Origin of the sequence: Halomonas campaniensis (genome assembly GCF_002211105.1) — a bacterium.
GTDB classification, from domain to species: Bacteria; Pseudomonadota; Gammaproteobacteria; order Pseudomonadales; family Halomonadaceae; genus Vreelandella; species Vreelandella campaniensis_A.
The window spans coordinates 294696-352366 of record NZ_JPUA01000034.1; the positions used below are offsets into that span (position 1 = coordinate 294696).

A 57671-nucleotide genomic window follows, 5' to 3' on the forward strand; every position below is an offset into this window, starting at 1 on the left:
TGCTGTCCGCACGTCGGAAAGTGTGCAGGCGCGTTTGGCTGAGTTAAACCAGGCGCTACCCGCGGGCATGAGCTCATCGATCCCCTTTAATACGGCCCCGTTCGTTAAGGTTTCTATCGAGAAGGTCATCCATACCCTCATCGAGGCGATGGTACTGGTCTTCCTGGTGATGCTGCTGTTTCTACAGAACATCCGTTACACGCTGATTCCCGCACTGGTCGCGCCGATTGCGTTGTTGGGAACCTTCACGGTGATGCTGCTGGCAGGCTTCTCAATCAACGTGTTGACGATGTTTGGCATGGTGTTGGCGATTGGCATCATCGTCGATGACGCTATCGTGGTGGTCGAGAACGTTGAGCGCATCATGGCCAAAGAGGGATTGTCGCCAAAGGACGCCACCATCAAGGCGATGAAGGAAATTACTGGCGCGGTGGTGGGCATCACCCTGGTGTTGACGGTGGTGTTTATCCCGATGGCCTTCTCGAGTGGCTCGGTGGGCGTGATTTACAAGCAATTCGCGCTGGCGATGGTGGTATCGATTCTGTTCTCGGCGTTTCTGGCGTTAACGCTAACACCTGCGCTATGCGCGACCCTTCTCAAACCCATTAAGCCGGGGCACCACGACAAAGGCGGTTTCTTCGGCTGGTTCAACCGGGCGCTTAACCGTATGACCGCCCGTTACGAATCGCGTGTGGGGCGGCTCGTCGCCCGCAGCGGTCGGTTCATGCTGGTGTTTGTGGTCATTGCAGGCGTGCTGGTGTTCGCTTTTCGCCAGTTGCCTTCGGCTTTTCTGCCGGAAGAAGATCAAGGTTATTTTATGACCAGTATCCAGTTGCCCGCCAATGCGACCACCGAGCGTACCTTGGATGTCGTCAAGGCGTATGAGGAGTACGTCATGGCGCGCCCTGCCGTAGACGGCAATATGTCTATTTTGGGCTTCGGGTTCTCTGGGTCTGGCGCGAATACAGCGCTGACGTTCACCACGCTAAAGGATTGGGGGAAGCGCGACGGCGCCACGGCGTCGAGTGAAGCGGAAGTAGCTCAGGCAGCCATGAGTCAATTGAACGAAGGGACGGTGATGAGTATGTTGCCGCCTGCCATTGATGAATTGGGCACCAAGTCCGGCTTTACGATGTTCTTGCAGGATCGACGCAACCAGGGGCCGGCCGCCCTCAAGGATGCCGAGACAACGCTGCTTGAACTGACGGCGCAGAGCCAGGTAGTCAGCGACGTCTATTCCGACGGTCTACCGGAAGGTGCAAGCATTCGTCTTGATATTGATCGCCAGAAAGCCGAAGCGCTCGGCGTGTCGTTTGCCAACATTAGCGAAATCCTATCTACCGCGATGGGGTCGTCCTACATCAACGATTTCCCGAATGAGGGGCGGATGCAGCAGGTGATTATGCAAGCGGATGCGTCGGCACGCATGCAGGTTGACGACGTGCTCAAGCTGCACGTGCGAAATAGCAGGGGCGGCATGGTGTCCCTGTCAGAGGTGGTGACTCCGGTGTGGGACGAAACTCCGCTACAAATGGTGCGCTACCTGGGCTATCCCGCCACCAGCATTTCCGGCAGTGCGGCGGCGGGGGCCTCCACGGGTGACGCCATGGCTGAAATGGAGCGTCTGGCGCAGCAACTTCCCCCCGGTTTCGCAGTGGCCTGGACGGGGCAGTCCCTTCAGGAGCGCCAGTCCGCTGCTCAGGCACCCATGCTGGTGGCGCTATCTATCCTGGCGGTGTTTCTGGTGTTGGCCGCTCTATATGAGAGCTGGACGATTCCGCTGTCGGTCATCCTGGTTGTGCCGCTGGGGTTGCTGGGGGCGGTGGCTGCTATGTTGCTGCGTGACCTGCCTAATGATGTTTTCTTCAAAGTCGGTATGGTCACCGTGATCGGACTGTCGGCGAAAAACGCGATCCTGATCGTTGAGTTCGCAAAACAGTTGCGTGAGCAAGGTAAAGGGCTGATGGAGGCCGCGGTGGAAGCCGCTAGCCTGCGCCTGCGCCCGATTCTTATGACCTCACTCGCTTTCGGCTTAGGGGTGGTGCCGTTGATGGTTGCGTTTGGCGCCAGTGCCAAAACCCAGCATGCGATAGGCACGGGCGTTTTCGGCGGCATGGTTAGCGGAACGCTTCTGGTAATTCTCTTTGTTCCGGTGTTCTTCGTTTTCGTGATGGGCCTTCAGGAGCGCGTTAATGGCCGGCGAGCCTCATAACGGGAAGTTATATCCATTATTCAGGAGTTAAGTGGCTAATGCTTGCTGCTATCCCACAACGGTGGCTGGTTCTGTTTGCCGTCATGCTGGCGTTCCTGCCTGTTGTCATCGATATGACGATTCTGCACGTCGCGGTACCGGTGCTGACGCCAGCGCTAGGTGCCACTGGCACCGAAGTGCTGTGGATCATCGATATTTATCCGCTGCTGATGGCGGGCCTGCTGGTGCCGATGGGCACGCTGGCTGACCGAGTTGGTACGCGCCGTGTGCTGCTGACCGGGCTCTTGGTGTTCGGAGTGGCGTCACTACTGGCGGCATTCTCGACGACACCCGCCATGTTGATCGGTGCTCGAGTGCTGCTCGCCATGGGCGGATCGATGATCATGCCCTGCGTTCTGGGTGTTATCCGCAAAACCTTCGAAGACGAGCGCGAGCGTGCGATGGCGCTTGGCTTATGGGGAACGGTGGGGGCCGCAGGTGCGGCTGTGGGCCCATTGATTGGTGGTGCCTTGCTTGAGCATTACTGGTGGGGCTCGGTATTCCTGATCAATGTGCCGATCATGCTAGTGGTGGTGGCGGTCGTCTATGGTCTGTTGCCGCGCCGCGAGGCAACGACACCAGGCAAGTGGTCTTTCGGCCAGGCGTTGATTTTGCTTGTTGGCATTATCTCGGTGGTCTACGGCATCAAGTCCGGGATGGGAGCAGGGCAGCCACTATGGCGTGCAGGGTTGGTGCTCTTCTTGGGGTTAGCGATGCTGGCCTGGTTTACACGTATCCAGTTGCGTTCGGCGGTACCGATGCTGGACTTATCACTCTTTCGCCATCCGGCCATTGTCGTAGGTATGGTGATGGCGCTAGTGGCCTCCGGCGCACTGGCAGGGGTCGAGCTGACGCTGGCGCAAGAGCTGCAATATGTGTTGGGCAAGACACCGCTGCAGGCCGGTCTGTTCATGGTGCCGATCATGGCGGCGGCTGCCATCGGTGGGCCCGTTGCAGGTTACCTGTCCAACCGATTTGGCTTACGGCTGGTGGCCAGTATGTCGATGGCGTTAGCGGCAGCCGCGTTGGGCTACTTGGCGCAGGCTGACTTCCACGCGCCTGACTGGACAGTGCCAACAGCCCTGGCCGTACTGGGGCTAACCTTGAGCATTGGCCTGACCGCTTCCTCGATTGCCATCATGGGGGCAGTGGATGCCAGTAAAGGAGGAGCAGCAGGCTCTTTGGAAGCCACCGGCTACGAATTGGGCAGCGGGCTCGGCATCACCCTGTTTGGGGTTTTCATGGCGAGCGTCTATACCAGCACTATTGTACTGCCCCCACACTTGGAGCCAGCCCTCGGTGCACAGGCAGCGCGCTCAATGAGCGACAGCATCGTTGTGGCACAAGGGCTGGCTGCAGATCAGGCGGATGCACTCATCATGGCCGCAAAGGAGGCGTTCTCCACCACGCACTCGATCCTGCTAACAGCTGCTGCGACTCTCATCGCCTTGCTGTCGGTGGTGGTTTTTCTGATGCTGGGTAGCCACCCAGAAAAGGTGGGTGCGCACGAGTGATGTTGGTTGGGCACTGGTGCATCCATGCGGTACTAGCCCTGGTGTTAGCTGTCAAGGTAGGCGTGGTGGGTTGCCTTGGCGGCCTCATATGGCGGCATTACTGGACGCGCAAAACTTCCCAAATTTAACGAGTGAAAGCGCTACCTGATTTAAGCTCAGCGTTTCCCGGCAGACTGTGATTGCATTGAGCTTGCGAGTACTTTCCACAGGTGTTCAGCGGCAGGAGTGAATCTTCTTCCTTGGCTACGGATGAGGTGGCAGGTAGCGGTATGCGATAAAGGGTGCTCGACAGGGATCGCAACAATATCACCACGATCCACCAATGGACGGGCAGATTGCCGCGTCATGAAGGCAATACCTAGACCTGATATTGCGAGGGCAATAGCCGTTGAAAAATGATTGCACTGGTAAGCGGGCAGGGGGGCTAGGTGATGGCTGCTGAACATCTCATTAATGTACTGTTGGATGCCGAATTGTTCAGCCATAAAGATCAATCGCTGGGAGGCCAGGATTTCAAGCGTAATAGCTTCAAGGCCTGCCAAAGTATGATGTGGCGGCACTATGGCGCATATGGGGCCGCGGTTAAAACTGCGAACCATGACCGGAGGATCGCCTAATGGACCAAAGCTGATCGCCATGTCCACTTTGCCCCGTAGCATCATGTTGATTGTTTCACTCATGTTGCCAGAGTGAATATCGACAAACACATCAGGGTAATCTGCACTGAACTGTTGGAGAGGCCCTTCCACAAATTCACTGATCATACCCTGCCCGACCCGTAGGCTGACACTGCCTCGACGCAAGTGGCGCATATCCTGCAGTGTCTCGGCTAACTGACGCCGCCGATAGAGCATTTCTCGGTGGTGCTCAATCAGTAGCTTTCCCGCCTGGGTCACCGCGACGTTCCTTCCCTGTTTTTCGAGCAAGGGAATTTGCAGGTGGCGCTCAAGCAGTGCTATTTGACGGCTGATGGCCGAAGGGTTGACGCCGACTGACTCGGCAGCCGCTCTAATCCCCCCTTGGAGGGCAACCTCGTAAAGGTAAGCCAGTCGATGTTCGGTAATACCCTGGTCTATGCGTTGTTGCACCATTCTCTCTATCCTTCACCTGCTTCTTAACCGTTGCTTTGAACGCAACGATTCGGCTGCGCGCTTCTTATTCTTTCCTTGTTACGCCCCTCACATACTGACCGTGCGCTTAATAGCACAACGTTGTTTTGGGTTGCTGCTGTTTAGAGGCTGTCATTCTTACTTGAGAGGCTATATGAATACCCTTCACGCTTATCTGCAAGAGCATCAGCGTTCTATTCTCGATGATATTGAAGCGTTGGTACGTGCTGAATCGCCATCCCATGATAAAGCCGCGGTAGACGCCTGTGGTCAATTGTTGCGCCAGTTATTTCAAGAACGGCTCCAATGTCAGGCGGAAACGTTCCCACAAACTGAAAAGGGCGATCATCTTGGCTTCACGCTAGGAGAGGGAGATCGTCAAATTCTTATTTTGGGGCATTTCGATACTGTTTGGGATATCGGTCGGCTCGCTATCCGCTGTGAGAAGGACAAGTTTTACGGTCCCGGCATTCTGGATATGAAAGCCGGTATTGTTCAAGCCATTTGGGCTGTCAAAGCACTCGTTGAGCTTGATGCGCTTCCCAATGCCCGTATTCGTTTTCTATGTACCAGTGACGAGGAGCTAGGTAGCCCTACTTCGCGGCAACGCATTGAGACGGAGTCGATGGCTAGCGATGTGGTGCTGGTGGTTGAACCTGCCACGGCGAATGGCAGCGCTTTGAAAACGGCACGTAAAGGCTCGGGACGCTTTTATATGCATATAACAGGTAAAGCGGCTCATGCGGGCAATAACCCTGAAGAGGGGGTGAGTGCAATTGAGGAGTTGTCCCACCAAGTTCAGTACTTACATAGCCTGGCCGACGCCCGGCTGGGAACCACAGTGAATGTTGGGATGGTACGTGGCGGTGGCCCGTTGAATGTTGTGCCTGAGAAAGCCGAGTTAGGCATTGATGTTCGGGTAACGACGCTGGAAGAAGCCGAGCGACTCTACAATGCCATTTATCAAAGTACCCCATTTCATCCCAGCGTAACGCTAACCGTGAGCGGTGACATGACGCGCCCGCCGATGGAACGCACACATGCTACGGCTCGTTTGTTTGAACTTGCCCAGCATGCTGCTGGTGAATTCGGCATTGAGCTTACGGAGGCCTCGGTAGGCGGAGGAAGCGACGGCAATTTCGCTGCAGCCAAAGGTATTCCCACCCTGGATGGGCTGGGGGCAACCGGCGCTGCCCCCCATGCGGAATATGAGCATATTGAAATAGCCTCCATTGTACCGCGTGCGGCAATCCTGGCGGCGCTGATACGGGAGGTCTGATAAGCCATTCTGCCGTTTATCAGTCTGTTTAATAAATAACTATATGAATAAATATTCAGGAAATTTCAACGTGAAAACTAGATCAACGCAAAGAATGGCCATGCCCGATGCCTTTGTGATTCTGTTTGGGTTATTACTAGTGGCTTGGCTATTAAGTTTCTTTATTCCCTCGGGCCAGTTTGAGCGAACCACAGAGGGGCGACCTACGGTTATTCCCGGCAGCTTTCATCTGGTGGAGTCTAGCGCCCTTAATTTTTTCGATATTTTTCTTTCTATTCAGAATGGTTTTATCAGCTCAGCAAACCTCATTGCTTTAGTGCTGGTAATGGGCGGCGCGATTGCTGTCGTTGAGTCCACTGGCGCGATCAATGCCGGTATCAAAAGCTTGGTTGATAAAGCCCGGGGACGTAAATATCTGCTTGCGATTGTGGTGTCTTTTGTATTTGGCGTGGTATCTGCCATTGGCGTTGGGTCGAATGCCGTCATTGCCTTTATTCCGCTGGGTATCGTGTTGGCTCGAGCGCTTAAGTTAGATGCGATTGCGGGAATAGCCATTGTCTATCTGGGCTATTTCTCCGGCTCAGCGGCTGCTGTTTTCGATCCTATTACGCTGGGGATTGCTCAATCCATAGCAGGGCTACCGCTATTTTCTGGCGCGCCGCTTAGGGTGGCGCTATTTTTCGTGCTGCTGGCAGTGACAATTGCTTATGTGTGTCGGTATATCAAACGCATTAGCGATGATCCCGCCCGTAGTTTGATGGGGAATCAGCCCTTTAGCACTGAAGCCATTGGATCCGATGATGAGAACTTAACGTTTGCGCGCCGGCATCTGGTCATTTTAAGCTTCTTTGTTGCCTGCCTGGCGGTTTTTATTTATGGCTCTTTAGGGTTGGGGTGGGGCGTTAATGAGCTTTCAGCCATCTTTATGATCAATGGGATAGGAAGCGCTGCGCTCGCTCGCTTCTCGCCTAATGAGTTTGTGCAAATATTCATGAAGGGTGCCAAAGGTATGCTATATGGTGCCTTTATTATTGGCATCGCCAAAGGCATTACGGTGCTAATGGCCGAGGGGATGATTCTTGATACGGTAGTGAATTCAATTTTTGTGCCCTTGAGTACGCTTCCCTCCATGTTGGGTGCGCTTGCTGTCTTTGTATTCAATCTCTTTTTCAACTTTCTGGTGCCTTCTGGGAGCGGTCAGGCAGCGGTGGTAATGCCGATTTTGACGCCGCTTGCGGATATGCTCGATATCACTCGGCAAACGGCGGTGATTGCCTTCAAGCTTGGCGACGGGATCACCAATATTATTACGCCGACATCGGGTGTGCTGATGTCTGTGCTCGCTGTGGGCGGCGTACCATGGAGTAACTGGGTGCGTTTCGCGTTTCCGTTGGTATGCCTCTGGACGCTAGTGGGCATCGCCTTTGTCGTTATCGCGGTGTTGATTAACTACGGGCCGTTCTAAACAGGTGTAGGAATACGTCTGTCAGCATTGCCATATATTGGCCATAAATAGCCAAGCTGTTCAAATTGAGCGGCTTGGCCAACAATCAATGATATTTATAAAATATCGAATGACATTTATATAGTATTTTACCCTCACATGAGGGCGCTGGTAGCTTCCTGAAGTGGTTAACTCAGGAGCTAGTAATATGATTTTAGAAATTTCTGTTTCAGAAATTAAATCCAGGCAAGAAAAGTTTTTAACCAACCTTAAAAATAATCACTGCGATGCAGCGTTGCTTTTTAGTGTTACTGATATTTTTTATCTTACAGGATTTAATTTCCGTCCCTCAGAAAGACCAATTGCTCTTATTGCAGATGCGCAGGGCGTTTTCAGCTTATTTGTGCCACGCATGGAGGTAGAGCATGCACAAGAATACGCCGTTATCAGCACCACTTACGATTATCCTGAGTACCCCGGCACTACCCATCCGATGGAGTATCTTAAAAAGGTACTTCAGGATAAAAGCTTTGATTCTTTAAGTGTTGGTCTTGATGCTGAGGGATATGGATCAGCAAAGGGCTATGCGGGACCGTCAATTACTTCTCTGATCACGTTTGCTAGCAAGGTGTCTATCAAGGGACTCGTTGAAGAGCAGCGCTATATTAAATCATCAGCGGAAATAGAGCTGATTAAAGAGTCGGCACGATGGGGAAATTTGGCGCATAGTTTGCTGGCTAAGTATACCCATACGGGCGGTCGCGAAATGGAAGCGGAAAGCCGTGCCACCCAGGAAGCGACCAAAGCGATGTTTGAAACCCTGGGGGCCGGATATCGGCCCTACGGATCTCCCGCGCATGCATTTTATCGTGGTCAGATTGGCCCGCATTCGGCTTTCCCACACTCGCAAAACCAGAACGCTATGTTCAAAAAAGGATTCAATGTTGTCTCGCAGGCGGCCTGTGATGTTTGGGGCTATAAGAGCGAACTTGAACGCACCATGTTTATTGAAGAAGCAACAAAAGAGCAAGAAACATTCTTCAATCATATGTACGAAGCGCAGGAAGTTGCTTTTAGAACTATCAAGCCGGGTGTTCCCGCTTCGAAAGTAGAAGAAGAGGTGCAGCGGTACTTTAAGGATCACGGCTTGACGCAATATGTTAAACATCATACCGGCCATAACATGGGACTTTTAAATCACGAGGCGCCGTTTTTCGACCTGGGGGATCACACTCTGCTTGAACCTGGGATGGTCTTTTCCGTTGAGCCGGGACTGTATGTCGATGGCCTGGGAGCTTTCCGGCACTCCGACACTGTTGTGGTAACAGAAACGGGTATGGATATGATCACTTACTTTCCAAGAGACTTCGAGTCACTGATCATCGGTTAATTATCAGTAGGGTGAGGCTTTTTGCTTGCTCTTATAAGTTTTAGGGAGGGAAAATGAAAAAAATAGACCCGTATACCTCAGCTGTTAAAAAGAAAAAAAATATACCTGACTCCTATGTCATCCTGTTCGCAATGCTAATTATTGCATCAATAGCGACGTGGTTCATTCCTGCAGGCAGCTTTGAGCGTACAACAGAAAGTGGCACTGCTATGGTGGTGCCAGGTAGCTATGAATCGTTGCCGGCAAGCCCCACAACGCCCTATGATTTTTTTCTTTCGATACAGTCTGGGCTGATCGATTCTGCCAGCATTATTTTTCTAGTTCTGACCATTGGCGGCTCGTTCGCCATCCTTGATCACACAGGTGCCATTCAGGGTGGCATTATGAAACTGATCAAGAAAACACAGGATAAAAAATATGCGTTAATAGTTGTGGTCTCTATCGCTTTTTCGGCCGCGGGGTTTATTGGCGCGTTGCAAACGGCTGTGATTGCATTTATTCCCATCGGGATCATTATCGCGAGAGCCTTTAAGTTAGATGCGGTAGCAGGCGTGGCGATTATTTACCTGGGAGCATACGCAGGCTACACGATTGGTGGTTTGGATCCCATTACCACCGGGTTTGGTCAGGAGATCGCGGGGCTCCCTATTTTCAGCGGCCTATGGTTCCGTTTTGCTGTCTATCTCTGCATTTTAGCGTCGACGATCGCCTATCTCTGTCATTACATTTCCAAAGTATCGAAAGATCAAAGTAAATCCGTGCTAGGTGCTATACCTTTTCCAACAGAGGTTGAGAATTCTCACTCCATCTCCGACGAGTTCACACGTAAACACAAGGTAATATTGGGATACTTTTCGACTTGTATGGTTGGCTACGTGGTGGGGGTGTTTAACCTTGGCTGGGGGCTGCATGAAATGGCTGCGCTGTTTCTGGTTATAAGTCTGGGTACCGCCGCCATTGAAAGAGTACCCGCAAATCAGTACGTGAACCTGTTCATCAAAGGCGCGCAAGGAATGCTCTACGCTGCATTGATCGTTGGCCTTGCCAGGGCAATTGTGGTCGTACTTGAAAATGCTTACGTCCTGGACACCATTGTTAATTCGATTGCGGTGGTGCTTGAGCCATTACCGAATGTGTTAGCTGCATTAGGCATGTACGGGTTCAATCTGGCGTTCAATATCATCATTAGCTCTGCCAGCGGTCAGGCGGCCATTGTTGTACCCGTAATGGCGCCACTAGCAGACACCATCGGTTTGACCCGGCAAGTTGCCGTGCTGGCTTATAACTTTGGCGATGGTTTTACTAACATTATTACCCCCACGTCTGGGATTTTAATGGCCAGTATTGCGATCGGTGGGGTTCCATGGCTCAAATGGCTTAAGTTCGTGATCCCTTTACTGTTAATCTGGATAGCCATTGGGGCTGTGGCGCTAAGTACTGCGGTAGCCATCAACCTAGGCCCTTTTTAAGAAAGCAGATTAGACTCAGGCACGGTCAGTTTTTCGATCGTGCCTTCATGTATCTTCGTTTCAATGTACTGAATAAAGAAACGTGCCGTATCAGTCAATAAATTGGAATTCCACGCCATTGAGCTGATCTTTTTCACATCTGAATTAATCGCCTTGTACACCACATGGTCATTTTTTATGTAGGTAGCCGAGTAGGGAAGTAGCGTGACACCCATTTCGGCGGCTACGAGAGCCACCAGTGTTTGCTGCTCTTGAGCTGTTTGAATGACATTGGGCTTGAAGCCCTGATTCTTACATAGGGCCATTATCGCATCATAGTATCCGTGACCAGCTTCGCGTGGTGTCATTACCCAGTTTTCATCACTGAGTTCACTGACGTCGACCACCTGGCTAGTCGTCGCTAGTGAATGGCTTTTAGGAAGACAGGCCACGAAGCGCTCTTCTAGTATCGTGATATTGTCTATTCGTTTGTCTGCGATAGGAGAGACAAGAAATCCAATATCAATTGTTCCATGTATTAAGCCGATAAGCTGATTGTGAGTGGTAAGTTGTTGTAAACTTATGTCGACACCTGGATGACTTCTTTTAAAGTCTTTAACGACAGATGGAATCAAGTGAAATGACATAGTGCCACTAAATCCGATTGAAATAGACCCCTCCTTGCCTTGTGCTATTCTTTGCGTAAAGGCTATTTCCTTATCCAGAGTGGCAATGCACTTTCTCGCTGCTTCGAGAAAATGCTGACCCGCTGGTGTGATGCGGACTTCCTTGTTGTTCCTAATAAGAAGCTGAACACCGATTTCTTCTTCAAGGTTTTTTATCTGATTACTTATGGGGGGTTGCGATATGTTAAGTAATTTAGCCGCTCGTCCGAAGTGAAGTTGCTCGGCGACGACAATATAATATCTTAAGTGCCTGAGTTCCATGAGCTCCCTTTAGCGCTGGTTTTGAATTATTTAAATAGTCTGTTGTGTTGAGAAAGAAACCGCGATTTTATGTGAAGGAAAATAGTATAAGCGCAAACCATAAAGCCATGTTAGTAATATATTCGGCTGTTTCCTAAAGGGTTGATTATACCGTTAAAGAACTTCAGGTTTAGCGCTATGTTATGCATCAATAGTTCCCAGCTAGCCAAAAAGCCAATCAATCGACGAGCTTGGCAGTAGCCTTCCACCTGCTAAGAGCCTTCCCGCCACAGTTCCGCTAGTGACCCACCTACCGGCGAATCCTCAGGTAAGGCCACGGCAGCCACTCGTTCTTGTGCCGCCGCAAGCTGTGCGGGGTCGCCGCGCTCTATTTTCGGCTCTTGGAGGGGTGGGTAGGCGCCTACCATGCAGAAGTCATCGTCCGCCTCCAGGCTGGCATGCCCAACTCCCGCTGGCAGCACCAGCACATCGCCTGGGTAAAGCATCAGCTCCTGGCCGTTAGGGCCACCTAGCCGTGCCCGTGCCTGTCCGCGGAAGATGCCCAGTGCTTCATGGGCGGTGGAGTGAAAGTGGTCAAAGTCATACAGGTGATAGCGCCACGCAGGGGGCCAGCCGTGGCGTTTGAACATGCTTTCAAAGGCATCGGCCCGCTCCTCTGCATTGCTGATATCGAGAACCTGGCGATAAATCAGCACCGGTAGAGGGGAGTTGGGGTAGCCGGTCGCTGCATCGCTGTCGAGATGAAGCCGCTCTGGCTGTTGGGTAGACATCCTTGCCTCCTCATTTCTCGTTGGGGTGTGCTTTCAGCATGGTTTTAAGCTTGGTTTTAAGAATAGTTTTTAATGCATGGTCGAGCAAACCGATAACAAACTGGCTAGGTGTTTAGTCGATTACCGCCCCGCAGCCTACCCCCTCATTTTCTATTCGATTGCCTTGATGGCATCAGTCGGTATCATATCGTGGGTGTTGTCCATCATTACGCCCTTTATCCGCGAGTTTCTATGACCCAATCTAAAACGCCCTTCATTGTGGTGCTGAGCCTGGCAATGACCATGATGCTGGGCCCGTTTTCCATGGACACGTACCTGCCGGCCTTTCCGGTCATTGGTGAATCGCTGGGGATTTCTCAGCAGGCGGTATCGTTGAGTGTTTCGGTGTATGTGTTTGCGTTGGCGTTGGGTCAGTTGATCGGCGGTGCGCTTTCGGATCGCTTCGGCCGTCAGCGGGTGCTGATGAGCGGGCTGGCGATTTTTGCGCTCTCAAGCATTGTCATTGGTATGGCGGATTCCTTGAACACCCTGCTCGGCGGGCGGGCAATTCAGGCTATTGGCGCCGGTTTGACTCTGGTTTCGGTACCGGCGTTAGTGCGCGACCGAGTGGCGGGCCGCGACGCCGCGAAGCTGTTCTCGATGATGGGCTTTATCATGGTGCTGGCGCCTGGAATCGCTCCGAGCGTAGGCAGCGCGATTCTGGCGCTGGGTTCCTGGCACTATATCTTTTTCGCCTTGGCGGTATACGCGGTGCTGCTGGTGCCGTTGCTGGTGCGGGTGATTTTTACCGGCACGGGCAAGGTGTCTCGCGCGAAGAGCCCTCAAATGAGCCTGCTGGCGCGCTATAAACTGGTGCTGTCGACCAAGTCGGCCCTGCCGTTCATCGTTTGGCAGGCCGCCTCTTTTTCTACCCTGATGATGTTCATCACCTATGCGTCATTTATCTATCAGGGGCATTTCGGCCAGTCTCCTTCAAGCTTTTCAATGCTGTTTGCGGCGAATATCGTCGCGATGCTTATCTTCAACATTCTCAATCGAGTGTTGCTTTCCAGGCTACCGTCACTGCGTATCCTGCAGTTGGCAACGGGCTGTCAGGCAGTGGGCATACTATTGCTGGTGATGGCGGCTTTCATGGAGTGGCCGCTGTACGCCTTCCTGGCCGCCATGATGCTGACCATCGGTTCGATAGGGGCGATCTCGCCGAATATTCAGGCCTGCTTTTTGGAGTTCTTTCCCACCAGCAGTGGGACGGCCGCAGCGCTGCTGGGTGCCGCCCAGTTCGGCATCGCTGGGATTCTGAGCGCATTGTCTGCCTTGCTGCCGCATACGCTTGAAGCGATTATCCTGGCCATGGCTGCCTGTGGCTCGGTGGCGTATCTGATGCTTGCCCGCTCTATCATCAAAGGGCGTGCCGCTGTCGAGGCACACTGAGCCAGGCCACACTCCTTTGTCAAAAGCCCCGTGTTTTGGATAACACGGGGCTTTTTTTGTTTGTTGATCAGATGCCGCTGGTACACAAGCGCTGCATATATAGGACGGGTAGTCGGCTAGTGCACGACCTCATACGTGTATTGCAATCATGAAATAAAGTTCAAAATAAATGATTATGATTTGTGTTATTACTATTGACTAGGTGCTGCCACCTTTGGATACTCTCACGGCCTTTCAAAAGAGAACCACAAGGCGAGCAGGGCAGGTTTATTCATTTCAAGGGATCTTCAACATGACTGATAGCAGTAGCACAGTCCGGCGCAACGCAAGTCGGGTACGGTGGCAGCAGACCACTACCGCCATTCTGTGCGGCACGACGCTGGTGACTATCCCCATACTCGGGAACGCTCAGGAAACCGGCGAAGGCAGTGACGATAACGAGGGATATCGCCTCGCCCCCATTATCGTCAATGCCCAGGCCTACGCTGATGATGATGCCAATTCGATAGTAGCTCAGGAGCTTTGGGTGGGTGGTAAGGTCGCCACCAGTATTCTTGATACACCTGCCTCCGTGTCGGTCATTACTGAGAAAGAGATTGAGCAGCGCAACGCCTCTACCACCGAGGAAGTGCTGCAATATACCCCCGGCGTCCTCACCGATTATTACGGCACTGATGACCGTAACGACTATTTCAAGATCCGCGGATTCGAGGCCACCACCTACCGTGATGGGCTGACGCTTGGCTCAATGCGCGGAGTACGTGAGGAGCCCTACGCTTTCGAGCGTGTCGAGGTATTGCGGGGGGCCAACTCGACTCTGTTTGGCCCGGCGGATCCAGGTGGCTCGGTCAACTTCGTGAGCAAGCGGCCACGGTTTGAGCGTTTTGGGGAAGGCTATCTCTCCTACGGTTCATTCGACGCCAAAGAGGCCGGTGTTGATGTGGGTGACACGCTGAACGCTGACGAGACAGTGGCCTACCGCTTTACCGGCACTATCCGAGACAGCGACCGCGAATACGATCACTCCAAAGACAACAATGGTTTCTTGATGGGGGGATTGGCCTGGGAGCCGACGGAGTACACTTCCGCAAGCGTTATCTTCGATTACTTGAAGCGTGACGACACCCCCAACAGCGGTGGTTATCCGCTCGACCGGGAGTATGACCGCAGCGACTTCTTCGGCGAGCCTGGCTTCAACTATCATGATGTCGAGCGTACCAGCCTCACCGGGCAGCTCACCCATGATTTCAACAACGGCCTGACGCTGCGCGGTAACCTGCGTTACAGCGACCTGACCGACGATTTCGGCTACGTCTATATCACTGACTCTGCGGCGCGAGTTGGCAGCGTGGTGGATCGCGACTATTTTGGTACCGACAACGAAGCTCAGGAGTTGATCGGCAACGCTATCCTGCAATACGACGCCCGCTTTGATCAGGTCGATAGCAGCACGCTTGTGGGTGTCGAGTACCGCGATGCTTCCACCGAAGACAGTTCGTTTTACGGCGATGCGACCTCCATTGATATCGCAAATCCTGTCTTTAGCGGTGCCCCCAGTAGCCTCAACGTCTATAGCAGCAACAAGCAGGACTTCACCACTGAGTCGGTCTTCCTGACCCAGAATTTGTCCTTCTATGACCGATTCATTGTGACAGCGGGTGTGCGCAACGACTCGATGGATGTCTCAAGCACCAACATGGCGGGTGTTACCGATTCCGATGACTTCTCTGAGACCTCACTTCGTGGTGCACTGACCTATCGGGTCACCGATGAAATTTCCACCTATGTCAGCATGGTGGAGTCGGTCGCACCGCCCACGATTGGCATCGATCCTGAACGGGGCGAGCAGTACGAAATTGGTGCGAAATATTCCCCCTTTGGTACCAATGCGCTGTTTTCGGCGGCCATCTATGACCTAACCAGGGACGACGTCACCATCTCGGTTGTCCAGGACAATGGCGTTATCGAGCGGGAAACCGTGGGTGAGTCCCGCGTACGGGGTCTTGATCTGGAAGCGAAGGCTGAGTTGACCGATAGCTTTAGCGTGGCCGGTGGTTACTCCTATATGGAGTCGGAAGTGGTACGCGACAGCAACGCAGACAGAGAGGGTAACGAGTTCACCGCAGCACCCAAACATACGGCGTCGCTGTGGGGCTACTATACCTTGCCAAGCCAGGATATGAGTATTGGCCTCGGCGCCCGTTACATTGGCTCCTACTACTTTGATGTCGCTAATACGTCCAAGAGCAGTGCGGCAACGCTGTTTGATGCAGCTTTCAGCTACCAGCTCACTCAGGACGCCGACCTAGCCGTCAATGTCAGCAACTTGCTCGACGAGCAGCACGTGGTCGGTTCAAGCACCGCCGATTACTATAATCCGGGTCGCGAAATCAGCGCGAAAGTGAGCTATCGCTGGTGATGTAATTCCGTCTATACCCCAAAGGTAAAGCAACGGCAAAACGCCCCGACTTGAACATTCAAAGCGGGGCGTTTTTGGTATTTAGGCTTCTGTGAGGCCATCAACGATAAAAACGCGGTAGTCGGCGCCCTGGAAGCGGTGCTTGCGGGCTTCCTGGTAGGCGGGGCTTTCATACCAGGCGCGTGCAGCGGCCATATCAGGGAAGCGTAGAATGACCGCTCCTTCCATTGCGCTACCTTCCAGTACTTCAAAATCGCCATAAAAAGCCAGTGGCTGTGGGTCGTGGCCTTCACGGGCGGCTTTTGCCTTCTCGCCGTAGCGCTCCATTTCCTGGGCGTCGTGGGTGTGTTCGCGAGTCAGTACGACATAAGCGGGCATTCATTTCTCCTGATGTCATCATTAAGCAATCCACTAGAGCATATCACCGCCCACCAGCGGAGCCACATTAGAAAGAGTGTTATTCAGCTTTACCGCGAATATCTTGAGTAGGCACTTCGTACTCCGGTTTAGCCGCTGGCTCAATCAAGATGGCTTTTTCAAACTTCTCATTTTCCAGAGCCGCCAAGGCGATTTCATAGCAATCGTCGATATGGCTGTTACCCATGTACTTCATGGCGGTAAAGCTAATGCTGCCTGCCACGGCGCTGCCGACGAAGGGCACGAACTTAGCAACACCTTTTGCTGCTACTTTGCCTGCCATCTTATTTAGCAGCATCACAATAAGCTTTCTGGTGATGTATTTACCGGCCATCTTACTGCCGGTATTGGAAATGACCGTCATCACAAATAGCTTGGATTCAGTATCCAGGCTGTCGATCTGCTCAGGCGTTAAGCCAAATTTTTCATTAATTTTGGGAATTAACCGCATCAAAATGGCGACGTCTGAGCCAATATCTAACCCAGGTACTGGGATGATGGCGGTACCCGCAGAAAGGCCCGAGCTTTTAGTGACCATCGAATGACACGACTTACGGATGGCGTCGAGTTCTTCTATTGATTCAATCATGATGAGATCCTTTCATTTATTGCCTGATTGATCTAGTGCTGGCTGTACCACTTCCAGGTTCACTTCCTTCCCTGGATACTAACATTCCCGACCACTCTTCGACGTCATTTGAGAATCGCCTGTAGTAAAGTCGTCGGCGAAGGTAAAAGTGTCAAACGGTATTTGGAAAGGTGAACTGAAGCGGGAGGCTTGAATGACGAACTTGAGAACCCTATACCCACCGATCGAACCCTATGAAACAGGCATGATCAATGTAGGGGATGGCCATACGGTCTATTTTGAGCGTGTGGGCAAACCGGGCGGTAAGCCTGCGGTATTTCTGCATGGTGGCCCCGGCGGTGGGATTTCGCCTGATCACCGACGTCTGTTTAACCCTGAGTGCTACGACGTTCTTCTCTTTGACCAGCGTGGCTGTGGACGTTCAGAGCCCCATGCCAGTATCGAAGCCAATACTACGTGGCATTTAGTCGAAGACATCGAGAGGCTACGTGAGCATGTTGGCGTAACCCAGTGGATGGTTTTTGGCGGCTCTTGGGGTTCTACCCTGGGCCTTGCCTACGCCCAGGCGCATCCTGAACGTGTCAGTGAGTTGATTTTGCGAGGCGTCTATACGGTCACTCAGGCAGAGATAGATTGGTACTATCAGTTTGGTGTGTCTGAAATGTTCCCCGATAAGTGGGCGGCGTTTCAGGCGCCTATTCCTCAAGCAGAGCGACACGATATGGTGGCCGCCTACCATCGTCGTTTGATGGGGGACGACCCTATCGTTCAGCTTGAAGCGGCGAAGGCCTGGACGATATGGGAGGGGGAAACCATCACTCTTTTACCAGACCCTGCCTTAACGGCTCCCTATAGAGAGGGGCATTTTGCCTTAGCCTTTGCGCGGTTAGAGAACCACTTCTTTACTCACAAAGCCTGGCTGGAAGAAGGGCAGTTGCTTGCTAACGCCGATCAACTAAAAGGTATTCCCGGCGTTATCGTTCATGGTCGTTATGATATGCCATGCCCCGCTCGTTATGCGCTGGCACTGCATAACGCTTGGCCAGAATCCCAATTCCATTTGATTGAAGGTGCAGGGCACGCCTGGAGCGAACCCGGCATTCTCGACCAGTTGATACGCGCGACAGATCGCTTTGCTTCTTAATCCAACCACTGCCAGGGCGGTGCGTCCAGCCACCCCTGGCCCAGGATGGTCGTCTCGCCAAACTCTTTATCCAGCGCGATAGAGTTACAGGCCTGATCTTGTTCCAGTGTCGCCACTAAGCGTGGCGCGTGGGAGACCACCCACACCTGGGTTTCCCGCGATGCACGGATAATCAGGCGGCCCAAGGCGGGAAGCAAATCCGGATGTAGACTGGTTTCTGGCTCATTCAACACTAGCAAGGAAGGCGGCCTGGGTGTAAGCAGCGCCGCCACCAGCAACAGGTAGCGAAGCGTGCCGTCTGAGAGTTCGGACTGGTTTAAGGGGCGCAACAGCCCCTTTTGTAGAAACTGCAGTAGAAAGCGATTCCCAGCGTCGGCTTCAAAATTAATAGTGGCGCCGGGAAAAGCATCTTCAATCGCCTCGTACAACGCTTCTCTGTCGCCAATCTCGTGGATGGTTCGTAATGCGGCCACTAGACTGTGGCCATTGTGATCCAGCACCGGGGTGCGGGTACCTATCTGTGGTGTGCGGATAATAGATTGCGGGTCGGTTCGGAACTGATCATAGAAACGCCAACTACGAATAGTTTGTCGAACCGCATGAACCTCAGGCACGGCGATGGGGTCACTGATTTCGTTTAAAATGCTTTCGTGGCTATTAAGGTGGGCGTTGTAAACCTGCCATTTACGGCCAACACGCACTTTCACCACTGATCCGACTCGGTCGATCAGGCAACTGCTGGGTCGGCAAACATCGCCTGCCCAAATGCATTCCCGTTTTATTTCGGGGTCGAACTGGAACATTGATGGGTCTTGGTAGCCCGCAAAGCCCTGAGGTGCGGGCATCCCCAATGAAATGGCGTAGCCGAAATCTTCACCCACAAAACCCAGCCTAAGCCGGGGGCTGTTTTTCTTAGCAGAGCCCTCAATGGCAGCGGAGCCCTCTCTCATGTCTTTGGTGAGTTTTTCCGGGCCAGCCCAGAAGGTGTAATCAAGCCCGCCCTCTTGAGCAATCGATGAGATAAGATTGCCTTTGGCTGTTTCTGCCAATAATCGCAGCGCTTTGTATAGGTTGGACTTGCCGCACCCGTTGGGCCCCGTCACTACATTGAGACTCGACAGGGGAGAAACAATTTTTTTCAGGCTGCGGTAGTTGGATACGGCAAAGGTGTTGATCATAGGCTCTGCGGCGTTGGGGCTGGCTGCTCTGAGCAGCGTGAAAATAACAGTTTAGCCCCAAATGCCCCCTCACTAGAAGACATCGATAGCTGGAGATCTTAAGTGCCAATTGAGAGGCGGAATGTTCATATCCTCGATTTCGGTAAGGGTTTTGGTCGGCAGTTGCCTTTATTCTGTACTAGCTGTCTGACGAGAGTTTCATGCGGGCATCACTTCTTCTCAGTATTAAAAGATTCCCGGAAATATACCGAAAGACTGGATCAGGCAAGAACGAAAGAGTATTTGGCATTCTGATCCGTTCATTTTGAATCTATCATTCATGTGCTGATGAAGCGACTAGCAAGCCAAGCCTTCTTCTCTAAAAGAGCTAATTAACTCATATGTAGGAAATTAGAGGGGAAGCGATCCATGAGGTTGCTTTTAGCTCAGTAGGTTGATCGAATAGTTAAACGTAAGGAGTAAATCATGAAGCTTTTAAATGCGGCCTTAATCATTGCGTTACTGCTTTCTTCAGGCGTAGCACTTGCTGAAAGAGGCTCGGATGAAGATAACAGGGTTGTTTATTCTGGATCGACATCTACAGATAGCGGTAACCAGGACATTCCGGCCTCCCAGGTGCTTTCTGACAACCCATAAATCGAGCTAAATAGCTCAGTTGTAGGTAGTGTTTTTTGAAGTAACTTAAAGTCATTGAAACTGCTCCGTGGCATGTGGATTTTAAATTAATCACATGTCACAGGGTTGGTCGAGTGATGGCTGGTTATTTAAGGGTAAGGAGTAAATTATGAAGATTTTAAATGCAGTCTAAATTGTTGCCTTAGTGCTTTTATCAGGTGCAGCATCCGTTGAGAGAGGTTTCGCTGAAGATAAAGAGATTGTTTGTCTCGAGTCAATGTGTTCGCAACAAGCGAAAGGAGTTTTCATTATCTGAAACGCTGGTTATAAACCTTTAAGCGAACTATTGATTTTGATTTAGAAAACAATGCCGGGCGGGCCTAGTCTTTTTAGGCCCGCCCATTTATTTTCAGGCTTCCATTTGATTCAGTAAGATTGATCCCTACGCAATGATACCCACCTTGCAAGACGCTGTTGTCCGCTCATGGCAGCTACCATCAAACTGGGCAGGAAGGTCAGCGTGATGACCGTGGAGAATGCGATGCCAAACATCACGATGGCGCCGAGGCCACGGTAGAGTTCAGTGCCTGCCCCGGGGATCAGTACCAGCGGGGCGATGCCGAAGATGGTGGTCAGGCTGGACATCAGGATCGCGCGCAGACGGATATTGACCGCATCATCGACGGCCGCGACGATGGATTCCGCGCCTTCTTCCAGCCGCTTGTAGGTTTCCTGAACGATCAGTATCGGGTTGTTGACGACGGAGCCGAGCAATACCAGGAAGCCGAGTAGCGTGATCATATCGAAAGGCTGGTGGATGCCAAACGGAGCGCCGAGGCCATTGAGTATGGCCAAGCCAAGAATCCCGCCCGCGAGTCCCAGTGGGATTGTGGCCATGACGAATAACGGCCGCCCCCAGTGGCGGAAAATCGCTACCAGCATCAGATAGCATAATAAGACCGCGATCATGAAATTACCCGAGACCGCTTCGCGGGTGGCTTGCAGCTGGTCGCTGGCGCCGGTGATATCTATCGATACTCCGTGAGGGATCTCGCCAGCGACACACATGGCCTCAATCAACTCGTTTTCCACGCGCTCGACGCCCGTTTCCAGCGCCACCGAACGCGGCGGCACGATATTCAGCGTCACCGTACGGCGCCCGTCCAACCGCCGAATGCTGTCCGTATCGACGGACTCGTTCAAATCGGCCAATGCGGAAAGTGGCAGCACGTCGCCAGACGGTGTGGCAATGGGCAGGTCACCCAGGCGATCCGCCCGCTGCTCGCTACCCGCGCTGCTGAACAGGTAGATGTCGACCCGGCGGTCATCGAGGATCATCTGGTCGGCGAACGCACCATCGCTTAGCGCCGCCACGGAATAGCCAAAGCGTTCCGCATCGAGCCCGACTTCCACCAGTCGCTCCCACCGAGGCTGGATCTCCAGCAATAACTGATCCAGGCTGAGTGAGCTCGGTTCTGAACCAATCTGCGCGTCGTCGAACAGTGCTCCTGCGCGGGCATAGGCAAGGCTCGCAACCTGATAGATCTCGGCAAGATCAGAGCCGGAAATGTCCATGTTGATACTGCGCGTACCGCCATCGTTGGTGGAGATGATGGAGCCCCGTGAGGCGAATGCGCGCATGCCCGGCCAGGCCGTAAAGCGCGCCTCGAGGGCGCCCATTAACAATAACACGAATGCCCTGGGCGTCGACGAACATGGCGAAGAAGCGTAGTGCGGGCATATTCGTTTCGCCACGGTGGAAGCGTGCCGGTTCGTCATCAAGACGCTGCTGCAGCTCCGGGATTAGCTCCTGCGCGATGGATTCCATCTCCGTCAGGTTGTAGCCCGGCGGTGCGATCATTGTAGAGAAGATGCGTGCCTCTTCGCCTTCCGGCAAGTACTCAGCCGGAGGGGTTAGCCACACCACGACCCATGCCGACAAGCCAAGCGTGCCGAGTAGAATCGCTATTCGCCGTATCGGACGGCGATAGGCGCGGGTGATCCAACGGCCGATGCGGTCAAAGGCGCCGTCCTCGACGGTAACTCCTGGCTGGATTGCCGGTAGCAGTCGTGCCGCCATCGCCGGTAGCACGGTCACCGCAACGGCCATCGACGCAAGAATAGAAGAGGAAATCGCAATCGCGATATCCGAATAGAGCTGTCCGGCTTCCTCCTGAATGAACAGCGTGGGGGCAAATACCAGGACTGACGTAAGCGTGCTCGCCATGACCGCCGTCCAGACCCGGCGCACGCCCGCCACTGCGGCATCGAAGGGTTTCAGGCCGCGTCGCCGTGCCTGGTCGATGCTTTCGAGGACGACGATGGTGTTATCCAGTGTCATGCCGATGGCAAACGCTACGCCGGCCAATGAGATAACGTTCAGCGTCCGGCCTGCGAGTAACAGGCCTATAAAAGCGGCGATCGTACAGACCGGTATGGCAATCACCCCGACAAAGGTGCTGCGCGCTGAACGCAGGAAGGCAAACATTATCAGTGTTGCCAGCAATGTCCCGAGCAAAAGGTTATTCCAGACGTTGGCGACCGAGTCCTCAACGTAGCGCGCATCTTCGTTGATCAGCGTCATTTCAAGACCCAGCGGCGCCAGAATCTCGTCGCTGATCGCCTCGACTGCCGGCAGTACGGCATACTTGGTCTGGACGACATTCGATCCCGTTTCGCGGCGCACCGCCAGGATCAGTGAAGGTAGGCCGTTATAGAATGCCTGGGTACGCATTTCATGGTGACTGAGCCGGATATTGGCCAGTTCGGAGAGCCGCATCAAGGCGCCCTGACGCTCGGCAATAATCAACTCGCCCATATCGGCGGGCTCGCGGAAGCGGCCGATCGTGCGGGCCATCACACTGCGCTTTCCACTGTCCAGGTCGCCCGCTGAACTGTCGACGTTACGGGTCTGCAGTGCATTGCGAACATCGGTCATGTCGAGCCCGCGTTCGGCCAAACGGTACGGATCGATTTCTACGCGCACCTGACGTGCTTCCGCACCCCATATTTCCACGAGCGAAACACCATTGACACGCTCCAGACGGGGGCGCACCTCATCCTCCAGAAAGTTACGCATCATCGCCAGATCGAGGTTTTCCCCACTTTCCGCACGTGGCCCGATGCGGAAATACATGAAGGGTTCGTCCGAGGAAGAGACTGTTGTCAGGGCGGGGGCATCGACGTTTTCAGGGTAGCTGGATACTTGGCTAAGTGCGTTGTTGGTGCGTATCAGCGCTTCATTAATGTCGACGCCGAAGGGAAACTCCAGCTCGATACTGGCTTGGCCGATGCTGGCGGTGGATACCATTCGTTGGAGATTGGGCAAGGTACGTAGGTATTGTTCCTGCTCGATAAGGATCTCTTGCTCCACGTCACGGGGAGACGCCCCAGGCCAGCTTGTCTCCACGCTGATGGTGCGTACTTCCAGGTCGGGGATCATCTGAACCGGTACACGCAGTGCAGCAGTGATCCCCAGTAAGCAAAGGATCAGAACCGCGACGGCAATCAGGGTGCTGTGGTGAATAACGCGTCCGAAATCCATATGTTAGCGCTCCACCACTTCTACGGACTGACCATCGGTCAGGGCCTCATTGCCTCGGGTGACGACCTGATCGCCCGGGCGCAGGGTGTCACCCGCGACGACGACCAGATCGCCCTGTTCATACAGAACTTGCACCTGGCGCCGGCGGGCGATGCGTTCATTGTCTGTGTCATCAACGATGTAGACGCTGTGACTGCCATCCGGTTGGCGCAGCAACGCATCGCGACTGATGGCCAACGTATCGGTTGCTTGCGGGGGTAAAGAAATTTCTGCTCGGGCGGAGGTGCCAGGAAGTAACCGACCCTGTGAATCGTTTACCAGTAGGCGAAGTAGAAAGGTTCTCGCCTCGGGGTCGGTGACGGGAACCCGTGCAATGATCTGCGCTGGCAATGGAGTGTCACCCAGCGTATCGGCAAATACCTGCGCTTGTGTCTGATCATCCAACTGCTCAAATCGCTCTTGGGGCACTTGCACATCCAGACGTACACGATCAATCGCAACTAACGATAACACCGGCGTTCCCCGTTGCACCCATTCGCCAACTTCGGTGAGTTTTTCGGCGACGACGCCTGGGAAAGGGGCTGGCAAACTGTGCCGTTCAACCAGTTCTTCCTGCTCTCGTGTGGCTGCCTGAGCGGAGGCTGCCGATGCCCGTGCTAGGTTTAGCCTAGCGACACGCGATGCGACCTCTGTTGCGGGGATGGCCTGGCGTTCAGCAAGCCGCTGTGCCTCATTAACCAAGCGCTCGGCCTCACGTACCGAGGCGTTTGCCTCTTCCTCCTGAGCACGAGCACGCATGAGCGCCTGTTGTACAAGGGCCGGATCGAGTTCCAGCAGTACCTGCCCGGTCTCAACATGATCACCCGCGTCAACATGCACGTGAGCCACGAGCCCGTCTGCGCGTGGGGAGAGGCGTGTCTGGCGCTCAGCGGTTAGGGTACCCGGAAGTGACAACTGCTCGCCTAACGTCGCCAGTTCCGCTGGTGCCACTGAGATAGGTACGGCAGCACGCTCATTGTTACTTATATTATTGTCAGGAGGGGCGCCACAGGCCGTCAGTAGGAAACAGGTTAACCCAGAAAGCCAGAATTTGATGGTCATGGTCATTCTCTCCGGCCATCCTCTGCTAGGAGAAAAGCCATCAGTGGGTTAAATAACCAAGCCTTGAAGAATAAAAATGTATCGGACAGGTTTCTAAGTTCCATAGCTTTTCTAAACTCTTCCAAAGGATCGAAGACGGCAGCATCTGCGAAGGCTATCGATTGTTACCAAGGCCCTACCTACTATTAATGCTTCGCTGCTCTCTATATGTGATTATCTCTGCTTACCGAGCCGGACTATCAAAACTTTTCGCTGGGAATGAAAAAGTAAGCCATGGTTGTACCCACAGTGTGTCAAAGATTGGTTATTTTGTAGCAAGGTGCATCAAGGCAGCTAAAGCGCGGTAAATATTGCTGAAGCTAAGCAGCTACTTATCCACCGGAGGAGGTTTCTATAGCGAATGGTCGAGGTCAAACTCATCGAATGCTAAACCGTGGTTTCAGGCGAATACTGATTGACGGTCGGGGGGAGTTTCTGAGGCTTACCGATTGGGCGTCCTCCGTCTTGCGAGTGATACGGTGCTGCTACCTGTATCTTCCAGCAAGTATATTCGGGGGCTGCTTTTCTCAGATTTTGCGGTCGAGTCGTTATTGATGGTTATTTCGCCGTTTGATTTTTAGCACAGCAATTAAGAAGTAGTTTAGGTCAGCAAGAATATAACTAAAAGAGTCCCTACGCCTGCCACTCCTATTATGTTGGTGAACTCTACTATTTCATCCTCTATATCACTTGGTAGCCAAGCTGTAGTGCTTTTTGATTTTGTTTTGGAAAAGATTAAGGCCGTAGTGCTAGCTTCAACGCTGAAGACGGCAATGACGCTTTCAATTGATCCTGAATTAAAAAGCATCATGGGTAAAGCTAAAAAAGCGGTTAAAGTTATTGTAATGCGTAAAGCAAAGCACTGTGAGTGGCTTAGTGTTCCAGGGGATTCCGGGAACCAAACATTTGAGAATGACGTATTCTCTTTCATGCATAGCGTTACAAAAAAACGCTTGGATAGTGAAAGTATAGATATAACCATTTTATTGCACCTATTCTCCATGAGCCCCGAAAAGCTCAGCCGGGGGGGACGTCGATCAGTCTCCTGTTACCTCGCGAATATCATCGAGGAGGTCGTCAAAGTAGGGATTCCAGGTCAGGCGAGCGTGATATTTTTCCGCGCCGCTCTGACCCCATGCGCCGAACCAGAGGGTCTCTGGGTCATCGGGTGGCGCGAGACCATCCTGGCCGTTTTCCAGCATGAGGTAGCTACCCGCTTGACCGTAATAGGTATTCTCGGGCGCAAACAGCACATTCATATGGGAGAAGGTGCTGATTCGCCGGTCGGGTAAATGGCTGGTAAAGGCGGTGACACGCGGATCGTCAAGGTTTTGTGGTGTGTCCCCGTACCATACGAAGCGTGATTTACGATTGGGAAAGCGGTTTTGAAAGGCAGTGAGCGTCGCGTTGGGGTTAAGGACGCTATCATGCTGGCTCATCGTTATGAGTACGGGTTTATCAAAGTGTGCGGTGTCGAGATTTTTTTGCACGGTACTGACCGAGCGATAATAGAGAGAGGCACCGTGCGTAGGAAGCGACTGGTAAGTGGCGATATTGTCCTCGTCATCAATGTCGAGCCAGTCCCAAAAATAGGCAAGGGCTGGAGCAAGAAATAAATAGCTGCTACCGGGGTAAAATCCAGGAGAAAACAGCAGCAGGCCATCGACATTGTTGTCTGTGAACGCATGAGAGGTGACCAGGTTACCGCCGGTTGAGAAACCGCCAAGCCAAAGCTCATCGACCTCGGCTGCTAGCAGTTCGGCGTGATGGGCAATGATTTTTTCCCAATCCTCATTATCGGCTAGCATCAGGTCGGCGGGGCGTGTGCCGTGGCCAGGCAGAAGAATGGAGCGAACCAGCCAGCCGTCATTCGCCATGGCGGTGGCGATATCAATGAAATACCACGGGCTTGCGCCCAGTCCATGAACTAACAGGATACCGCGTTTCGCCGGTTTATCCGGGCGGAATTCGAACGGCGTATTGAGCTCTATTTCAAGGTCGCGGTCTTCACTGATGAAAGCGCGGTTATTCGCAATCCATGCACGAGTTTCGCGCACATATTGATCAAAACTCTCCTGATCATAGGGAGGCAGGCTGCCTGAGGATTGAAAGCGTGGAGAATCCGGTGGCACGGCGCAGGAGGTCAGTAAGAAAAGTGTGAAAAGTAGAACGCTAAGCCGACGAATCATGAAAGCCTCTCTGTAGTTGCTTGCCTCTGACAGAGAGTCACCAATGTGCTCCCCTTACTTAGAATGATTGGGCAGGCGGGCTGTGTAGTGTTTAACGAGCAGCTTGATTATTTTGACTGTTACGGTCATTTAGCCGTTTAAGGCAAACCCCGGCAGCACTGCCTCGGCCTCGATAGCGATTAACCATTCCGGTTCGGCAAGGCCGTACACAATTAACCAGGTGGCGGCCGGCGGTGCGATAGGGAATCGGTGCTTCAACGCCTCCATCACTACCTGCTGTTCATACCGCACGGATTCGGCTAAGTAGATTCGTAGCATTACCACCCGCGTGAGATCGCCCCCAAGACTTGTTAGTAACCGTTCGATATTGTCGAGTGCTGCCTGGGTCTGCTCGGGCAACTCTGGGCCCGCTAAATGGCCCTCGGTGTCGACGCCCACCTGGCTCGACATCAGCACCCGGGTGCCACCCTGAACTAATACGGCTTGGCTATGGCCTTCGGTCAACGTATTGGGCAGGTTGGGCGGGTTTAATGGTTTGCGTCTTAAAATTTGCATGACCACCTCCTTAGTACGTTCATAGGGTCGCTTGTAAGGATGACCATTCAATCGCGCCTGATACTCTGTTGGATGAACAATGGCCGCTGTTTGTCAGCATGTATTCAATACATACAGTCAACGTCGTCGCTAATTTGTATTCTGGTTAAGAGCTTCTATGTTCGACGAGCCGATGGTTCCACTATCGGCCTACTTTTCTTTCTCGTTTCTTACTGACATTACGTTTTCGCCAAACCGCCTTGCAATGTGTAAGACCCACCCTCTAAAGCAGGTCTGCTGTGAACGCCCTGAGTTTGGCCGCAGCACGTGTGGTGCTGTTTAGTTTTCAGAAAATGCTCGCAACATGGGTAGCGACGCTGCTGGGGCTGATATCCAGAGCGCGGGCGGTTTCTTTATTACTCGCACCATTGATAACCAGCCTGGAGACGTTGTCCGGGGGAACCACTCTTGGGGGGGGCATGGCGCCGAGGCGGGGAACCACCCATGCCACTGCCTTTTCAAATGGCCTTGGGTGGGCGTTTATCTTGACGGTGGTACACGCGTTCGCTGGTAATTTTTTCGCGGGAATCGCTTGCACTGGCCTCGTTTTCTCTGCATAAGGTCATGATCAACCCGGGATGGGCGTTGTGGGCCGAAAGCTCCCAACCGTGTGCCATGGCAATCTCTTGGCAGATGGCCAGCCCCAAGCCTGCTCCATGGTCGCGCCGATGCGCCCCACGCCAGAAGCGTGAGAACAGCAGGGCCAATTGCTCTGGTTCGACGCCTGGGCCACGGTCACGCACAGTTATTATATTTTCCTGGATCTCCATGCTGACAAGGGTCTGCTCGGGGGCATGCTGGATGGCGTTCTCCAGCAAATTCTTGAGCAGGGTGAAGCATGCCCCGCGATCAGCCTTCCATGTCACCCCTTGATCCGGGGCAAGCACCGTTAAATGCACGTCGGCGGACTCTGCCATGCGCTGTAAGTAGGTAGAAGCCTCGTGGGCGATGTCCTGCATCCGAACAACGCTAAACTGGTAGCTGTGTGCCTCGCTCGCTTCGGCCAGCAGTAGCAGTTGTTGCACTTGGCGCGTCATGTACTCGACATCGCTCAATAGCGCCTCACGATCATTGTTACCATCTGCGATCAATTCAATCTGTGCACGAATCAACGCCAGTGGCGTTTTTAACTCGTGTGCTGCATGGCCGAGAAACTCCTGCTGTAGGCGATAACCCCGCTCAAGGCGTTCCAGGGTGTGGTTGAAGCTATCCACTAGTGGCGCAATCTCTGCGGGCACCGCGTCCGTATTCAGCCGGGCGTTGATGGAGCGCGGCGAGATGGCCGCCGCGGACTCCGATACGTCTCGCAATGGCTTGAGGGTGTAGCGCAGGGTAATATAGGCGCATAACCCGAAAGCGACGAACAGCACAAGTCCGAACACTGCCACGGCAGCGACCACCTGCGGAAAGGACACGGTATAGACGACATCCAGGAACCTCGCACTGACCGCGAATTGCAGATACCACCTTCGCCCCTCATGCTCGAGGGGCTGCGTTGCGCCGTAGAAGGTCTTTCCCTCATGCTCGAAGGTGAAGTTGCCGCGTGCCAGCCGAACAAGATCGCCGTCGGCCGTCCAGAACTCCTCACCTGAGCTGGAAAAGACGGCCACGTTTCCGGCTTCATCCAGAATCCGGTAAGCCGCTTCGCGCTGCGGACCCTCGTACAGCCAGGCGCGATCCTCCAGACTCGAGTCGAAGCCGACGGGTCGGCCGCGACTGTCGAACTCGATATTGTCTACTAGCCCCTCGGCCGCGTCGGCCAGATCCATACGAGCCAGTAGATCGCTCTTAAGCACCACTGCAGCAGCAATTACCAGCAGTGTGATACTCAGCACCATGCCCGCCACATAGGCCAGCAGCACTTTCAGCCTCAGGCTATTTAGCGTCATCCGCTTGACGAAGCGCATACCCCATTCCTCTGACGTTGGCGATCCGCTGGCGCGAGCCGATGGCCCGCAGCTTGCGGCGTAAACGGTGCAGGGCGACATCCAGGGCGTTAGGTGTTACCGCCTCGCTTAGGCCCCAGGCCGCCGCTTCCAGCGCGCTGCGGCGTACGACCTCATCGTGCTTGTATAACAGCAACTGCATAATGTGCAGTTCCGCCGGGGCAAGGGTAATACTCTCGTTCCCGCTAAACAGAACGCCGCTTTCCGTATGCAGTCTCAGGTCGCCGTGAATGGGGTCGATTGAATGGAATTCCACAGGGCGGCGTAGCAAGGCACGGACACGCGCCACCATCTCATCCATGGCAAACGGTTTGGGCAGGTAGTCGTCGGCGCCGGCTTCGAGGCCTTCTACCCGGTCATGCAGTGCATCGCGCGCCGTTAACACCAGGCAGGGCACGCTAAGGCCCGCGTTGCGCAGCTTCTTGAGCAGTAGCAGCCCGTCCCCATCCGGCAAGCCGCGATCGAGCACCAGTGCCTGGTAGGATATCTGCTGAACGGCAGCCCATGCTGCATCAATGCGGTCAACTACATCCACGGCGATGCCAGCGTTCACCAGCCCTTGGTGCATTAGCTGGGCTAGGCGATCGTGATCCTCGATCAGCAGTATCCGGCTCATCAGAAGGTGTAGAGATAGCCAACTAACACGGCATTTTGGGTTGAGCGATCCACCAGCGGGCTATCTTTGATTTCGTCCGCCAGGCTCGTGACCTCAACACCTATCAGCACAGAGTGATGCTGGTCAAACTGGTACACGCCGCGCCCCCCCGCCTCGATATTGGTAGCCGACTCTCCCTTATAGGCGGGGCGATCGAAGCGAACCTCATTATCGCGAACGCCGAAGTAGTAATCGACGTTCTTGTCGTCCTGCCAGGATGCCCCCACGTATGGGGTTAGCATTATATGTTCGCCGAATTCCCACGTTCTCTCCAGGCCAAGATCGACGCGCTGCCCGTCGCTGTTGCCGGAGACGTCGGTGAGCCATTCGGCGCTGACCTCGAACAGCTCGCTTTCCCACTCCACTTTTGCCCCCGCCCAGAAGCCGCCCTCGCGCTCACTCATGCCGTTGAGAATCGGGGCGTCTCCTTGCTCGTAGCCGCTCTCATCGTACTGGGCGACGATACCGAAATTGAGCTGTTGTGAGTCGCTGATGACAAGACTCGGCAGTTTAAATTCGATTTCCGGTCCGAAGACACTAATGTACCGGTTTTCGATCAGGAGCAAGGGAAATGGGGTGGTTTCCCTGTCGATACCGGCATAGGGATCCTGGTCGCTCATTGCACCTACGCCCAATCCCCAAGTGGTTCCGTCTGAATGTTCTTCGTCGGCGAACGCCAACGGAGAGGCAATAACAAGACCACCGATAAATGCGGCTGTCGCCAATTTTATAGCGGTGAGACGGCCGTCCAGCAATAGCGACTGATGAGAACTCATGGTTGCACTCCTAGCATTGTGTGTAAGTGAGAGCGTTATGGAAGTGCCATCATCAGGAGGATTGTCTTACGCGTTTCTTACTGAAAACGGATTTGATCAAGCGCTACGTCAGTAAGAAACGAGAAAGGAATACAGGCCGATAGTTGTTCAACAGAAATGCTTGATGTCGTTTTTCATCAACGAACTGAACAATTTGAGACAGGCCTGAATTATGTCACCTCCAACCGGAAAGATGTATCTCGGCATTACGATTGCCGTCATCGCTAGCGCTGCCGCGCTGGCATGTATGCAGGCGGTGTCGTCGGAAAGCGATGCCGTCGCCGAACCGACGGCGCAGCCCTCACTATCCGTCAACGTGACGACATTAGAACCTCAGACGCTTTCGACGACGATTGCGGCCAATGGTGATATCGCTGCGTGGCAGGAGATCATTATCGGTACCGAAATCGGTGGCCTACGGCTGGTAGATGTCAAGGTAGACGTGGGTGATGAGGTCACGGAAGGGCAGGTGCTGGCCGTTTATAACGACACGACGGTGCGCGCAGAGCTGGCGAGGAGCCGGGCTGACGTGGCGGAAGCTGAGGCAACGCTTGCGGAAGCGAATGCCAATGCCCAGCGTGCCCGAAGTTTGAAAACCACGGGATCGCTTTCAGAGCAGCAGATTCAGCAATACGAAACCGCCGAACTCACCGCCAGGGCGCGACTAGGCGTTGCGCAAGCGCAGAATGAAGTCCAAGCGCTACGCTTGGCTCAGACGCAGGTGGTCGCCCCAGAGGACGGTTTGATTACCTCCCGCACGGCCACTGTTGGCGCTGTTACCGGCGCCGATCAGGAACTGTTCCGATTGACGCGCAACGGTCGGCTGGAGTGGCGGGCCGAGGTCGCCGCTTCCGATCTGAATGAGCTGCGACCAGGCCAGACTGCCCGGATAAGCCTGCCTGGCGGCTACGACCTCGACGGGCGATTGCGCACCATCGCGCCGCTAGTGGACACCGCGACACGCAATGGTCTGGTTTATGTCGACCTACCGTTAAGCGACGTTGCCCGGGCGGGAATGTTTGCGCGGGGAGAGTTTGAACTGGGCAGCCGCCAAGTAATGACGCTACCCCGAGCTGCGGTGCAACTACGCGATGGCTTTGGCTACGTCCATCGCGTCAGCGATGAAGGCCAAATAACGGAGCAGAAAGTTGCCCTTGGTCAGCAAACGGATGATCGCATCGAAATTCGCGACGGGCTTGAGCCCGATGCCAAGGTGGTCGCCTCGGGCGGTGCTTTTCTGGGAAACGGTGACCAGGTTCGGGTGGTTGAGACCGACGCCGAGGAGGGGGTATGACGCTCAATACCTCATCCTGGGCGATTCGCAATCCTATTCCGGTGATCCTGCTCTTCATCCTATTGACCTTCTGGGGGCTCATCTCCTTCCGAGGCTTGTTTATTCAGGACTTGCCGGATGTACAACTGCCCCTCGTAGAGGTCTCCGCCTCGTTGCCCGGGGCGGCCCCCGCCTTAATGGAGAACGAGGTTGCCCGCAAGATCGAAGACTCCATTGCTACCGTCTCCGGCGTCAAAAATATCTCTACAACGCTGACGGATGGTAATGCCGATATCGCTATCGAATTCCGGCTGGAAAAGTCCTTGCAAGAGGCTCTTGAGGATGTGCGCGACGCTGTTGCTCGCATGCGCTCGGATCTACCCGCCGACCTGCGTGATCCAGTGATTCGGAAGGGGGAGTTTTTCAGTGAGCCGATTGTACGCTACGCGGTGAGCTCCTCCGATCTAGACGATGAGGCACTCTCCTGGTTCGTCGATGACAAAATGACCAAGGCCGTCTTGTCGGTGCCAGGCGTTGGCTCGGTTCGGCGTATCGGCGGGGTCGATCGCGAAGTCCGCGTGGCATTGGATCCGGATCGCCTGCTGGCGATGAACACGACAGCGTTGGATATCTCACGCCAGCTGCGCCAGGCGCAGTTGGAGGCGCCCGGTGGGCGCGTGGATGTCGGCGGAGCCGAACAGGCCGTGCGCATCATCGCCAACGCTGCATCCGCAGCTGAGCTGGCGACGATGGAGCTGGCACTCAGCGACGGTCGCCGTATTCGCCTTGATGAGGTGGCGACGGTCACCGATACCGTGGCCGAGCGGCGCTCGATAGCATTGCTTGATGGCGCGCCCGTCGTCGGCGTCGAGATGACCCGTGCCGAGGGGTACGGCGAGGTGGATATGGCCGAGGGCGTGCAGTCCGCGCTCGCGGAATTACAGGCGCAATATCCTCATATAGAGATCGAAGAAGCCTTTAATTTCGTCGGGCCGGTGCTGGAGAACTGCCAGGGCTCCATGCATATGTTATTCGAGGGCATGGCGCTGGCGGTGCTGGTGGTGTTCTGCTTCCTGCGCAATTGGCGGGCCACGCTGATTGCGGCGGTCACACTGCCACTGTCGATCATACCCACCTTCGCCTTCATGCATCTGATGGGCTTCTCGCTCAATGTGGTGACGTTGCTGGCGCTCTCGCTGGTGATCGGGGTGCTGGTGGATGATGCCATTGTCGAGATTGAGAATATCGAACGGCACCTGCTAATGGACAAGCCCCCGCGCCAGGCTGCTATGGATGCGGCGGCAGAAATCGGCTTGGCCGTTGTCGCCACCACCTTTACGTTGATTGCCGTTTTTCTGCCCACGGCCTTTATGAGCGGCACCGTCGGGCAATTCTTCGTTCAGTTCGGTTGGACGGCCTCGGTAGCCGTGCTGTTTTCGCTATTGGTGGCACGTCTGCTGACGCCCATGCTGGCTGCGTATCTGCTGCGCAAACCCCAACACCCCTCGCGCGATCCAGCGTGGATTAGCGTCTATCTTGTCGTCGCCCGTTGGTGCCTGCGCCACCGTAAGACAACGCTCCTCGCGGCGGCGGCCTGCTTTGCAGGAGGTATCTGGCTGGCCTCGACCCTGCCGGGTACCTTCATACCCCCCGATGATGATTCCCAGACGCAGGCGACGCTCACCTTGCCGCCCGGTAGCACCTTTTCTGAAGCGGCGGCGCTTGCCGAGCAGGCACGCTCACGCCTGGTGACACAACGCCATGTCGTTAGCGTCTTCGCGGCTGTCGGTGAGGGCTCTGGCAGCAGTGACTCTGATGTGACCTCGGTTGAGCTGACCGTTGGTTTGTCGGATCGCGCAACCCGCGCGGGCGTTACGCAGCAAGACATAGAGCAGCAGTTACGCGTTGCACTCGCCACGCTTCCTGGTGTGCGAACTCGCGTAGGCGACGAGGGGGATGGCTATGAGCTGGTGCTCGCCGGTGAGGATAGCCGGGTGCTTGAACTGCATGCCCGCCAAGTCGAGCGGGAGATGCGCGCCATTCCCGGCATAGGCGCGGTGAGTTCGACGGCCAGCCTGGTCAGGCCTGAACTCATTGTACGCCCTGATTTTGCCCGCGCCGCCGACCTTGGGGTTTCGGCTCAGGACATCGCCGATACGCTGCGCATCGCGACAGTGGGCGATAACGCTGAGGATCTTCCTAAGTTGAATTTAAGCTCGCGTCAGGTGCCGGTGATGGTCCGGCTGGCGGATGCCGCTCGGGAGGATATGGCGACCCTTAAACGGCTGCCTGTGCCTGGTGTTAATGGGAGGAGGGTGCCACTCGAGAGTGTTGCCTCCTTCGAGTGGAGCAGCGGCCCTTCGGAAATCACCCGGCACGACCGTCTGCGCAACGTCAATTTCGAGGTGAGCCTGCAAGGGCAGCCTTTGGGGGAAATTGAACAGGCCGTGCAGGCACTGCCCAGTTTACGTCAGTTGCCACGCGGCGTGTTTCAGACACCAGAAGGCGATGCAGAGGAAATGGAGGAGCTTGCCTCAAGCTTCGGGATTGCCATGCTGACCGGCGTGCTGTGTATCTATATGTTGCTGGTGCTGCTGCTCAAGGATTTCATGCAGCCGGTCACTATTCTGGTGGCGCTGGTGCTCTCCGTACCTGGGGCTTTCCTGGCGCTGTTCCTCACGCAGACGCCCGTGTCGCTGCCCGCCATGATCGGATTGATCATGCTGATGGGCATCGCCACCAAGAACTCAATCCTGCTGGTGGACTACATCATCATCGCCCGTCGGGTGCATGGGTTGGAACGTGTGGACGCCATTGTTGATGCCTGCAAAAAACGTGTCCGGCCCATCGTGATGACCACCATTGCCATGGGGGCGGGCATGATGCCGATCGCCCTAGGATGGGCTGGCGATCCCAGCTTCCGGGCTCCCATGGCCTTTGTCGTCATTGGTGGGCTGCTCACTTCAACACTTCTGAGCTTGCTGGTTATCCCGGTGGCGTACAGCTACGTGGATGACATCGGCAATATCCTGGGGCGGTTCAAGCTGCCCCCAAACCACGCAACGCAAACATCGGAGTAGAAATTGTCATGAAACAGATCGAAAAAACCCTAGAGAGCCTGACAATGGGACGCCGTAGTTTTCTAACTGGCGCGGCGGCACTTGGTGTTGGTGCCGGGTTGTCCGCGCCTGCCATTATCTCCAGTGCTGCCGCGACAGAGAAATCGGTCATCGCGTTGCGAGACCAGGATCTGCCCTTTATCGCCACGGAAGAGACCTATACCACCGAGGAACTGATCGCGCTGAACGCGATTAACGATCAACACGTAGAGTACCTCAGGGAAACGGGTCTTGCCGAACTCGGCCCTGGCCGCATCGGCGCAATGGATAAGGCGGGGATCAATGTTCAAATCCTCTCCGCCCATACGCCGGGCGTGCAGAATGTCCCCGGTCAGGAGGGCATCGATTTTGCCTATCGTCTCAACAAGATGATTGCCGATGGCCCGATGGCCACCCATCCGGGGCGGTACCAGGCCTATGCAACCTTGCCTCTGCAGAACCCGGAAGCATCAGCGGACGAACTGGAACGCGCCGTTCGGGAAGATGGCTTTGTGGGGGCCATGACCAATGGGTTCATTGGCAACAAATTCCTCGACCACCCGGATTTCGAGCCCATTCTGGCGCGCGCCGAGGCGCTTGATGTGCCGATATACCTGCATCCAGGCTTCCCCCCGGAAGACGTGTTCAATATTTATTACAACACCGTGCGGCCAGGGTATGACCAATTGTTCCAGAACTACATTTTCAGCGGTTCAGGATATGGATGGCACCAGGAGGTGCTGACTCAATGTCTTCGCCTGATCATCACTGGGGTGTTCGATAAATTTCCTAAACTGCAGATGATTATCGGCCATATGGGAGAGGGCCTTCCGTTCTACTACGAGCGTATCGTGGGAGATATGAGCGAGTCGACGGAAGACTCGCTGAACAAGCCTATCGGGCAATATTTCAGTGACAATTTCTGGTACACAACCAGCGCATTCTTCCAGGATGAACTGCTTCATCTTTTGCTGAGGTACATCAGTGTGGATCGGGTGATGTTTGGAACGGATTACCCGTTTGCAGACATGAAGCAAGGAACCGACTGGTTTCGGGCGGTGGATCTGCCCCGTGAAGCCAAGGAAAAGATTGCGTTCCGAAATGCAGAAAAGCTGTTCGGAATAAAGGTCTGACGCATCCGCCCGGGATCGAATGATGCCGATTGGTTTTGGTGTCAGCGGGGGCATAACCGGAGATCACTGTGGCTGTATCAGCGCCAACTGCTGGAAAAGCAAGGGGGTTCCATGAAGAAAGCCGCTACGCTGGGCGCTGCCAGAGACCGCTAGACCTTGGCGCTGGCTTTTGCCAGCGGGATGCCACCGCGTGAGCGAGTCCCAGACACAGCAGGCGCGCCTTGTCCACCTTGCCGGTCGAGATGCGCGTGTCCCAGGCCCGAGCACCGTGCGCTTTCACCTTGATCCCGATTTCCCGATAGACGCCGTGGGCGGTGCCGATGGCCCAGGCGCAGCGAGGCGGCAAGGCCGTCAATCCACCGCGGGCGGAGTCATAGTAGGGTTCCGCCCGCTCGATCAGTTGTCGGGCCAGGCCTGCCAGGGCCTCACGATGCCTTGGCGCGGTTATCTCCTGGCGTGGAATGCCGGCTTCCTCCAGCCACTGTGCCGGCAGATAGCAGCGACCGATGTGTGCATCCTCGATAATGTCCCGGGCGATATTGGTTAGTTGAAAGGCCAGCCCCAGGTCGCAGGCGCGATCCAGGGTCGCCTCATCCCTCGCGCCCATGATCCAGGCCATCATGATGCCCACCACGCCGGCCACGTGATAGCAGTAGTCCAGGGTGTCTTCGAGGGTGACATAGCGCCGCTGTGCCACGTCCATGGCGAAGCCGTCCAGGTGAGCCAGGGGATAGCGCTCGGGAATTCCGTGGCCGAGCGCCACCTCCTGAAAGGCGGCGAAGGCCGGGCTTTGCATGGGCTCCCCGGCATAGGCGCGACGCGTCAGGTGTCGCAGCTCGTTCAGGCGCGTCTCGCTGCTTTCGCTCGTTGTTTCCTGAGCACGAAAGCCCAACTGCTGGTCGTCGATCACGTCGTCGCAGTGGCGGCACCATGCATAAAGCATCAGGGCGCTGCGACGAGTGGCCGGATCGAACAGCTTGGCGGCGGTGGCAAAACTCTTGGAGCCCACGGCGATCGTCTGCGCGGCATGCTGTCCTAGCTTATCGGTCATCGAGTCGCTCCAGCATCAGGCCCGCAGTGGCCTTGGCGGAACCGATCACTCCAGGCACCCCCGCGCCGGGATGGGTGCCGGCCCCCACCAGATAGAGGTTGTCGATCTTGGCGTCCCGGTTGTGAGGCCGGAACCAGGCACTCTGGGTGAGAATCGGCTCCAGGGAGAAGGCGGAACCCAGGTGAGCGTTGAGCTCCTCGCGAAAATCCAGGGGGGTGAAGTGCCGACAGGTCACCAGGTGCTCCCGAAGCCCAGGAATATAGTGGCGCTCCAGATAGTCGAGGATGCGGTCGCGGTATATCGGCCCCTGGGTTTCCCAGTCGATGTTCGCCTTGCCCAGGTGCGGCACCGGTGCCAGGACATAGTGAGCGCTACAGCCTTCCGGTGCCAGGCTCGGGTCGGTGACACAGGGGGAGTGCAGGTAGAGGGAAAAATCCTCCGCCAGGGTGTCCGCGTTGAAGATCTCGTCGATCAATTCCTTGTAGCGGGGGCCAAAGCACACCGTATGGTGCTCCAGGCCTTGCGGTGGACGATCCAGGCCGAAATAGATCACGAACAGCGACATGCTGAAGCGCTTGCGGCCCAGGGCCCTGGCTTGGCGGGTGCCACGGGAATGCCCACTCAACAACTTGCTGTAGGTATGCATCACGTCCGCGTTGGAGGCCAGTGCATCCGTCGGGAAATGCCGGCCATCCGTCAGGGTGACGCCGTTCACCCGATCCCCTGCGGTTTCGATGCGTGCCACTTCCGCGTTCAGTTCGAGGGTGCCGCCGAGGTCCTCGAACAGTTGGATCAGGCCCTGCACCAGGGCGCCGGTGCCGCCCCGGGGAAACCATACGCCCCACTCCCGTTCCAGGGCATGGATCAGGGTATAGATGGAAGAAGTGGCGAAAGGGTTGCCCCCCACCAGCAGGGAATGAAAGGAGAAGACCTGGCGCAGGTGCGGATCCTCGATGAATTTCGAGACCATGGAGTAGACGCTGCGCCAGGCCTGAAGCTTCGCCAGCTGTGGCCCGGCGGCGAGCATGTCGCGAAAGGCCAGAAAGGGCACGGCGCCGAGCTTGCGATAGCCCTCCTCGAACACCGCCTGCGAATAGCTCAGGAAGTGCCGGTAGCCCTCCACATCCCGGGGATTGCGCTCAGCGATCTGTCGCTCGAGGGCGGCCTGATCGTTGACGTAATCGAAGGCTGGGGCATCTTCCCAGCATAGCCGGTAGAAGGGCGTGACCGGCAGCAGTTCGACATAATCTGCCATGTGTTTATCTGCCAGACGAAAGAGCTCTTCCAGGGCGGAGGGGTCGGTAATCACCGTCGGACCGGCATCGAAGGTGAACCCCTGGTCTTCATAGACATAGGCGCGGCCACCGGGCTTGTCGCGCTTTTCCAGCAGGGTGGTCTGGTAGCCGCCGGACTGCAGGCGAATCGCCAGGGCCAGGCCGCCGAAGCCGGCGCCGATCACCAGGGCACGTTGAGGCTGGGTCATGAGCGTATTCCGAAGAAGGTGGATGAAATCTTTTGTGGGGAATTCGCCCGCACCGCCTTGAGCGCTTCGCCAAGCGGCACCGGCGGTTTGCCCATCAGGATGCGCACCTTGTCGGCACGGGTCAGGCGTCCGGCGTAGAAACGTTCGATTAGCGGTTCTGACAGACCGTAGAAGCGTTGCATGACCTGCCAGCGCCGCTCCGGGCGGCCCGCCAGGAACAGCATGCGATTGAGTAGGCGAAAGTAGCCCTGGTGTCGCCATTCCCGGGCGGCGAAGGCATGGATGGCCTGGAACAGCGACGCCGCATCGATATTTCCAAGCTCGGCGATGCGCTCCGCCAGACCCATGGCCTGGGGTAGGGAGTACCCGGTGGTGGGGTGGAACAGACCGGCGCGCAGGCCGCTTCGCGGTTGGCCTTGGGCGTTCTGCCAGAAGGCAGCGAACTCACCCGCCAGGATGATCGGCAGCACGCCGCTCTCTTCTCGCAGGGTTTCGACGATCCGCCAGTCGCGATCCCGCGCGTAGGCGTCGATATGCTCTTGCAATTGGACCGTGTCCGTCTCCGGGCGGTTCACGTAGTGGGTATCCTCGATCAGCAGAGTATCTTGGCTGAACGGCAGCACGTAGACGAACCGGTAGCCATCCTGCTGGGGCACGCTGGCATCCATGAGGATCGGTTCTTCCAGGCCGTGGGGTTTATCCAGACGGACTTCCCGGCCGAGAAATGCCTGATAGCCGAGGGTCAGGTGAGCGCTGTCGGCGGGGCCCCGACCGTCGATTACTGCGTTCGCGTGCAGCACCCGGCCATCCTCGAGCTCCACGCTATCCGTGGAAAGGCGGGCCACGCGCGTGTCGACCCACAGGCTGTCGCCCAGGGCCTCTTCCAGAACGTGGGCGAAATCCCGGGAGAAAATGCTGGAGTAGCCCCCGTTCAACAGGCGCTCGCGGTGCGGGAAAATCACCCGGTGCCGCGGCCAGCGACGACCCACCAGGGGCGCCAGCCAGGCATGTTGGGCTGCGGAGAGATCGCCATCGTGAAACGACCAGGTGTGATGACCACCGGGGCGACTTTCGCTTTCCAACATCAGCAGTCGCAACCCTGGCTGCGCCTCTATCAAGCGCAGGGCGATCAGGCCGTTGGCCAGACCGCCCCCCACCAGTATCAGGTCATGGCCCGGCGCGTTCATGAGTCATATCTCGTCGCCAGCGACCGGCGCGGCAGGACAGGGGCGATGACGGCGATATACCTAGCCATGGGGCGCTTCCAGAGGGACGTCGCGATCATCCAGCAGCACCGCCGCCCGCAAGGCATGCAGATCGGCGCTGCCGGTACAAAAACAGGCGATACGCAGCTGCTGGATGACCACCTCGAAGTGCTCGATCACCGCCTGACTGGATTCGGTGGCACTCTCGAGCACTGCCGCGGCCTGGCCCACCAGATCCGCGCCCAGGCGTATGGCCTTAGCGGCGTCCACCCCATCGCGAATGCCGCCGGAAGCAATCAGCGGCGTCTCCGGCAGGGTTTGGCGCACCGCTCGAATGGCCTGGGCGGTGGGGGTGCCCCAGCCAGCGAAGGCCATGGCGACCCGGCGCTGGGTCTCATTTATCGCGCGTTCCGCCTCCACCGCCGCCCAACTGGTGCCGCCCGCGCCGGCCACGTCGATCATCGCCACGCCTTCTTCCACCAGCGCCCGGGCCACCTCGGGGGAGATACCCGCGCCGACTTCCTTGACCACCACCGGCACCTCGAGCGACGTGACCAGCGTGCCGATGGCCTGAAGCACGCCACGCCAGTCCCTGTCGCCGCCCTGTTGCACTGCCTCCTGAAGGGGGTTGAGATGGACGATCAATGCATCGGCCTCGATCATCTCCACCGCCCGGCGCGCCCAGTCGATCCCCTGGGGCTCCCGTAGCTGACCTGCGCCGATATTGCCAAGCAGGGGAATATCCGGGGCGATGCGTCGTAACTGCTTAGTCAGGCCATGATCGTTGCCAGACTGCAGAGCGACTCGCTGGGAGCCGATGGCCAGGGCGATACCCAGGTGTTGGGCGGCTTCTGCCAGGTGATGATTGATCGTTTTGGCCCGCTCGGCACCGCCGGTCATGGAGCTGATCAACAGCGGTGCGTTCACTGTTTTATGGAAAAATCGTGTGCTTAGATCGATATCGTCCAAGTGCAACTGTGGCAAGGCGCAATGGACGAAGCGATAGTCGGCGAATCCCGTAAGGGTCGACGTGTTAGCCCGACGAGCGTCCAGCACGATGTCGAGATGATCATTCTTGCGTTTCACCATACTGTCATCGGTCATGTCGCGCTCCCGCTGGCGGTGCAGCCCGTTGCTGCTGTAGGCGTTTTTTGAGTTTTCTGACATCTGGCGCGTAAAGGAAGCCGAAGGACACAGCACCCTCTCGAGTACGTACGGCATGATGTATGCGGTGAGCTTGAACCAGACGCTTCAAGTAGCCGCTCTTCGGCTGCCAGCGAATCGGCCAGCGTTGGTGAACCATACCGTCGTGAAACAGAGAGTAAGCGACGCCGTACAGCGTAATGCCTGATGCGATGGCCATGAGAGGCTTCCAGTAAAGATCCCCCACAGCAAACATGCCGACCACCACCAGCGAAAACACAACAACATACAGGTCGTTTTTCTCGAACACGCCCTCAGTGGGTTCGTGATGGGATTTGTGCCAGCGCCAGCCCCAGCCGTGCATAATGTACTTATGGGCGTACCAGGCGAACACTTCCATGCCCAGGAAAGCCGCTATCACCAGCATGAACGTCCAGAACCAGTCCATCATGTTTTACAACCTCTCTTAGGCCGGCGTCTTGAATAAGGGGAGGGCAGCTAAAAGCAGGCACACCAGTGCCACGGCGGTCAAAATGCCGCCGGGCTGGGCTAGCTGAGACCAGCTATCGCCGCGAATCAACGCCCCATAAAAACCTTCAATAGCCCAGGCATTCGGCGTGAACAGGCTCACCGTCTGTAACCAGTCAGGCATCATAAAACGTGGCACCATTGAGCCGCCGACGCTGGAAATAATGAGCACAAAAAACGAAGAAAAGGTGGTCGCCTGTTGCGTTGTTCGACACAGCGACAGGAGTAAAAGTGCCAGCCCGGCACTAGCGGCGGCGCAGGCAAGTGCCATGACAATGACTTTCGCCAAAGCGCTCTCTATCTGTAGTCCAAAACCGAACCTGGCAACCAGGAATATAGCGCTAGCCTGCAAAAATCCCAGACTTAACAAAAACAGAAACCGTCCCAGCAGTAACCGTGAATGCGCCGCTTTGCTCAGTAGAAGGCGTTCGGAGATACCGTTTTGGCGCTCTTCCAAACTGACCATGCCAGCGTTCACGGCGGACAATAACAAGAACAAAATAGTGGTGGCACCCGCATAGTAAGCAATACCGCTAAGCCCAGATATAGACGCTGGCGACTGCCCATAGACGGGTTGAAACTCGATAAGCGCGTCTTCGGCGGCTGCGCTGTCCGATTCTCGGGCCATTGTTTCTAAAGCGGCGTCCAAGCGCGCCTGTTGCTCGGGCGAGAAGCCATCAACCAACGCTTCTGTGCTTTGCGCAAGACGTTGGGCCAGAACCTGTGGTTGTTGGGAGGCTAGGCTTTGTCGCAGCCAGCCTTGTAAAGAGAGGGCGGCAATTTCACGAGTGGGTTCGCTGACGATGGTAAACAGCGGACGGTTGTTATTGTCTGATTGCCCGTGGATGATCACGGCTGTGTCGAAATTGCCTTGTCGCACCTCCTCAAGCAGTTGGGCACGGCTCGAATTGGGCAGAGCCGTCATCTCCACCTCTTCGGACTGTGTCAGGTGCTGCGCGAAGTCTTGCAATACCGGATCTTCTGTTTCCACCACGAGCCCTACCCGCAAGTGCAGGTCGCCTTCCGTAGCGCCGGAGAAGATGCTGGCGAAGATGGCGAATACCAGGCTGGGCAGAGCGAATGCCAGGAGTAACGCGCCGCGGTCTCGCCACAAGCCCAGGGCCATCACCCGAAAAATTGCCCTCATGGCACCGTCTCCGCTGCAGAGTCGGTTCGGGCACCGGTAAAGTGCTGCATCACGTTTTTTAATCCAGGTCGGCGTACCGAAACCTCGGCAATGGCATCACGTGCTTCGCCCAAGCCGCGGTAGAGGTGATTGATCACCCTATCCAGCGGTAGGTCACTTTGGAGCCACCATTCACTGCTCTCATCACTACTCTCATCACTGCGAGGGCGAAAGCCGATCTCCTGCAGCCGCCCACAGAGTGCCGGGGAGAACATGTGAGCCGTACGCACAACGAACAGCTGACGGTTGCCGAAGGTCTCCTGTATTAACGTCTGGGGCTCGGCCAAGGCTTTTAGTTGGCCTTGATGAAGAAGGGCGACGCGGTGGGATAGCACTTCAGCTTCATCTAACTCATGAGTAACAACTACCATGGCCGCCCCTTGCTCGGCGCGGCGGCGAATAAGGTCGTGGATTGACATGCGCACACTCAGATCGACCCCGGTCGTGGGTTCGTCCAGCACGAGTAGAGAGGGGCGGGAGACCAGGGTGGCTGCCAAGTGTAAGCGTCGTTGCATACCACCAGACAAGTGATCCACCCGCACATGGGCTTTGTCTGTTAACTCGATTTCTTCCAGCGCTTGGCTGACCCGTGTGGGCACCTGGTGGCGGCTGACACCTGCGCAGCGCGCGAAAAACTCCAGGTTCTCCCGCCCCGTCAGGTGCCGGTATAAACCCAGGAACTGGGGGGTGAAACCGATGGAATGCTGATAGGCCTTACCTGGAGAAAGCGCTTTTCCTGCAATGAATATTTGCCCAGAGGTGGGGCGCAGCTTGCCGGTGATGGCGCGCAACAATGTCGATTTTCCGGCACCGTTAGGCCCGAGGATGCCGAGTATTTCGCCTGGACGTACCTGTAAAGAAACGTCGTCTAAGGCGCTGTGGCTGCCGTAGACAACCCGTAGTCGATCAATGGTGAGTGCTGCAGTCGTCGTCATTCGCAAGGTCTAAACCCCAAGCCTTTGTGCCGCACCGTTAAAGGTAACGAACTGTTGTTCCACGAGCGCTGCGAGTAAGGATTCATCGTATCCTGCTCTACTCAATTGCTCTCTTGCCATGGCTTGTGCATTGCTCAATGCGCCGCTAACTTCTTCCGGTGTATAAAGAGAAAGCAAAGTGGTTTTCGCCGTATCCTGCTGCACGTCCTTACCGGTCTCATGCACAAAGGTACTGTGATCCAACATATCATCGTAAAGCTGAAACAGCAGACCAAAGGCACGGGCAAAGCGCGTCAATGCGTCTATCACTTCTGCATCCACCCCCCTAAGTTGTGCACCGGTGACGACAGCAAACTCAAACAGGCAACCTGTTTTCTGGTGGTAGAGTTGCTCAATGGCGCTCTTGGAGCCCACGGGCTGATTTTGTAAATCAGCGACCTGCCCGCCAACTAATCCCATAGAACCAATAACATGGCTGAGATGAGCGCTCACGGCGACTTTGGTGGAAGCATCCACGTTGGGGCAATCGGCGATAACCCCGTACGCGAGGTTGAGGAAGTTGGTTGAGGCAAGAATGGCTGTGCTTTCGGAAAAGCGTATGTGCGTGCAGGGGCGATCGCGGCGCATAGTCGCATCGTCCATGCAGGGCAGGTCGTCGAGAATCAGCGAAGCGGTATGCACCAGTTCCGATACGCAGGCCATACGGAGGGTGCGGCTGTCAGTGGCCACGTTCGCAGCCAGAAGCGTAAGCAGTGGGCGCAAGCGCTTGCCTGAACCCAATAAGGCGTAATGCATGGCTTGATGCAGATGCGTGGGCGATGTTTCTTGAGCTGGCAGAAGGTTCAGTAAGGTTGCGTTTATCATGCTCTTTAGATGGACAGCATCCATCAGTGGAGTCATTGGAGCCGAGATGGTTATTGATGCCTGTGTCTCGCTCGCGATAGACGCGGGCTCTGCGGCGGAAGCTTGCGGCTTGCGTGTAAAGGTCACCCTGTACCCCCGATTGCCTACCGATGCGGCCGTAATAAAGTCAGAGCTGACTCCATTGAACCGCCATTTGAAAATGGTACTGACCTAGTCTTTTTGGATCACCACGAAAGACGGGCGACTACACGCTTCTCATCAGCGAGTAGCGAAAACGACCAGCCATTGCGCTCACACAGCCGTTGCACGATACCCAGACCAAGACCATACCCTTGAGACGGCGGTGCCTCAGTCGGCGTGTGCCGATTATCAGCGTCACTGCTCACCTGATTGGTGACTAAGAGCTCATGCTCTTTAACACGAATCGTGATCGGCCCATGCGCGTGGAGCGTATGTTCGAACGCATTTCGCACCAGATTATTGACCGCAATAGAAAAAGCCTGTGGATGTCCGTTGACCCTGGGTTTTGCGAGTTCGTCGATATCAACATCGATGAGTTTGCGGGTCAGCAGGTAGCGCTGCTGATCTATCGCTTTGCTCACCAGCGGCATCACTAAAAACTGCTCGTCATACAATCCGTCGTCGGTTTCGCGAGCGAGGCACAAGAACATTTCAATCGTGGTTTTCATATCGAGCGTAGCGCGCCTCACTCGATCTACCACCTTCACATCGGCCGCTGACAAATCACTTTGTTCAAGCAGCTCAAGTGCGCCTGTTATGACCGTGATCGGCGTCCGTAACTCATGACTGGCTGAACTGGTAAAGAATCGCTCCCTTTCAACAAATGCGCTGATACGCTCTAGAGTTTTCTCTATGGTTCTGGCGAGCACGCCAACCTCATCATCGCCGAAACGGCTGGAATCTATGCGTTTATGATCTTCGGCCGTTAGTTGTTCCGGGTCGATGTCTGCGACCGCTTTGGCGAGTTGCGCCACAGGGGCGACGGCTTTGCGCATAACAACCACGCCCAGCCCGAAACCAAGAGTAGCGAGCGCACCCACGGCACCGGTGATAAAGAGCAGCCACCACCAATCCTCTGACGATGCAGCTTCAATCCCGGTAACATCGAACACCACAAAGCCGTGTTGCTGTTCATCGCCAGTAGCTACTACCGCGACATGCAGTTCTATATTCTCGAATTCGTACAAGCCCTCATCGGGATTGGTTTGTGCCCATTCCCTCAATGATTCAGGCAAGCTACCGATTTCATCGTACCCGCGAAGGTTCATCGGCATAGAGGGGTAGCTCTCTGCGGCACGCTGCAACTGATGCTGGAGCACCCGGTCTTCGGTAAACCTGATCGCAGCGAAGAAGGCGAACCCCCAGGCCACGCTCAATACAGCAACGCACACTGCAAATGCAATGGCGACACGCGTGCGTAAACTGTGCCGGTACATTACTGAGCATCCTCTGCAATTCGGTACCCGATGCGATGCACGGTATGAATTAACGGGCTATCAAACGGCCTATCGATAGCCTGGCGCAGCTTGTATAAGTGGGAACGAAGCGCATCGCCATCGGGACGCTCGTCAGCCCACAACAACGTTTCGAGATCATCGCGAGCCACAACAGACGGCGCCTCTTCCATCAATCGTTGCAGTAGTCTCATGCCGGTAGGGGTGAGATCGATGCGCTGCCCCGCACGATGCACTTGCAGCGTGGACCTATTCATAGTCAGATCACCAACCGTTAACAGGTTGTCGGTTTTTCCGTGGCTACGTTTGTACAGCGCCTGCAGTCGCGCATGTAGTTCTTGCAGTGCGAATGGCTTGACCAAATAGTCATCGGCTCCCGCCTCGAACCCCTTAAGTTTATCGTCAAGGGTGTCTCTCGCCGTTAGCATGAGCACAGGCGTTTCTACTTTGGCATCAGCTCGCAGCTTCTTGCAGAAACTTAGGCCATCCATCCCTGGAAGCATCAGATCCAGAACGATAGCGTCGAACGGATTTGTCAGTGCCAAGTACATCGCGCTTATACCGTCGAAGGCAAAATCCACAACATAGCTATGCTTTTCAAGATACTCAGCAATGTTCTCGCAAATGTCGCGGTTGTCTTCGACAATCAACACTCTAACCGGTGCCGCTCCAAGCACGTTTCCCATCAGCTGATCTCCCTTTTCAGGCATAACCCAGTTGCAGACCCATTAGTGACTCGGCCTCGCTGTCTGGATGAAACTCTGGGAGGTTAGCAAAGCCGATGTGACTAAAACGTCGCTGAAATGTGAAAGCGACAATCTACTGATACTAGCAAATGCGAATAGGACGGTATCGGCTTCTTCTACAGCTTTTCTGACCTTTTAATCGGGCTCCAGCTCTCGCATGGGACGGGGCTGCCCGGTAATGCGTCTTTCAGAAGTCTTAGCGGGGGATCGGAACGATCAAGAAGTATTGCGTAAGTTTTCAGTAAGTGAGCGGCTGTGACAGTCAACACGCTTTCCATCCAACGTTGACTGAAGGGCCTCTGATCTTTGAAGAATTCGCGCATGCTCTATCGACTCCTGCACCGGTGGCGCTGGCTTGGCGCCTGGACACTGGCCAACCTGCTGCTTACCTGGATGATCTCGCTGCGTTATGTCGGCTATATCCAGCCCGAGGGGGCCGAGCAGTGGGGCTACCTGCTGATGGTTTTCCTCGGCCATCTCTCGCTGCTGGTATGGCTGGGAGCTTTGCCGATGTTCCTGCTGGCCACGCTGTTGCGCGGCATCGGGCTATGGCTGATGACCACCCTGTGGGCGAGTGGCCTGCAGCTGTTGCTGCTGCTTGATACCTTCGTCTACGCTCAGTATCGCTTCCACCTGAGCGGCTTTATCCTCGACCTGCTGCTCAACGCCGGGGGAGATGTGTTCAGCTTCTCATGGGTCGCCTGGGCACTAACCGTCGGTGGCGTGCTGGGTATGTTGGCGGTGCAGGGAGGTCTCGGGCTGCTGTTCAGGCGACGTCCACCTTCACGGCCGGTGGGCGCAATGCTGGTAGTGAGCTTGTTGGCCCTGCTGGGGGTGCACGGTTGGCATGCCTGGGCGGATGCCCACTACGACCGCGATATCACCGGCATGACGCGTCATGTGCCGGTCTTCTATCCGGCCACTGCCAAGCGCTTCTTCGCCAAACAGGGGTGGGTCGACCCCCAGGCGGTGCGCGATCGGGTGGATCTCAAGGCGACGGAGGGAAAGGCGCAGGGCCTGGTCTACCCCTCCGCGCCGCTGAGCTGCTCGCCATCGGTGTCTTCCGACAACCTGCTGCTGGTGCTGGTAGATGCCCTGCGTCACGACATGCTCACTCCTGAAGTGATGCCGAATCTTTACCGGTACGCCAGTCAACCCGGTTGGTTCAGGGCGCGTGAGCATATCAGTGGTGGTAACTCCACCAAGGCAGGCGTCTTCAGCCTCTTCTATGGCCTGCCAGTCACCTACTGGGATGCATTTACTGCCAGCCAGACGCCCCCGGTGCTGATGGAGCAATTCGAGGCTGCCGATTACCGCTTTCAGGTTCTCTCTTCGGCGACACTGGTGAGCCCTGCCTTTGACCGTAACGTTTTTGCCGGTCTCAAGGATGTCTCGCTGAAGCCAGCAAAGGGCGAGCCCTGGGAACGCGACCAGCAGATCACCGATGATTGGCTAGCCTGGATGGACAAAGAAGAGGCAAGGTCAGATGAGCGGCCGTTTTTTGGTTTCCTGTTCTATGACGCCGTGCATGGCTACAGCCATCCGCCAGACTTTCCGCGGTTCACGCCCTATTGGGAACATATCAACCACATGAGCCTGGGGCCTGGCTTTGATCCCGAACCTTACTGGAACCGCTATCGCACGGCAGCACGCTATGTGGATCAGCAATTGGGACGCGTACTCGATGACCTGGAGCGCCGTGGGCGGCTTGAGGATACTGCGATAGTGATTACTGCCGACCACGGAGAGTCCTTCAACGAACATGGCAAGAACTACTGGGGACATGGCAGCAACTACACGCCGGAGCAGGTTCAGGTTCCGCTGGTGATGCATTTGCCGGGACTATCCGGTGGGGCGCTGGAGCGGCGAACGCACCACGCCGATATCGCCCCGACGCTGCTCGAGGAACTGCTCGACTGTGAATCGGCTCCTCAACACTACACCCTGGGGCAAAGCCTGTTGGACGCCGACCCCCATCGCGACTGGATGCTTTCGGGCAGCTACATGGGTTATGGCATCCTGATGCCCGACTACCAGGTGGCCGTGCATCCCACTGGGGCCTTCGAGGTCTATGACTACCGCATGAACGAACTCGACGATATCAAGCTTGAGGCCCGGGTGTCGAACGAGGTACTCAGGGCGCTGTCGAGGTTCTATCGCTAAGACACCAAGGATGGTGCATTGCAGGCTTTCATGATCTTCTCCCGCGAGCTTGGTATTGATTCCTTGAAAGAGGGTTGTTGGCCGTATTTGCGCTTAATAGCAAACTAGCGCTTGTAGGAAAGCATCTACTAGAAGCGCTCAAGAGATGGCGCAATGAATACGATGAACAGCGCCAGAAAGCCAAGTATCCCGAAGGCATAGTGCAGAGTGACAAAGTGGGCGGTAAAGCCAATCAACGGCGGCCCGAGAAGCATGCCGCCATAGCCCAAGGTCGCCACACTGGCGATAGCAACGCCGGGGGGTGTGTCGGGATCGTTCGCTGCCCGCGAAAAGGCCAAGGGCATGATGAGTGCGTAGCCGATACCGAGGAAGAAAAAGCCAAGCAGCGCTGCCATGAAATTGGCGGGAAGCACGGCAAGCAGTACGCCAAGGGCGGCCGAACACCCGGCGAAGCGTGCAGCGGTCGCCGGGCCTAACCGGGAAATTACGCCGCCCCCGATCAAACGCATGATGACCATTGCCAGCGAGAATACCGCGTAGCCTATGGCTCCCTGGGCTGTGGTCGCCGAGGTGACGGTGACCAGAAACAGAGCACTCCAATCGGCAATGGCGCCTTCGCCCAGAGAGGCGCAAAGGGCGATGATGCCGACCCAAAGTAGCACCCCATGGGGTAACGGAAAGCGCTTCGCACCCGCCGCGCGCGGCCTCGTTTCAGACTGCCAGCCGATGCTCCCCAGCAAAATCGTGCTTACGTACATTGTGATGCCGATGAGCGAAAAGTGCGTAAGCAGCGACAGATCCAGGCTGACTGCCATATAGCCCGCAGCGGCGCCGACTCCCGCCCCCAAACTCCACATGGCGTGAAACGATGACATGACCGGCTTTGCGATGAAACGCTCCGCCTCGCCGGCCCAACTGTTCATGGTGACATCCATGGCACCATGGCCGGCACCGAAGAGAAAAAGCGCAGCAGCCGTCAACCAGAGATTGAAAGCGCAAGCGATCATCACTAAGGCAAGGGTATAGGCGACCGCAATGGCGAGTGTCGCGCGCGCGGCGCCGAAAGTATCCGACGCTCTACCAGCCAGCGGAAACGAAATCAGAGCGCCGGAAGCAAGCACGAGCAGCAGTAGGCCGAGCCAGCCGCCATCCAGGTTGTGGTGCTCCGCCACCGTGGGAATGCGTGAAGCCCAGGTACCGAACAGGCCACCGTTGAGGAAGAACATGGCGGCGACAGCGAGCCAGACGCGTCGAGGACTAGGCATGCACAACCTCCATGGCTGAGCTACCAAACTCCTTCACTTCTACCGCCTCTGCATCAGTGATCAGGCAATCAATATCTTCGATAGCGACTGCTCTATGCCGTGCGCGTCGTCCAATTTTCTCACGAGAGGCCAGCACCAGGGTGCTCTTCGCCGCCCGGGACATGGCGTGTTTGAGGTACGCCTCCTGCAGGTCGTCAGCGCTGAGTCCAAATTCGGCATCCAGACCGCAGGCGCCGAGTATGGCGATATCCGCATAGAGGTTGGCAGCGGCAAGTAGCGCAGTATCACCGACATTGACCCCGCCGCGCACGCCCAACTGCCCTCCCAGCATAAAGACCTCGACGCCATTTTTTTGGCAGGCCACCGCGACCCAAGGGGAGGGCGTCATTACCAGCAGCCCCGGTTTGGGCTGTAGTCTCTCGGCGAGCGCGAGTACCGTGGCGCCGCCATCAAGCAGTAGGGTATCGGCGTGGTTAATGAAGTTCGAAGCCCGGGCGGCAATGGCATCAATGGCCTGTGACGGGGCCTCAACCCGATACTGCAAGGGAGGTGAAGCTGGCGCAGTCGCAACCGCGCCGCCTCGAACCCGTTGTGCTTTGCCTTGCTGTTCAAGTGCAATGATGTCTCGGCGAATGGTGTCCAGCGACACTTCGAACTCAACCGCAAGGTCTTGCGCGATCAGTTGTTCGCCGTTGGCAAGTCTGGCCAATAACTGCTGCTGCCGGGTTTCGGGAACGTTAAGCATGATGCCTCCTGTGCAATTTTTTGCATTAAAATGCAATATTGTGCGTTTTTTAGCATTTTTATGCATGGAGTGCTAGATAATCAAGTAGCGTGTCGATGAACGGGATCCTGTCGTCGTCGGAGAGCTGATTCGGCATGCCGGCAGTAATGCGCGACCAATCGGCGCCCAGCTCTTCGGCGAGAATCTGGGCCTGGCCCGTGTGTGTGCCCTGGCCCATTTCGCTCGTGGGTAGCAGGAAGGTCACTTGGACGCTAGTGTCGATGCGGATGTAAGCGTGCGAAAGGCGGGGATCCTCTCTCTTTCTGGTTTAATGGCATTTGCCTACTTTATCGCGCACAGCTCGAACAGTTTTTTTCCTGTTCTCAACCACGGTGAAGCGGCCATGCTTTATTGCTTCATTTTTCTCTATATTAGTGCCGCAGGCCCAGGCGCTTGGAGCTTTGATGCTTCGCGAGCGCAAACTCGGGTGGGGTGAGACCGCTGTTTGAAACCATTCCCTCATGCCATCCCTTCATAATAAGTTCCAACTGAAATGCGGGAGGAAACCTATGAACTCGCTCAAACAGGCTGTCCGGGCTTATACCAGCCGCTACGCCGACAACCGTGGTATGGCGATAACCCCGGTGCCGGGTTTACGAATGATGTGCCTCAAGGCGCCATCCGGCGACCTGCATTCGGTGTACAGGCCGCTGATATGCCTGGTTCTGCAGGGGGCGAAGCGCTTGATAGTGGGGAATGAGGAACGGGTTTTTTCTAGCGGGCAGTCCGTCCTCGTTAGTGCTGACATGCCGGTCACCGGACGGGTCGTGCAAGCAAGCCAGAGCGAGCCCTATCTGGCGATCGCTGTCGAACTGGAGGTGGCGCTGTTACGGGAGCTCACCGCCCATATCGATACCCCCGCCCGCAGCGCACTTCAGAGATGCCTACGCTATTCGCCGTCGACACCGAAGCCGCACTGCTCGATTGCGCATCACGGCTGCTGCACCGAACCACACGTAGCGTCTCACTGACCGAGAGTGGCGAGCAGTTGCTCTTGCGGCTGAGCCCGCTATTGAGTGACTTGGAAGCGATCCTGGAGGATGCTTCCAGCGCCGAAGGAAAGATCATGGGACGGTTGCGTATCAATGGCAGCGAAGGGGCCGTGCGGCTGTTGCTGCAAACCGTAGTACCGCGTTTTCTCGCCCTTCATGATGGCGTTGAGCTTGATCTCGTGGCAGAGGGGCGACTTGTCGATATTGTCGGGCAGGGGTTTGATGCGGGCGTAAGACTCAGAGAGGCGGTTCCTCAGGATATGATCGCCATCCCCGTGGGGCATGAACTGCGTTTTCTTGCCGTTGCCTCCCCTGACTACCTGCACGGCCGAACGGCACCAAAGACGCCGGATGATCTAGCCTCTCACCAATGCATACGGCAAAGACTGCCGAGCGGCAAACTCTACCGCTGGGAGTTTCAGCAGCACGGCCAGGACATGGCGGTTGATGTGCCCGGTGCGCTGACCTTGGACAGTAGCCAACTGATGGTGGAAGCGGCCGCCGATGGTTTAGGCATCGCCTACGTGCCAGAGTCATATGCACACGCCTATTTGGACGATGGGAGGCTGGTCACCGTGCTAGAAGAGTGGTGTCCCCGCATCCCTGGGCTGTTTCTATACTACCCCAACAATCGGCATGTGCCGCCCAGCCTGCGGGCTTTTATCGACCTGCTGCGAGAGTTGCGAGCTTAGTCTCTATTAGCGCAATCCACCTTGAATAAGCGCAGCGAACGTCTGGGCCGCTTCAGCTTCGCTGCAATTACCACGCACCATTGCCGCTGTATGGACAATAACCCCGCTATCAGGTGACTTACCTCTTGTGCTGACTAGATGGCTTTTGGGGCAGGCTTGGGTATGGCGCTGCCGGCCCTTGCCAGACCCGCGGTCAAGGCAAGGCATGCGAAGCCCAGCACGGCATAGTCGGGGGGCAGCCGATCCATCAAAAAGCCAAAGAGTGGGGCGCCAGCCGTCTGGCCGATTGCGATGGTCAGGAAGCCGATCATTAGACCTGTGGCGGGCCGGTCGGGCAATGCCGTGACGCCCCATACCAGATAGACACCTGTCACCATGATGTAAGCCGCGCCGAACAGCATGCCGCCGACAATTGCCAGTAGGGGAGTGGTGGCGCTGGTACCAACCAAAATAATGCCTGCTGCCAATACGCCCAGAAAGAGCCAATGCACCCGGTCGATCCCGAAGCGCGTCACTAACGTGCCTGCGCCGGCGCCCATAATACCGGCGGTGCCGATAGCGATCCAAAGCAGCCCGGCGCCGGTATTGCCCCAGCCAAGCTGCAGCGCGACGAGTTTGCCGCCAAAAGACCAAATAGCGGTGCTGGACGCGCCCATCAAAAAAGCAGCGGCGATCAAGCGCATAATAACGCTGTTAAAGGGGGGCAAGCCGCCCGAGACCTGGGTCGCCTTGGTGCCGCTGGGTACGCTGAGCGCGGCAACTACCGCCATCACAAAAGCGGCCACTGCAAAACACGCGAACGCTAATCGCCATTGACCTCCCATCAGTAACGCGACCGGCCCTGAAAGCACCACACCGGCACTCGTTCCGGCATTAATGATCGTGTTGGTGGCACTTTGCCGATCACGTCGCACGGCAGTGGCCACCGCTGCCGCCATGGGCGGAGAGGCCAGCCCGGTGCTTGAGCCAGCCAGCATGACCGCGCTGGCGAGCAATAGTGGGGAGGGCGCCGTGGCGATGCCTGCCATGCCGACTGCCGCGACCAGTGCCGCCCCAATGGCGACGGCGCGGGCGCCGATCCGTTCGGTTAGGTACGCTGACAAAATGATGGCGAGACAGTAGCCCAGAAAAGACCCGCCCGATATGAAGCCACTCAAGGTGGGCGTGAGAGCAAGGTCAGTGTCGATCTGGGGCAGAAAGAGCCCGAAGGCGAAACGTGCAAAACCATAGCACACTGCGATTAGGCCGAACCCCGCCGCACCAAGGTACACGCTGGGGCTCATGATCGTGCCTGCTGGAGCAGTGCTGATGCGGCTTTGTGTGCCGAGACTACCGCCTCCGGGCCACGGTAAATAGCGGCCGCGGTGGCGCCTTCGTACAGGATAAGGATTTGCTCGGCGAGTTCCGGCATCGCCTGGCCATCGGTTTCTATCGCGACAATGTCCTGGATCTTGTCATAAAGCCTTGCCTTGTGAGCCAGTACGGCCTCAGTGATTGCCGGTATGTCTCCGCCGGTTTCGCCGTAGGCACGCAGAAAAAGGCATCCTCTTGCGCTCTCGCTCCTTATCCACTCTTCCAGCGCGTCGAAGAGTGCATCAACGCTGCCCACTTCAATGTGTGGCTGGAACCGTCGATGGCGCTCTTTAAGCACCTCCGTTATTAGCGCCGTTTTACTACCCGCATGCTTGTAGAGCGTTCGGCTCGACATGCCAGCCGCCTTGATTAGCTTGTCCATCCCGGTAGCGGTAAAACCGTGCCGGTCGAAAAGCTGCTCTGCTGCTGAAATAAGCTTTGTTTTGGTATCCATGCGAGTAGTGTAAAACGATCATTTTACATCGTCAATTGTTACCTACTCGTACTGAAATACGAAGAACTCACATCTTGTTGAGCATCTCCACCGCTTCATCGAAGTGGCCGTCACGCTCCGCCCAGCGCAGGAAGTTGACGTTTTCCACGAGAATTTCCTTGGGTGTGGGGTTTTGTTGGAACAGCGTCATGACTTCGTCGATAAAGTCATCGAGCGGCATATAGCCTTCGCGGGTCGACTGGCCGGGTGTCAGTTCCGTCTGCACGGCGGGGGGCGCCAGCTCAATGAGTTCGACCTTGCCCTTGAGTTGTTCGCGGAGCGAAATCGTATAGGAGTGAATGGCCGCCTTGGTGGCGTTGTAGGTGGGCGTGCCGCTTAACGGTACAAACGCCAACCCGGAGGATACGTTCACGATCGTCGCGTCTGGCTGGCTTACCAAGTGATCGGTCAGTGCGTTGGTCAGCCGGATAGGCCCTAGCAGATTGGTGACGACCGTCTGTTCGGCATCAATGAGGTCATGGGTACTGGTCAAGTCCTCGCGGCGCATGATGCCCGCATTGTTGATCAGCACGTTGAGGTTGGGGTGCTCCGCGACGACGCGATTCGCAAAGGCGGCGATGTCTTCTGAATCCTCGACATCAATGACCATCGCGTGCATGTTCTGCTGACCGGCAATGCTTTCCTCCAGCGTTTCCATGCGCCGTCCAGCGACGATGACGGTGTTGCCCAGCGCGTTAAAGCGTAGAGCAAGCTCACGGCCAATGCCGGAGCCACCGCCGGTGATGAGAATGGTGTTTCCTGATGTTTTCACTGTTATACACTCCGCCTATCATTAGGATTCAATGCCATCAATATCGATAGTCGCGCTGCTCGAACCGCTTCGTTGGTGAGGCCCCTGAACGGCTGCGCTTACCTTTACTTTTTAACAATTCCACGGCGGCAGGGCTTGCCAACCCTTGCGCAAAACTTGCCTGATCCTGCAGGGGCGGGTGAATACCTTCAGCATCTTGCTAACGTTGAGTTGAAAGGCGGGAGAAAATCAGACGAATCCACTCAAATAGGCCACCCGGACGTATGCCAAGCGCAGCTAAACAGGCTGCGCTGTCAGAAAACTATCGAGGCAGCCAGTAACCATGCAGCGATGTCCCTGCGAATAGGCGCTTGTGCCACATGGCACTTGATTACTCGGGTAGTCTGGCAATGACCTTGATTTCAAAATCGAAACCCGCCAGCCATGTCACGCCGACCGCCGTCCAGTTTGGGTAGGGTTTTTCTGGAAACGCACGCGCCTTGGCTTCCAGCCAGATAGGGAATTGGGCCTCCGGGTCAGTATGAAAGCTCGTCACATCGACGATATCGTCAAAGCTTGCGCCCGCTGCTTCCAGTACTCTTTGTAGGTTGTCGAAAGCAAGCTGCACCTGAGCAGCAAAATCTGGCTCGGGGGAGCCGTCTTCACGACTGCCGACTTGGCCCGAGACAAACAGAAAATCGCCCGAGCGAACGGCGGCGGAATAGGTATTCTGGTCATAAAGTGCCTGGCGGCCCGAGGGGAAAACAGCGTCACGCTTAGCCATGTGAATCTCCATCAGTAGGTCAAAACCGACCCGTTGTTTACGATGAAGTCACTTTAGCCCTCCATTTTTGGTGGATAAACGGCGAATTCTGTTCAACATTGTTTGTAGTTTTCAAACAATCACAAGGACTGGTATAGCCATGGATCGCTTTAACGCCATGCAGGCATTTGCCCGGGTAGTGGAAACGGGCAGCTTTACCAAAGCAGCTGAAACACTGCACATGAGCAAAACCAGCGTGACGCAACTGGTGCAACAATTAGAGGCAAGGCTGCGGGTAAAGCTGCTCAACCGCACCACGCGTAAGGTTAACGTCACGGCTGACGGTGCTGCCTATTACGAGCGCGTTATAAAGCTATTAGCCGATATGGATGATGCTGAAACGAGCCTGTCCAACGCCTCGGTGTTGCCTCGCGGCCGACTAAGGGTGGACGTGCCCAGCCCGTTCGCGCGGATGATCTTGATACCAGCGTTGCCTGCTTTCCACGCTCAATACCCCGATATTCAAATCGATATGGGGGCGAGTGATCGCATGGTGGATCTGATAGGTGAAAGCGTGGATTGTGTGGTGCGTGGCGGAGAACTCACGGATTTGTCGTTAGTGGCGCGCCGCGTAGGCGACCTGAAAATCGGTATTTACGCAGCGCCGAGCTATCTGGAAAGTGCTGGTTTGCCTTCGCACCCGCAAGAACTCTCAGCTCCGCCTCACTACATTGTAGGGCTCCGATGGGCCCGTGCCGGGGTGAATTCTCCCTACGCCATGTACCTCAACGGAGAGCGCGTCACCGTACAAGGGCGCTATGTGATTTCGGTTGATGACGGTAATGCTGGTCTTGCAGCAGGCATAGCGGGGCTCGGCGTAGTTTGGCTTCCTGACTACATGGCCAGTGAGCACGTATCTCGCGGGGAGCTGGTTCGCCTATTTGATGGCTGGCATCTCGACCCAATGCCGATGTACGTCGCTTTCCCACCGAATCGGCACGTAAGCGCCAAGCTGCGCGTGTTTATCGATTGGATCGTAGAGTTGATGGCTCAGCATGCGCCCATGGTGGATCGACGGGAGCAACCGCGATACAAGTAACTAGTTCACTCGCGCTTTACTCTGGTAATTCCATGAGAGGACACTTATTTTTTTAGCACGGGAGCGCTCGTGGCTTTAGGCATAGACTTAATCTGTGGCCGCTCCGCCATAATGCGTGCAAGGCGCTCTAGGGCTAGTTCGAGCCGCTCAATCAAGCCTTCCAGCAGTACCCGGCGGTCGGCGGGGACATCGCCATAGGCCATAATCGCTTCGTCCAGCTGTTTACCTGCTTCACGAATCCCTTGGGGTGGCCGCCCGTTGGCGCTCTCTTCAAACCCGCTAGCTAGCGTGCCTAGTAGGTGGCGATGCGCCTCGCGGATGCGCGGGTGAGGTGCATCATCAAGCCGATCACGCAGGCGTAGGGTAGC

The 57671-nt window shown here is 55.8% G+C and carries 51 protein-coding genes (1 of these 51 only partly in view); 17 read left to right on the forward strand and 34 right to left on the reverse strand.

The window, feature by feature from the left end:
- On the forward strand, window positions 1-2212 hold a 2212-nt coding region (locus tag JI62_RS13875), incomplete at its 5' end, for an efflux RND transporter permease subunit (protein WP_240513249.1).
- 38 nt (window positions 2213-2250) lie between these two features.
- Window positions 2251-3765, forward strand: coding sequence for an MFS transporter (locus JI62_RS13880; protein ID WP_088700717.1), 1515 nt, complete (start codon window positions 2251-2253; stop codon window positions 3763-3765).
- Between the two features lie 155 nt (window positions 3766-3920).
- Here the strand turns inward: JI62_RS13880 and JI62_RS13885 are convergent, their stop codons facing one another.
- Complete coding sequence (locus JI62_RS13885) at window positions 3921-4856, reverse strand: LysR family transcriptional regulator (RefSeq protein ID WP_088700718.1); 936 nt, start codon at window positions 4854-4856, stop codon at window positions 3921-3923.
- 172 nt (window positions 4857-5028) lie between these two features.
- Between JI62_RS13885 and JI62_RS13890 the strand changes: the two genes are divergently transcribed.
- The 4 genes from JI62_RS13890 to JI62_RS13905 all read left to right on the forward strand — a co-directional run bounded on the left by JI62_RS13890 (window position 5029) and on the right by JI62_RS13905 (window position 10456).
- On the forward strand, window positions 5029-6153 hold the full coding sequence (locus JI62_RS13890; RefSeq protein WP_088700719.1) for a M20 family metallopeptidase: 1125 nt from the start codon (window positions 5029-5031) through the stop codon (window positions 6151-6153).
- Between the two features lie 70 nt (window positions 6154-6223).
- A complete protein-coding gene (locus tag JI62_RS13895; protein WP_205737524.1) occupies window positions 6224-7618 on the forward strand; it encodes a YfcC family protein in 1395 nt (464 codons plus the stop codon).
- 187 nt (window positions 7619-7805) lie between these two features.
- Window positions 7806-8987 (forward strand): M24 family metallopeptidase, encoded by a 1182-nt coding sequence (locus JI62_RS13900; RefSeq protein ID WP_088700721.1) that lies wholly within the window; start codon window positions 7806-7808, stop codon window positions 8985-8987.
- A 53-nt stretch (window positions 8988-9040) separates the two neighbouring features.
- On the forward strand, window positions 9041-10456 hold the full coding sequence (locus JI62_RS13905) for a YfcC family protein (protein ID WP_088700722.1): 1416 nt from the start codon (window positions 9041-9043) through the stop codon (window positions 10454-10456).
- On the opposite strand, the gene JI62_RS13910 is transcribed toward JI62_RS13905, so the two are convergent.
- Entirely contained in the window at window positions 10453-11382 is a 930-nt protein-coding gene (locus JI62_RS13910) for a LysR family transcriptional regulator (RefSeq protein ID WP_088700723.1), read from the reverse strand. The genes JI62_RS13905 and JI62_RS13910 overlap by 4 nt on opposite strands.
- A 251-nt stretch (window positions 11383-11633) precedes the next feature.
- On the reverse strand, window positions 11634-12152 hold the full coding sequence (locus JI62_RS13915; protein ID WP_088700724.1) for a cupin domain-containing protein: 519 nt from the start codon (window positions 12150-12152) through the stop codon (window positions 11634-11636).
- Window positions 12153-12383: 231 nt separating this feature from the next.
- On the opposite strand from JI62_RS13915, the gene JI62_RS13920 reads away from it, so the two are divergent.
- Window positions 12384-13583: a multidrug effflux MFS transporter gene (locus tag JI62_RS13920; RefSeq protein WP_088700725.1), complete on the forward strand. Its 1200-nt coding sequence runs from the start codon at window positions 12384-12386 to the stop codon at window positions 13581-13583.
- A 292-nt stretch (window positions 13584-13875) separates the two neighbouring features.
- A complete protein-coding gene (locus JI62_RS13925; RefSeq protein WP_088700726.1) occupies window positions 13876-16002 on the forward strand; it encodes a TonB-dependent siderophore receptor in 2127 nt (708 codons plus the stop codon).
- Between the two features lie 81 nt (window positions 16003-16083).
- Here the strand turns inward: JI62_RS13925 and JI62_RS13930 are convergent, their stop codons facing one another.
- Window positions 16084-16380 (reverse strand): DUF1330 domain-containing protein, encoded by a 297-nt coding sequence (locus JI62_RS13930; RefSeq protein ID WP_088700727.1) that lies wholly within the window; start codon window positions 16378-16380, stop codon window positions 16084-16086.
- Between the two features lie 79 nt (window positions 16381-16459).
- On the reverse strand, window positions 16460-17008 hold the full coding sequence (locus tag JI62_RS13935; protein ID WP_088700728.1) for a hypothetical protein: 549 nt from the start codon (window positions 17006-17008) through the stop codon (window positions 16460-16462).
- A gap of 193 nt (window positions 17009-17201) precedes the next feature.
- Between JI62_RS13935 and pip the strand changes: the two genes are divergently transcribed.
- Window positions 17202-18152 (forward strand): prolyl aminopeptidase, encoded by a 951-nt coding sequence (pip, locus tag JI62_RS13940; protein WP_088700729.1) that lies wholly within the window; start codon window positions 17202-17204, stop codon window positions 18150-18152.
- Here pip and JI62_RS13945 read toward each other — a convergent pair.
- Window positions 18149-19330 (reverse strand): AAA family ATPase, encoded by a 1182-nt coding sequence (locus JI62_RS13945; protein ID WP_088700730.1) that lies wholly within the window; start codon window positions 19328-19330, stop codon window positions 18149-18151. The two genes, pip and JI62_RS13945, sit on opposite strands and share 4 nt — an antisense overlap.
- A gap of 465 nt (window positions 19331-19795) precedes the next feature.
- On the opposite strand from JI62_RS13945, the gene JI62_RS22650 reads away from it, so the two are divergent.
- Window positions 19796-19966 carry a hypothetical protein gene (locus JI62_RS22650; RefSeq protein WP_170938555.1) on the forward strand — a complete coding sequence of 57 codons (171 nt, stop codon included), beginning with the start codon at window positions 19796-19798 and terminating at the stop codon, window positions 19964-19966.
- Window positions 19967-20371: 405 nt separating this feature from the next.
- Here the strand turns inward: JI62_RS22650 and JI62_RS23130 are convergent, their stop codons facing one another.
- The 10 genes from JI62_RS23130 to JI62_RS13985 all read right to left on the reverse strand — a co-directional run bounded on the left by JI62_RS23130 (window position 20372) and on the right by JI62_RS13985 (window position 30789).
- On the reverse strand, window positions 20372-21520 hold the full coding sequence (locus tag JI62_RS23130; RefSeq protein ID WP_346425903.1) for an efflux RND transporter permease subunit: 1149 nt from the start codon (window positions 21518-21520) through the stop codon (window positions 20372-20374).
- Window positions 21501-23489 carry an efflux RND transporter permease subunit gene (locus tag JI62_RS23135; protein WP_346425904.1) on the reverse strand — a complete coding sequence of 663 codons (1989 nt, stop codon included), beginning with the start codon at window positions 23487-23489 and terminating at the stop codon, window positions 21501-21503. Before JI62_RS23135 ends, JI62_RS23130 begins: the two co-directional genes overlap by 20 nt.
- A 3-nt stretch (window positions 23490-23492) precedes the next feature.
- Window positions 23493-24590 carry an efflux RND transporter periplasmic adaptor subunit gene (locus JI62_RS13955; protein ID WP_240513250.1) on the reverse strand — a complete coding sequence of 366 codons (1098 nt, stop codon included), beginning with the start codon at window positions 24588-24590 and terminating at the stop codon, window positions 23493-23495.
- A 640-nt stretch (window positions 24591-25230) separates the two neighbouring features.
- Entirely contained in the window at window positions 25231-25611 is a 381-nt protein-coding gene (locus JI62_RS22485) for a hypothetical protein (RefSeq protein ID WP_141101328.1), read from the reverse strand.
- A gap of 55 nt (window positions 25612-25666) precedes the next feature.
- The gene (locus JI62_RS13960) at window positions 25667-26818 is read right to left on the reverse strand and encodes an alpha/beta hydrolase (protein ID WP_088700732.1); all 1152 of its coding nucleotides are present in this window, start codon (window positions 26816-26818) and stop codon (window positions 25667-25669) included.
- Window positions 26819-26947: 129 nt separating this feature from the next.
- A complete protein-coding gene (locus JI62_RS13965) occupies window positions 26948-27373 on the reverse strand; it encodes a Rid family hydrolase (protein ID WP_088700733.1) in 426 nt (141 codons plus the stop codon).
- Window positions 27374-27698: 325 nt separating this feature from the next.
- Window positions 27699-27833, reverse strand: coding sequence for a LuxR C-terminal-related transcriptional regulator (locus tag JI62_RS23225; protein ID WP_088701337.1), 135 nt, complete (start codon window positions 27831-27833; stop codon window positions 27699-27701).
- Between the two features lie 37 nt (window positions 27834-27870).
- The gene (locus tag JI62_RS13975; RefSeq protein WP_088700734.1) at window positions 27871-29319 is read right to left on the reverse strand and encodes a sensor histidine kinase; all 1449 of its coding nucleotides are present in this window, start codon (window positions 29317-29319) and stop codon (window positions 27871-27873) included.
- A complete protein-coding gene (locus JI62_RS13980; RefSeq protein WP_088700735.1) occupies window positions 29288-29974 on the reverse strand; it encodes a response regulator transcription factor in 687 nt (228 codons plus the stop codon). The genes JI62_RS13975 and JI62_RS13980 overlap by 32 nt, the downstream gene beginning before the upstream one ends.
- Window positions 29974-30789: a MipA/OmpV family protein gene (locus JI62_RS13985; RefSeq protein WP_088700736.1), complete on the reverse strand. Its 816-nt coding sequence runs from the start codon at window positions 30787-30789 to the stop codon at window positions 29974-29976. The genes JI62_RS13980 and JI62_RS13985 overlap by 1 nt, the downstream gene beginning before the upstream one ends.
- 211 nt (window positions 30790-31000) lie before the next feature.
- Between JI62_RS13985 and JI62_RS13990 the strand changes: the two genes are divergently transcribed.
- Genes JI62_RS13990 through JI62_RS14000 form a run of 3 tightly spaced genes read left to right on the forward strand, consistent with a single transcriptional unit; the run spans window position 31001 to window position 36332 of the window.
- Window positions 31001-32122, forward strand: coding sequence for an efflux RND transporter periplasmic adaptor subunit (locus JI62_RS13990; protein WP_240513251.1), 1122 nt, complete (start codon window positions 31001-31003; stop codon window positions 32120-32122).
- On the forward strand, window positions 32119-35181 hold the full coding sequence (locus JI62_RS13995) for an efflux RND transporter permease subunit (RefSeq protein WP_088700737.1): 3063 nt from the start codon (window positions 32119-32121) through the stop codon (window positions 35179-35181). The genes JI62_RS13990 and JI62_RS13995 overlap by 4 nt, the downstream gene beginning before the upstream one ends.
- Window positions 35182-35189: 8 nt before the next feature.
- Window positions 35190-36332, forward strand: a complete 1143-nt coding sequence (locus JI62_RS14000) for an amidohydrolase family protein (protein WP_088700738.1) — start codon at window positions 35190-35192, stop codon at window positions 36330-36332.
- A 124-nt stretch (window positions 36333-36456) separates the two neighbouring features.
- Here the strand turns inward: JI62_RS14000 and crtB are convergent, their stop codons facing one another.
- From crtB to JI62_RS14050, 10 genes are all read right to left on the reverse strand, one after another.
- Window positions 36457-37383, reverse strand: coding sequence for a 15-cis-phytoene synthase CrtB (gene crtB / locus JI62_RS14005; RefSeq protein ID WP_088700739.1), 927 nt, complete (start codon window positions 37381-37383; stop codon window positions 36457-36459).
- Window positions 37373-38866 (reverse strand): phytoene desaturase, encoded by a 1494-nt coding sequence (locus JI62_RS14010; RefSeq protein ID WP_088700740.1) that lies wholly within the window; start codon window positions 38864-38866, stop codon window positions 37373-37375. The genes crtB and JI62_RS14010 overlap by 11 nt, the downstream gene beginning before the upstream one ends.
- Window positions 38863-40053, reverse strand: coding sequence for a lycopene beta-cyclase CrtY (gene crtY / locus JI62_RS14015; protein WP_088700741.1), 1191 nt, complete (start codon window positions 40051-40053; stop codon window positions 38863-38865). Before crtY ends, JI62_RS14010 begins: the two co-directional genes overlap by 4 nt.
- Window positions 40054-40113: 60 nt before the next feature.
- Window positions 40114-41238, reverse strand: coding sequence for a type 2 isopentenyl-diphosphate Delta-isomerase (gene fni, locus JI62_RS14020; protein ID WP_240513252.1), 1125 nt, complete (start codon window positions 41236-41238; stop codon window positions 40114-40116).
- Window positions 41165-41665 (reverse strand): sterol desaturase family protein, encoded by a 501-nt coding sequence (locus JI62_RS14025; protein WP_240513253.1) that lies wholly within the window; start codon window positions 41663-41665, stop codon window positions 41165-41167. Before JI62_RS14025 ends, fni begins: the two co-directional genes overlap by 74 nt.
- 15 nt (window positions 41666-41680) lie before the next feature.
- A complete protein-coding gene (locus JI62_RS14030) occupies window positions 41681-42889 on the reverse strand; it encodes an ABC transporter permease (protein ID WP_088700743.1) in 1209 nt (402 codons plus the stop codon).
- Window positions 42886-43863 (reverse strand): heme ABC exporter ATP-binding protein CcmA, encoded by a 978-nt coding sequence (ccmA, locus tag JI62_RS14035; protein ID WP_088700744.1) that lies wholly within the window; start codon window positions 43861-43863, stop codon window positions 42886-42888. The genes JI62_RS14030 and ccmA overlap by 4 nt, the downstream gene beginning before the upstream one ends.
- 9 nt (window positions 43864-43872) lie before the next feature.
- On the reverse strand, window positions 43873-44751 hold the full coding sequence (locus JI62_RS14040) for a polyprenyl synthetase family protein (protein WP_170938556.1): 879 nt from the start codon (window positions 44749-44751) through the stop codon (window positions 43873-43875).
- 200 nt (window positions 44752-44951) lie between these two features.
- Complete coding sequence (locus JI62_RS14045) at window positions 44952-46184, reverse strand: sensor histidine kinase (protein WP_088700746.1); 1233 nt, start codon at window positions 46182-46184, stop codon at window positions 44952-44954.
- Window positions 46184-46888: a response regulator transcription factor gene (locus JI62_RS14050; protein ID WP_088700747.1), complete on the reverse strand. Its 705-nt coding sequence runs from the start codon at window positions 46886-46888 to the stop codon at window positions 46184-46186. The genes JI62_RS14045 and JI62_RS14050 overlap by 1 nt, the downstream gene beginning before the upstream one ends.
- Before the next feature lie 381 nt (window positions 46889-47269).
- Between JI62_RS14050 and JI62_RS14060 the strand changes: the two genes are divergently transcribed.
- On the forward strand, window positions 47270-49111 hold the full coding sequence (locus JI62_RS14060; protein WP_088700749.1) for a DUF3413 domain-containing protein: 1842 nt from the start codon (window positions 47270-47272) through the stop codon (window positions 49109-49111).
- Window positions 49112-49239: 128 nt separating this feature from the next.
- Here the strand turns inward: JI62_RS14060 and JI62_RS14065 are convergent, their stop codons facing one another.
- The 3 genes from JI62_RS14065 to JI62_RS22490 are packed head-to-tail and all read right to left on the reverse strand — an operon-like array spanning window position 49240 to window position 51389.
- On the reverse strand, window positions 49240-50376 hold the full coding sequence (locus JI62_RS14065; protein ID WP_088700750.1) for an MFS transporter: 1137 nt from the start codon (window positions 50374-50376) through the stop codon (window positions 49240-49242).
- The gene (locus tag JI62_RS14070) at window positions 50369-51121 is read right to left on the reverse strand and encodes a DeoR/GlpR family DNA-binding transcription regulator (protein WP_170938557.1); all 753 of its coding nucleotides are present in this window, start codon (window positions 51119-51121) and stop codon (window positions 50369-50371) included. The genes JI62_RS14065 and JI62_RS14070 overlap by 8 nt, the downstream gene beginning before the upstream one ends.
- Before the next feature lie 58 nt (window positions 51122-51179).
- Entirely contained in the window at window positions 51180-51389 is a 210-nt protein-coding gene (locus JI62_RS22490) for a molybdopterin cofactor-binding domain-containing protein (RefSeq protein ID WP_141101330.1), read from the reverse strand.
- Window positions 51390-51762: 373 nt separating this feature from the next.
- Between JI62_RS22490 and JI62_RS22755 the strand changes: the two genes are divergently transcribed.
- Both JI62_RS22755 and JI62_RS14080 read left to right on the forward strand, forming a co-directional pair.
- Window positions 51763-52131, forward strand: a complete 369-nt coding sequence (locus JI62_RS22755) for an AraC family transcriptional regulator (protein WP_240513285.1) — start codon at window positions 51763-51765, stop codon at window positions 52129-52131.
- On the forward strand, window positions 52041-52844 hold the full coding sequence (locus JI62_RS14080) for a LysR substrate-binding domain-containing protein (protein WP_088700752.1): 804 nt from the start codon (window positions 52041-52043) through the stop codon (window positions 52842-52844). The genes JI62_RS22755 and JI62_RS14080 overlap by 91 nt, the downstream gene beginning before the upstream one ends.
- A gap of 134 nt (window positions 52845-52978) precedes the next feature.
- Here JI62_RS14080 and JI62_RS14085 read toward each other — a convergent pair whose 3' ends face one another.
- The 4 genes from JI62_RS14085 to JI62_RS14100 form a co-directional block, all read right to left on the reverse strand.
- A complete protein-coding gene (locus JI62_RS14085; protein ID WP_088700753.1) occupies window positions 52979-54127 on the reverse strand; it encodes an MFS transporter in 1149 nt (382 codons plus the stop codon).
- Window positions 54124-54651, reverse strand: coding sequence for a TetR/AcrR family transcriptional regulator (locus JI62_RS14090; protein ID WP_088700754.1), 528 nt, complete (start codon window positions 54649-54651; stop codon window positions 54124-54126). Before JI62_RS14090 ends, JI62_RS14085 begins: the two co-directional genes overlap by 4 nt.
- Window positions 54652-54718: 67 nt before the next feature.
- Window positions 54719-55462 carry an SDR family oxidoreductase gene (locus JI62_RS14095; protein WP_088700755.1) on the reverse strand — a complete coding sequence of 248 codons (744 nt, stop codon included), beginning with the start codon at window positions 55460-55462 and terminating at the stop codon, window positions 54719-54721.
- A gap of 370 nt (window positions 55463-55832) precedes the next feature.
- A complete protein-coding gene (locus JI62_RS14100; protein ID WP_022519639.1) occupies window positions 55833-56225 on the reverse strand; it encodes a RidA family protein in 393 nt (130 codons plus the stop codon).
- Between the two features lie 139 nt (window positions 56226-56364).
- Here JI62_RS14100 and JI62_RS14105 point away from each other — a divergent pair, with 139 nt between their 5' ends.
- Window positions 56365-57303 carry a LysR family transcriptional regulator gene (locus JI62_RS14105; protein WP_088700756.1) on the forward strand — a complete coding sequence of 313 codons (939 nt, stop codon included), beginning with the start codon at window positions 56365-56367 and terminating at the stop codon, window positions 57301-57303.
- A gap of 44 nt (window positions 57304-57347) precedes the next feature.
- Here the strand turns inward: JI62_RS14105 and JI62_RS14110 are convergent, their stop codons facing one another.
- A protein-coding gene (locus tag JI62_RS14110; protein ID WP_088700757.1) for an FUSC family protein crosses the window boundary here: on the reverse strand, window positions 57348-57671 show its end. Its footprint extends 1752 nt past the window's final position; 324 of the gene's 2076 nt are visible here — the last part of the coding sequence; the start codon falls outside the window, past its right edge — the gene reads right to left on this strand; the stop codon is at window positions 57348-57350.

Bases quoted from the DNA above. Each gene is read 5' to 3' on its own strand.
- JI62_RS14040 (WP_170938556.1), bottom strand. From the start codon at position 44,751: ATGGATGCTGTCCATCTAAAGAGCATGATAAACGCAACCTTACTGAAC.
- JI62_RS14065 (WP_088700750.1), bottom strand. From the start codon at position 50,376: ATGCCTAGTCCTCGACGCGTCTGGCTCGCTGTCGCCGCCATGTTCTTC.
- JI62_RS13965 (WP_088700733.1), bottom strand. From the start codon at position 27,373: ATGCAAATTTTAAGACGCAAACCATTAAACCCGCCCAACCTGCCCAAT.
- JI62_RS14070 (WP_170938557.1), bottom strand. From the start codon at position 51,121: ATGCTTAACGTTCCCGAAACCCGGCAGCAGCAGTTATTGGCCAGACTT.
- JI62_RS13975 (WP_088700734.1), bottom strand. From the start codon at position 29,319: ATGCGCTTCGTCAAGCGGATGACGCTAAATAGCCTGAGGCTGAAAGTG.
- JI62_RS14030 (WP_088700743.1), bottom strand. From the start codon at position 42,889: ATGAGGGCAATTTTTCGGGTGATGGCCCTGGGCTTGTGGCGAGACCGC.
- JI62_RS14060 (WP_088700749.1), top strand. From the start codon at position 47,270: ATGCTCTATCGACTCCTGCACCGGTGGCGCTGGCTTGGCGCCTGGACA.
- JI62_RS13885 (WP_088700718.1), bottom strand. From the start codon at position 4,856: ATGGTGCAACAACGCATAGACCAGGGTATTACCGAACATCGACTGGCT.
- JI62_RS13935 (WP_088700728.1), bottom strand. From the start codon at position 17,008: ATGATTGAATCAATAGAAGAACTCGACGCCATCCGTAAGTCGTGTCAT.
- JI62_RS22485 (WP_141101328.1), bottom strand. From the start codon at position 25,611: ATGGTTATATCTATACTTTCACTATCCAAGCGTTTTTTTGTAACGCTA.
- JI62_RS14045 (WP_088700746.1), bottom strand. From the start codon at position 46,184: ATGTACCGGCACAGTTTACGCACGCGTGTCGCCATTGCATTTGCAGTG.
- pip (WP_088700729.1), top strand. From the start codon at position 17,202: ATGACGAACTTGAGAACCCTATACCCACCGATCGAACCCTATGAAACA.
- JI62_RS13880 (WP_088700717.1), top strand. From the start codon at position 2,251: ATGCTTGCTGCTATCCCACAACGGTGGCTGGTTCTGTTTGCCGTCATG.
- JI62_RS14010 (WP_088700740.1), bottom strand. From the start codon at position 38,866: ATGACCCAGCCTCAACGTGCCCTGGTGATCGGCGCCGGCTTCGGCGGC.
- JI62_RS13930 (WP_088700727.1), bottom strand. From the start codon at position 16,380: ATGCCCGCTTATGTCGTACTGACTCGCGAACACACCCACGACGCCCAG.
- JI62_RS13910 (WP_088700723.1), bottom strand. From the start codon at position 11,382: ATGGAACTCAGGCACTTAAGATATTATATTGTCGTCGCCGAGCAACTT.
- crtY (WP_088700741.1), bottom strand. From the start codon at position 40,053: ATGAACGCGCCGGGCCATGACCTGATACTGGTGGGGGGCGGTCTGGCC.
- JI62_RS14090 (WP_088700754.1), bottom strand. From the start codon at position 54,651: ATGGATACCAAAACAAAGCTTATTTCAGCAGCAGAGCAGCTTTTCGAC.
- JI62_RS13900 (WP_088700721.1), top strand. From the start codon at position 7,806: ATGATTTTAGAAATTTCTGTTTCAGAAATTAAATCCAGGCAAGAAAAG.
- JI62_RS13995 (WP_088700737.1), top strand. From the start codon at position 32,119: ATGACGCTCAATACCTCATCCTGGGCGATTCGCAATCCTATTCCGGTG.
- JI62_RS14105 (WP_088700756.1), top strand. From the start codon at position 56,365: ATGGATCGCTTTAACGCCATGCAGGCATTTGCCCGGGTAGTGGAAACG.
- JI62_RS14100 (WP_022519639.1), bottom strand. From the start codon at position 56,225: ATGGCTAAGCGTGACGCTGTTTTCCCCTCGGGCCGCCAGGCACTTTAT.
- crtB (WP_088700739.1), bottom strand. From the start codon at position 37,383: ATGACCGATAAGCTAGGACAGCATGCCGCGCAGACGATCGCCGTGGGC.
- JI62_RS13945 (WP_088700730.1), bottom strand. From the start codon at position 19,330: ATGATCAACACCTTTGCCGTATCCAACTACCGCAGCCTGAAAAAAATT.
- JI62_RS22650 (WP_170938555.1), top strand. From the start codon at position 19,796: ATGAAGCTTTTAAATGCGGCCTTAATCATTGCGTTACTGCTTTCTTCA.
- JI62_RS23135 (WP_346425904.1), bottom strand. From the start codon at position 23,489: ATGGATTTCGGACGCGTTATTCACCACAGCACCCTGATTGCCGTCGCG.
- fni (WP_240513252.1), bottom strand. From the start codon at position 41,238: ATGTCAGAAAACTCAAAAAACGCCTACAGCAGCAACGGGCTGCACCGC.
- JI62_RS14085 (WP_088700753.1), bottom strand. From the start codon at position 54,127: ATGAGCCCCAGCGTGTACCTTGGTGCGGCGGGGTTCGGCCTAATCGCA.
- JI62_RS14080 (WP_088700752.1), top strand. From the start codon at position 52,041: ATGCCTACGCTATTCGCCGTCGACACCGAAGCCGCACTGCTCGATTGC.
- JI62_RS14025 (WP_240513253.1), bottom strand. From the start codon at position 41,665: ATGATGGACTGGTTCTGGACGTTCATGCTGGTGATAGCGGCTTTCCTG.
- JI62_RS13905 (WP_088700722.1), top strand. From the start codon at position 9,041: ATGAAAAAAATAGACCCGTATACCTCAGCTGTTAAAAAGAAAAAAAAT.
- JI62_RS13925 (WP_088700726.1), top strand. From the start codon at position 13,876: ATGACTGATAGCAGTAGCACAGTCCGGCGCAACGCAAGTCGGGTACGG.
- JI62_RS23130 (WP_346425903.1), bottom strand. From the start codon at position 21,520: ATGGACATTTCCGGCTCTGATCTTGCCGAGATCTATCAGGTTGCGAGC.
- JI62_RS22755 (WP_240513285.1), top strand. From the start codon at position 51,763: ATGTGCCTCAAGGCGCCATCCGGCGACCTGCATTCGGTGTACAGGCCG.
- JI62_RS13915 (WP_088700724.1), bottom strand. From the start codon at position 12,152: ATGTCTACCCAACAGCCAGAGCGGCTTCATCTCGACAGCGATGCAGCG.
- JI62_RS13960 (WP_088700732.1), bottom strand. From the start codon at position 26,818: ATGATTCGTCGGCTTAGCGTTCTACTTTTCACACTTTTCTTACTGACC.
- JI62_RS13890 (WP_088700719.1), top strand. From the start codon at position 5,029: ATGAATACCCTTCACGCTTATCTGCAAGAGCATCAGCGTTCTATTCTC.
- JI62_RS13985 (WP_088700736.1), bottom strand. From the start codon at position 30,789: ATGAGTTCTCATCAGTCGCTATTGCTGGACGGCCGTCTCACCGCTATA.
- JI62_RS14050 (WP_088700747.1), bottom strand. From the start codon at position 46,888: ATGGGAAACGTGCTTGGAGCGGCACCGGTTAGAGTGTTGATTGTCGAA.
- ccmA (WP_088700744.1), bottom strand. From the start codon at position 43,863: ATGACGACGACTGCAGCACTCACCATTGATCGACTACGGGTTGTCTAC.
- JI62_RS13990 (WP_240513251.1), top strand. From the start codon at position 31,001: ATGTCACCTCCAACCGGAAAGATGTATCTCGGCATTACGATTGCCGTC.
- JI62_RS13955 (WP_240513250.1), bottom strand. From the start codon at position 24,590: ATGACCATCAAATTCTGGCTTTCTGGGTTAACCTGTTTCCTACTGACG.
- JI62_RS23225 (WP_088701337.1), bottom strand. From the start codon at position 27,833: ATGCCCCCCCCAAGAGTGGTTCCCCCGGACAACGTCTCCAGGCTGGTT.
- JI62_RS14000 (WP_088700738.1), top strand. From the start codon at position 35,190: ATGAAACAGATCGAAAAAACCCTAGAGAGCCTGACAATGGGACGCCGT.
- JI62_RS13980 (WP_088700735.1), bottom strand. From the start codon at position 29,974: ATGAGCCGGATACTGCTGATCGAGGATCACGATCGCCTAGCCCAGCTA.
- JI62_RS13920 (WP_088700725.1), top strand. From the start codon at position 12,384: ATGACCCAATCTAAAACGCCCTTCATTGTGGTGCTGAGCCTGGCAATG.